At 54.1% G+C, this 57,671-nt stretch carries 51 protein-coding genes, 1 tRNA gene and 2 pseudogenes (2 of these 54 only partly in view); 31 read left to right on the top strand and 23 right to left on the bottom strand.

Going from position 1 to position 57,671, the window contains the following annotated elements:
• A protein-coding gene (ung, locus tag ACWKWX_RS02385) for a uracil-DNA glycosylase (RefSeq protein WP_416426640.1) crosses the window boundary here: on the bottom strand, positions 1-56 show its 5' end (the start). The gene continues 637 nt to the left of window position 1, outside the view; only the first 56 of its 693 coding nucleotides appear in the window; it begins with the start codon at positions 54-56; its stop codon lies off the left edge, out of view.
• A gap of 146 nt (positions 57-202) precedes the next feature.
• On the opposite strand from ung, the gene ACWKWX_RS02380 reads away from it, so the two are divergent.
• On the top strand, positions 203-1,315 hold the full coding sequence (locus tag ACWKWX_RS02380; RefSeq protein WP_483826938.1) for an enoyl-CoA hydratase/isomerase family protein: 1,113 nt from the start codon (positions 203-205) through the stop codon (positions 1,313-1,315).
• Between the two features lie 143 nt (positions 1,316-1,458).
• Here the strand turns inward: ACWKWX_RS02380 and ACWKWX_RS02375 are convergent, their stop codons facing one another.
• The gene (locus tag ACWKWX_RS02375) at positions 1,459-1,818 is read right to left on the bottom strand and encodes a hypothetical protein (protein WP_483826937.1); all 360 of its coding nucleotides are present in this window, start codon (positions 1,816-1,818) and stop codon (positions 1,459-1,461) included.
• Between the two features lie 235 nt (positions 1,819-2,053).
• On the opposite strand from ACWKWX_RS02375, the gene ACWKWX_RS02370 reads away from it, so the two are divergent.
• The 14 genes from ACWKWX_RS02370 (at position 2,054) to ACWKWX_RS02305 (ending at position 18,387) form a co-directional block, all read left to right on the top strand.
• The gene (locus ACWKWX_RS02370; protein WP_483826936.1) at positions 2,054-3,541 is read left to right on the top strand and encodes a sensor domain-containing diguanylate cyclase; all 1,488 of its coding nucleotides are present in this window, start codon (positions 2,054-2,056) and stop codon (positions 3,539-3,541) included.
• Positions 3,534-3,764: a cysteine-rich CWC family protein gene (locus ACWKWX_RS02365; RefSeq protein ID WP_483826935.1), complete on the top strand. Its 231-nt coding sequence runs from the start codon at positions 3,534-3,536 to the stop codon at positions 3,762-3,764. Before ACWKWX_RS02370 ends, ACWKWX_RS02365 begins: the two co-directional genes overlap by 8 nt.
• Complete coding sequence (locus ACWKWX_RS02360; protein ID WP_416426650.1) at positions 3,743-4,435, top strand: pseudouridine synthase; 693 nt, start codon at positions 3,743-3,745, stop codon at positions 4,433-4,435. Before ACWKWX_RS02365 ends, ACWKWX_RS02360 begins: the two co-directional genes overlap by 22 nt.
• A gap of 333 nt (positions 4,436-4,768) precedes the next feature.
• A complete protein-coding gene (locus ACWKWX_RS02355) occupies positions 4,769-5,653 on the top strand; it encodes an alpha/beta fold hydrolase (RefSeq protein ID WP_416426652.1) in 885 nt (294 codons plus the stop codon).
• Between the two features lie 249 nt (positions 5,654-5,902).
• Positions 5,903-5,976 (top strand) — tRNA-Gly (locus ACWKWX_RS02350).
• Positions 5,977-6,505: 529 nt separating this feature from the next.
• Positions 6,506-8,023: a tyrosine-type recombinase/integrase gene (locus tag ACWKWX_RS02345; protein WP_483826934.1), complete on the top strand. Its 1,518-nt coding sequence runs from the start codon at positions 6,506-6,508 to the stop codon at positions 8,021-8,023.
• Positions 8,020-11,430: a site-specific integrase gene (locus ACWKWX_RS02340; protein ID WP_483826933.1), complete on the top strand. Its 3,411-nt coding sequence runs from the start codon at positions 8,020-8,022 to the stop codon at positions 11,428-11,430. Before ACWKWX_RS02345 ends, ACWKWX_RS02340 begins: the two co-directional genes overlap by 4 nt.
• Positions 11,427-12,092, top strand: coding sequence for a hypothetical protein (locus ACWKWX_RS02335; RefSeq protein ID WP_483826932.1), 666 nt, complete (start codon positions 11,427-11,429; stop codon positions 12,090-12,092). The genes ACWKWX_RS02340 and ACWKWX_RS02335 overlap by 4 nt, the downstream gene beginning before the upstream one ends.
• Complete coding sequence (locus ACWKWX_RS02330; protein WP_483826931.1) at positions 12,085-12,417, top strand: hypothetical protein; 333 nt, start codon at positions 12,085-12,087, stop codon at positions 12,415-12,417. Before ACWKWX_RS02335 ends, ACWKWX_RS02330 begins: the two co-directional genes overlap by 8 nt.
• 11 nt (positions 12,418-12,428) lie before the next feature.
• Entirely contained in the window at positions 12,429-14,318 is a 1,890-nt protein-coding gene (locus ACWKWX_RS02325; RefSeq protein WP_483826930.1) for a hypothetical protein, read from the top strand.
• A 169-nt stretch (positions 14,319-14,487) separates the two neighbouring features.
• A complete protein-coding gene (locus ACWKWX_RS02320; RefSeq protein WP_483826929.1) occupies positions 14,488-16,218 on the top strand; it encodes an ATP-dependent nuclease in 1,731 nt (576 codons plus the stop codon).
• Positions 16,208-17,626: a UvrD-helicase domain-containing protein gene (locus ACWKWX_RS02315; protein ID WP_483826928.1), complete on the top strand. Its 1,419-nt coding sequence runs from the start codon at positions 16,208-16,210 to the stop codon at positions 17,624-17,626. The genes ACWKWX_RS02320 and ACWKWX_RS02315 overlap by 11 nt, the downstream gene beginning before the upstream one ends.
• A gap of 186 nt (positions 17,627-17,812) precedes the next feature.
• Entirely contained in the window at positions 17,813-17,980 is a 168-nt protein-coding gene (locus tag ACWKWX_RS02310; RefSeq protein WP_483826927.1) for a hypothetical protein, read from the top strand.
• A 233-nt stretch (positions 17,981-18,213) separates the two neighbouring features.
• On the top strand, positions 18,214-18,387 hold the full coding sequence (locus tag ACWKWX_RS02305; RefSeq protein ID WP_483826926.1) for an antitoxin Xre/MbcA/ParS toxin-binding domain-containing protein: 174 nt from the start codon (positions 18,214-18,216) through the stop codon (positions 18,385-18,387).
• 475 nt (positions 18,388-18,862) lie between these two features.
• On the opposite strand, the gene ACWKWX_RS02300 is transcribed toward ACWKWX_RS02305, so the two are convergent.
• Complete coding sequence (locus tag ACWKWX_RS02300; RefSeq protein WP_483826925.1) at positions 18,863-19,735, bottom strand: hypothetical protein; 873 nt, start codon at positions 19,733-19,735, stop codon at positions 18,863-18,865.
• Positions 19,736-20,197: 462 nt separating this feature from the next.
• On the opposite strand from ACWKWX_RS02300, the gene ACWKWX_RS02295 reads away from it, so the two are divergent.
• Positions 20,198-21,190 carry an SIR2 family protein gene (locus tag ACWKWX_RS02295; RefSeq protein ID WP_483826959.1) on the top strand — a complete coding sequence of 331 codons (993 nt, stop codon included), beginning with the start codon at positions 20,198-20,200 and terminating at the stop codon, positions 21,188-21,190.
• A gap of 198 nt (positions 21,191-21,388) precedes the next feature.
• Here ACWKWX_RS02295 and ACWKWX_RS02290 read toward each other — a convergent pair whose 3' ends face one another.
• Positions 21,389-22,165 (bottom strand): hypothetical protein, encoded by a 777-nt coding sequence (locus ACWKWX_RS02290; protein ID WP_483826924.1) that lies wholly within the window; start codon positions 22,163-22,165, stop codon positions 21,389-21,391.
• 85 nt (positions 22,166-22,250) lie between these two features.
• Between ACWKWX_RS02290 and ACWKWX_RS02285 the strand changes: the two are divergent.
• A pseudogene (locus ACWKWX_RS02285) lies at positions 22,251-22,595 on the top strand (glycine betaine ABC transporter substrate-binding protein); the annotation flags it as partial.
• 103 nt (positions 22,596-22,698) lie between these two features.
• Here ACWKWX_RS02285 and ACWKWX_RS02280 read toward each other — a convergent pair.
• From ACWKWX_RS02280 to ACWKWX_RS02270, 3 genes and pseudogenes are all read right to left on the bottom strand, one after another.
• Positions 22,699-23,072 (bottom strand): annotated as a pseudogene (locus ACWKWX_RS02280) (transposase domain-containing protein); the annotation flags it as partial.
• A gap of 71 nt (positions 23,073-23,143) precedes the next feature.
• Complete coding sequence (locus ACWKWX_RS02275; protein WP_483826923.1) at positions 23,144-23,338, bottom strand: hypothetical protein; 195 nt, start codon at positions 23,336-23,338, stop codon at positions 23,144-23,146.
• Positions 23,335-24,057 (bottom strand): NmrA/HSCARG family protein, encoded by a 723-nt coding sequence (locus ACWKWX_RS02270; protein ID WP_483826922.1) that lies wholly within the window; start codon positions 24,055-24,057, stop codon positions 23,335-23,337. The genes ACWKWX_RS02275 and ACWKWX_RS02270 overlap by 4 nt, the downstream gene beginning before the upstream one ends.
• A 100-nt stretch (positions 24,058-24,157) precedes the next feature.
• Between ACWKWX_RS02270 and ACWKWX_RS02265 the strand changes: the two genes are divergently transcribed.
• Together ACWKWX_RS02265 and ACWKWX_RS02260 are read left to right on the top strand one after the other, a co-directional pair.
• The gene (locus ACWKWX_RS02265) at positions 24,158-24,586 is read left to right on the top strand and encodes a winged helix-turn-helix transcriptional regulator (protein WP_483826921.1); all 429 of its coding nucleotides are present in this window, start codon (positions 24,158-24,160) and stop codon (positions 24,584-24,586) included.
• Between the two features lie 154 nt (positions 24,587-24,740).
• Positions 24,741-24,938, top strand: coding sequence for a hypothetical protein (locus ACWKWX_RS02260; protein ID WP_483826920.1), 198 nt, complete (start codon positions 24,741-24,743; stop codon positions 24,936-24,938).
• A gap of 23 nt (positions 24,939-24,961) precedes the next feature.
• On the opposite strand, the gene ACWKWX_RS02255 is transcribed toward ACWKWX_RS02260, so the two are convergent.
• From ACWKWX_RS02255 to ACWKWX_RS02240, 4 genes are all read right to left on the bottom strand, one after another.
• The gene (locus ACWKWX_RS02255) at positions 24,962-25,135 is read right to left on the bottom strand and encodes a hypothetical protein (RefSeq protein ID WP_483826919.1); all 174 of its coding nucleotides are present in this window, start codon (positions 25,133-25,135) and stop codon (positions 24,962-24,964) included.
• 114 nt (positions 25,136-25,249) lie between these two features.
• Complete coding sequence (locus ACWKWX_RS02250) at positions 25,250-25,882, bottom strand: HAD family hydrolase (protein ID WP_483826918.1); 633 nt, start codon at positions 25,880-25,882, stop codon at positions 25,250-25,252.
• Between the two features lie 49 nt (positions 25,883-25,931).
• Positions 25,932-26,348 carry a DUF6957 family protein gene (locus ACWKWX_RS02245; protein WP_483826917.1) on the bottom strand — a complete coding sequence of 139 codons (417 nt, stop codon included), beginning with the start codon at positions 26,346-26,348 and terminating at the stop codon, positions 25,932-25,934.
• A gap of 588 nt (positions 26,349-26,936) precedes the next feature.
• On the bottom strand, positions 26,937-27,671 hold the full coding sequence (locus ACWKWX_RS02240) for a metallophosphoesterase (protein WP_483826916.1): 735 nt from the start codon (positions 27,669-27,671) through the stop codon (positions 26,937-26,939).
• 284 nt (positions 27,672-27,955) lie between these two features.
• On the opposite strand from ACWKWX_RS02240, the gene ACWKWX_RS02235 reads away from it, so the two are divergent.
• The 4 genes from ACWKWX_RS02235 to ACWKWX_RS02220 all read left to right on the top strand — a co-directional run bounded on the left by ACWKWX_RS02235 (position 27,956) and on the right by ACWKWX_RS02220 (position 31,983).
• Positions 27,956-28,432: a helix-turn-helix domain-containing protein gene (locus ACWKWX_RS02235; protein WP_483826915.1), complete on the top strand. Its 477-nt coding sequence runs from the start codon at positions 27,956-27,958 to the stop codon at positions 28,430-28,432.
• Positions 28,433-28,572: 140 nt separating this feature from the next.
• The gene (locus tag ACWKWX_RS02230; RefSeq protein WP_483826914.1) at positions 28,573-30,534 is read left to right on the top strand and encodes a DUF7380 domain-containing protein; all 1,962 of its coding nucleotides are present in this window, start codon (positions 28,573-28,575) and stop codon (positions 30,532-30,534) included.
• Positions 30,535-30,709: 175 nt separating this feature from the next.
• A complete protein-coding gene (locus tag ACWKWX_RS02225; protein WP_005755310.1) occupies positions 30,710-30,976 on the top strand; it encodes a hypothetical protein in 267 nt (88 codons plus the stop codon).
• A gap of 578 nt (positions 30,977-31,554) precedes the next feature.
• Positions 31,555-31,983, top strand: coding sequence for a hypothetical protein (locus ACWKWX_RS02220; RefSeq protein WP_483826913.1), 429 nt, complete (start codon positions 31,555-31,557; stop codon positions 31,981-31,983).
• Positions 31,984-32,570: 587 nt separating this feature from the next.
• Here ACWKWX_RS02220 and ACWKWX_RS02215 read toward each other — a convergent pair.
• Complete coding sequence (locus tag ACWKWX_RS02215; RefSeq protein WP_483826912.1) at positions 32,571-35,447, bottom strand: AAA family ATPase; 2,877 nt, start codon at positions 35,445-35,447, stop codon at positions 32,571-32,573.
• 275 nt (positions 35,448-35,722) lie between these two features.
• Between ACWKWX_RS02215 and ACWKWX_RS02210 the strand changes: the two genes are divergently transcribed.
• Positions 35,723-39,688: a DUF4365 domain-containing protein gene (locus ACWKWX_RS02210; protein WP_483826911.1), complete on the top strand. Its 3,966-nt coding sequence runs from the start codon at positions 35,723-35,725 to the stop codon at positions 39,686-39,688.
• 195 nt (positions 39,689-39,883) lie between these two features.
• Here the strand turns inward: ACWKWX_RS02210 and ACWKWX_RS02205 are convergent, their stop codons facing one another.
• From ACWKWX_RS02205 to ACWKWX_RS02185, 5 genes are all read right to left on the bottom strand, one after another.
• On the bottom strand, positions 39,884-42,019 hold the full coding sequence (locus tag ACWKWX_RS02205) for a KAP family P-loop NTPase fold protein (RefSeq protein ID WP_005755301.1): 2,136 nt from the start codon (positions 42,017-42,019) through the stop codon (positions 39,884-39,886).
• A 307-nt stretch (positions 42,020-42,326) separates the two neighbouring features.
• A complete protein-coding gene (locus ACWKWX_RS02200) occupies positions 42,327-42,746 on the bottom strand; it encodes a hypothetical protein (RefSeq protein ID WP_483826910.1) in 420 nt (139 codons plus the stop codon).
• An 805-nt stretch (positions 42,747-43,551) separates the two neighbouring features.
• Positions 43,552-43,863: a hypothetical protein gene (locus tag ACWKWX_RS02195; RefSeq protein ID WP_483826909.1), complete on the bottom strand. Its 312-nt coding sequence runs from the start codon at positions 43,861-43,863 to the stop codon at positions 43,552-43,554.
• A 265-nt stretch (positions 43,864-44,128) separates the two neighbouring features.
• Positions 44,129-44,422 carry a hypothetical protein gene (locus ACWKWX_RS02190; RefSeq protein WP_110766560.1) on the bottom strand — a complete coding sequence of 98 codons (294 nt, stop codon included), beginning with the start codon at positions 44,420-44,422 and terminating at the stop codon, positions 44,129-44,131.
• A 324-nt stretch (positions 44,423-44,746) separates the two neighbouring features.
• Entirely contained in the window at positions 44,747-45,817 is a 1,071-nt protein-coding gene (locus tag ACWKWX_RS02185; RefSeq protein WP_483826958.1) for a hypothetical protein, read from the bottom strand.
• Positions 45,818-45,952: 135 nt separating this feature from the next.
• On the opposite strand from ACWKWX_RS02185, the gene ACWKWX_RS02180 reads away from it, so the two are divergent.
• Positions 45,953-46,633 carry a hypothetical protein gene (locus ACWKWX_RS02180; protein WP_483826908.1) on the top strand — a complete coding sequence of 227 codons (681 nt, stop codon included), beginning with the start codon at positions 45,953-45,955 and terminating at the stop codon, positions 46,631-46,633.
• A 15-nt stretch (positions 46,634-46,648) separates the two neighbouring features.
• Positions 46,649-46,783 (top strand): DUF7740 domain-containing protein, encoded by a 135-nt coding sequence (locus ACWKWX_RS02175; protein ID WP_439941740.1) that lies wholly within the window; start codon positions 46,649-46,651, stop codon positions 46,781-46,783.
• Positions 46,784-46,875: 92 nt separating this feature from the next.
• On the opposite strand, the gene ACWKWX_RS02170 is transcribed toward ACWKWX_RS02175, so the two are convergent.
• Positions 46,876-49,653, bottom strand: coding sequence for a UvrD-helicase domain-containing protein (locus ACWKWX_RS02170; protein ID WP_483826907.1), 2,778 nt, complete (start codon positions 49,651-49,653; stop codon positions 46,876-46,878).
• A 469-nt stretch (positions 49,654-50,122) separates the two neighbouring features.
• Between ACWKWX_RS02170 and ACWKWX_RS02165 the strand changes: the two genes are divergently transcribed.
• From ACWKWX_RS02165 to ACWKWX_RS02155, 3 genes are all read left to right on the top strand, one after another.
• Positions 50,123-50,878 (top strand): hypothetical protein, encoded by a 756-nt coding sequence (locus ACWKWX_RS02165; protein WP_110766557.1) that lies wholly within the window; start codon positions 50,123-50,125, stop codon positions 50,876-50,878.
• A 413-nt stretch (positions 50,879-51,291) separates the two neighbouring features.
• A complete protein-coding gene (locus ACWKWX_RS02160; protein WP_483826906.1) occupies positions 51,292-51,501 on the top strand; it encodes a hypothetical protein in 210 nt (69 codons plus the stop codon).
• Complete coding sequence (locus tag ACWKWX_RS02155) at positions 51,476-52,609, top strand: DUF6602 domain-containing protein (RefSeq protein ID WP_483826905.1); 1,134 nt, start codon at positions 51,476-51,478, stop codon at positions 52,607-52,609. Before ACWKWX_RS02160 ends, ACWKWX_RS02155 begins: the two co-directional genes overlap by 26 nt.
• Before the next feature lie 169 nt (positions 52,610-52,778).
• On the opposite strand, the gene ACWKWX_RS02150 is transcribed toward ACWKWX_RS02155, so the two are convergent.
• From ACWKWX_RS02150 to ACWKWX_RS02135, 4 genes are read right to left on the bottom strand one after another with little or no spacing between them, the layout of a single operon-like run.
• Positions 52,779-54,596, bottom strand: a complete 1,818-nt coding sequence (locus tag ACWKWX_RS02150; protein ID WP_483826904.1) for an ATP-binding protein — start codon at positions 54,594-54,596, stop codon at positions 52,779-52,781.
• Positions 54,596-55,027: an ABC-three component system middle component 2 gene (locus ACWKWX_RS02145; RefSeq protein WP_483826903.1), complete on the bottom strand. Its 432-nt coding sequence runs from the start codon at positions 55,025-55,027 to the stop codon at positions 54,596-54,598. The genes ACWKWX_RS02150 and ACWKWX_RS02145 overlap by 1 nt, the downstream gene beginning before the upstream one ends.
• 3 nt (positions 55,028-55,030) lie before the next feature.
• Positions 55,031-56,101, bottom strand: coding sequence for an ABC-three component system protein (locus ACWKWX_RS02140; protein ID WP_483826902.1), 1,071 nt, complete (start codon positions 56,099-56,101; stop codon positions 55,031-55,033).
• A gap of 54 nt (positions 56,102-56,155) precedes the next feature.
• Positions 56,156-56,437 (bottom strand): hypothetical protein, encoded by a 282-nt coding sequence (locus tag ACWKWX_RS02135; RefSeq protein WP_483826901.1) that lies wholly within the window; start codon positions 56,435-56,437, stop codon positions 56,156-56,158.
• A 451-nt stretch (positions 56,438-56,888) separates the two neighbouring features.
• On the opposite strand from ACWKWX_RS02135, the gene ACWKWX_RS02130 reads away from it, so the two are divergent.
• Both ACWKWX_RS02130 and ACWKWX_RS02125 read left to right on the top strand, forming a co-directional pair.
• Entirely contained in the window at positions 56,889-57,086 is a 198-nt protein-coding gene (locus ACWKWX_RS02130) for a hypothetical protein (protein WP_483826900.1), read from the top strand.
• 243 nt (positions 57,087-57,329) lie between these two features.
• A complete protein-coding gene (locus ACWKWX_RS02125) occupies positions 57,330-57,611 on the top strand; it encodes a type II toxin-antitoxin system prevent-host-death family antitoxin (RefSeq protein WP_483826899.1) in 282 nt (93 codons plus the stop codon).
• Between the two features lie 58 nt (positions 57,612-57,669).
• On the opposite strand, the gene ACWKWX_RS02120 is transcribed toward ACWKWX_RS02125, so the two are convergent.
• A protein-coding gene (locus ACWKWX_RS02120) for an MFS transporter (RefSeq protein WP_483826898.1) crosses the window boundary here: on the bottom strand, positions 57,670-57,671 show a 2-nt sliver of it. Its footprint extends 1,207 nt past the window's final position; just 2 of its 1,209 coding nucleotides fall inside the window; its start codon lies off the right edge, out of view — the gene reads right to left on this strand; the stop codon is cut by the window's right edge — 2 of its three bases fall inside, at positions 57,670-57,671.

Genomic DNA, 57,671 nt, shown 5'->3' with positions numbered 1-57,671 from the left:
TCACGCAGGGCGTGTTTCCAGCTGGGTTCGAGTTTGATGCGGTCGTCGGTGGTCATGGGCATAGCCTGGCAAACAATGGGGCGGACACTAGGAAAGCCGCCCCTGATTGTCAATCAATGTAACCGGAGACTGACGCCGTGCCGACGGCGGGCCATACTGCTGAATTGGACACTGCCCCATTCGCGTCACTCAAGAGGTCAGGATGAATCTGCAATTCGAAGAGCTTGTCGGCGTCGACGGCGCGCGCCTTGGCGTGGCCACCCTGGACGCCGAAAAATCCCTCAACGCGTTGTCGCTGCCCATGGTCGAGGCCCTCAACGACCAGCTGGAACGCTGGGAAAAGGACGATCAGATTGTCTGCGTGCTGCTGCGCGGCAACGGTGCCAAGGCCTTCTGCGCCGGCGGCGACGTGCGCAGCCTGGTGCAGGCGTGCCGCGCCCACCCCGGCGAGGTGCCGCCGCTGGCTGCGCACTTCTTCGCCGGCGAATACCGTCTGGACTACCGCCTGCACACCTTCCCCAAGCCGCTGATCTGCTGGGGCCATGGCTACGTGCTGGGCGGTGGCCTGGGCCTGCTGCAGGGCGCCAATATCCGCATCGTCACCCCCAGCAGCCGCCTGGCCATGCCGGAAATCAGCATCGGCCTGTACCCGGACGTGGGCGCCAGCTGGTTCCTGTCACGGCTGCCCGGCAAGCTGGGGCTGTTCCTGGGCCTGACCGGCTCGCACATCAACGGCCGCGACGCCCTCGACCTGGATTTGGCCGACCGCTTCCTGCGCGACGACCAGCAACCCGCTCTGATCGAGGGGCTGTTGCAGCTCAACTGGCAGGAACAGACCGCCGTGCAGCTCAACAGCCTGCTCAAGGCGCTGCAGCAGGAAGCGCTGGGCGAGTTGCCCGAAGCCCAGTGGCTGCCGCGGCGCACGCGCATCGACAGCCTGCTGGACACAAGCGACGTGGCCGGCGCCTGGCGCGCGCTGGTGCACCAGCGCCACAGCGACGACGTGCTGCTGGCGAAGGCTGCGCACACCCTTGAAGAAGGCTGCCCGTTGACCGCACACCTGGTGTGGGAGCAGATCCAGCGGGCGCGCTACCTGTCCCTGGCCCAGGTGTTCCAGATGGAGTACACCCTGAGCCTGAACTGCTGCCGCCACCCCGAGTTCAGCGAAGGCGTGCGTGCGCGGCTGATCGACAAGGACCAGAAGCCGCGTTGGCACTGGCCCGACGTCACCAGCATCCCGCAAGCGGTGGTGGACGCGCATTTCAGCAAGGCGTGGGAAGGCCGGCATCCGCTGGCAGATTTGTCTGATTACTGAACTTCAGCGGCAGCTACACCACACCGTAGCCGCTGCCGTAGGCTGCGCTGGCCATCAGGGCCGCTGAAGATCTCCAGCGGTTGTATGGGCCAGCGCAGCCTGGCGGCAGCGGCTACAGTGTTTCGCGCCCTTCCAGTGCGCCATTAGCGCCGCCCAGGCCCACCAAACCCGCCGTGGTTGCCATGGTCACCATGCCCTTGCCAGTTGCCCCGGCCAGGGCCGCGGCCTGGTGGTGGGCCAGGGGGCGGCCGGTGGCCGTTCCAGCCCGGCCCACCCCAGCCAGGGCCGGGCCCTGGGCGGTAGTAATGAGGCGGCGGCGCGTAATAACGCGGCGAACGCACGTAGTAACCGGAGTTGTAGTACGTCGACCCGTAGGGATAGTAGCCGTAGGGATAGGCACCACCGGCATACACGTCGGTGCGGTAATAGGCTGGCCCCTCGTAAGGTGCACAAGCAGTGGTCAACAGACCCAGCAACACTAGCAGCAGAAGTCTCGTTTTCATGGCGGCCTCCCGGACCGCTGGACAGCTCGAACCAGCGACGCTGGTCGGCGCCGAGCAAAATATAGCGATCGGCATAGATTAAGACAGGCGAAACCCGACTCAGTGCCATCACGGAAATAATTTGCTACAACATCGAAACACTCCCAATTGCCGTCTCGTACTTTAGGCCAGCATTTCCCGCACGGCCTCGCTTTCCCCTAGAATGCCGCACCGGTCTACAGCCAATGGATTTGCTATGCCGCCCCGCCTTGCCTCGCTGTCCCAGCGCTCGTTGATCCTGACCCTGGTGGTGCTGCTTGCCAGCGGCTTCGTGCTGACCTCGCTGTTGAGTTACTACGCCTCGCGCAGCTCGATCCGCGACAACATCGTCAACACCGAGCTGCCCCTGACCAGCGACACGGTGTACTCGGAAATCCAGAAAGACCTGGTGCGCCCGGTGCTGATCTCCTCGATGATGTCGCGCGACACCTTCATGCGCGACTGGGTCCTGGCCGGCGAGCGCGACCCGCAGCAGATGACCCGCTACCTGCAGGAGGTGATGACGCACTACGGCGCCTACACCGCCTTCTTCGTATCCAACGCCAGCCTCACCTACTACCAGGCCAAGGGCGTGCTGAAGAAGGTGCAGCCCCATGAGCCCCGCGACGCCTGGTACTTCCGCGTGCGCGACATGGCCACGCCCTACGAGATCAACGTCGACGTCGACATGGCCAACCACGACGCGCTGACCATCTTCATCAACTACAAGGTGTTCGACTACCAGGACCGCTTCATCGGGGCGGCCGGCGTGGGCCTGCAGGTGAACGCCGTGGTCAAGCTGATCGAGGATTACGAGCAGCGCTACCAGCGCCGTGTGTACTTCGTCGACCGCCAGGGCCAGGTGGTGCTCACCGGCACCCACGGCGGCCCCCAGGGCGCCCGCAGCGGCCAGGCCCTGGGCGCCGTGCCAGGGCTGGAGCAGCTGCTGGCGCAGATGCCCCTGCCCAGCAGCGGCAACCACGAATACCTGGCCGACGGCGCCCGGCATTTCCTCAACGTGCGCTTCATTCCCGAGCTGGACTGGTACCTGTTCGTCGACAAGCGCGAGGACAACGCCCTGGGCGACATCCGCCAGTCGCTGTACCTGAATCTGATGATCTGCCTGCTGGTGACCGCCCTGGTGCTGGCCCTGCTCAAGCGCGTGATCGGCCGTTACCAGCAGCGCCTGGAGCTGCTGGCCACCTGCGACACCCTGACCGGCCTGCCCAACCGCCGCGGCTTCGACCTGCTGGCCACCCAGGCCATCAGCGAGGCCATGCGCGACACCCAGCCACTGGCGGCGCTGCTGCTGGACCTGGACCACTTCAAGCAACTCAACGACAGCCACGGCCACCTGGCCGGCGACGAGGTGCTCAAGGGCTTCGCCCAGGTGCTGCGCGCCAGCCTGCGCCATTCCGACATCCTCTGCCGCTGGGGCGGCGAGGAGTTCATCGTGCTGCTGCGCGCCACCCCGGGCGCCGATGCCCTGCAGATCGCCGAGAAGATTCGTCGGCACACCGAGGAATACGCCTTCCCCTATGGCGACAAATCGCTGAAAATCACCACCAGCGTCGGCGTGACCGGGCTGCAGCTGGACGACACCCTGCACACCCTGCTCAACCGCGCCGACCATGCGCTCTATCGCGCCAAACAGAGCGGACGCAATTGCGTGCGCAGCGAGTTGCCCCAATCCTGTCATGAATGATGTCAGCCTGTGCCCGGCCTGTGGCGCCCCCAACGCCTGCAGCCTGGCCGACCCGCGCACCGCCACCCAGCCCTGCTGGTGCTACGGCGTAAGCATCGACCCCAGCGTACTCGCCGCCCTGCCCGCGGCATTGCGCGACAAGGCCTGCCTGTGCCCGCGTTGCGCCCAGGTGCTTGACCAACTGCCGCCCCAAGGGCCTGCATGCGCCTCGACCGCTTCCTGAGCAACCTGCCGCAGCTCAACCGCAAGCAGGTACGCCTGCTGCTGGTGGAACGGCGCGTGCGCGTCGATGGCGTGGCCACGGGCGACCCGCATCATGAGGTGCGCGAGTTCAGCCAGGTGACGCTCGACGACCAGGTGCTGCAAGCCGGGCGCCCGGCGCGTTACTTCATGCTGCACAAGCCCATGGGCTGCGTCAGCGCCACGGTCGACCCGCAGCACCCCACGGTGCTCGACCTGCTGCATGAGCCGGACAAGCACGACCTGCACCTGGCCGGCCGCCTCGACTACAACACCTCGGGGCTGATGCTGATCACCAACGACGGCCAGTGGTCCCGCCGCCTGACCCAGCCGCAGACGAAACTGGGCAAGGTGTACTACGTTGAAACCGAGCAACTCATCGACGCGCAGTACATCGAGACCTTCGCCCGCGGAATTTATTTTGCCTTCGAAGACCTGACCACCCAGCCGGCCAAATTGGAGCTGTTGGGGCCGCGCAGTGCCCGCCTGACCATCGTCGAGGGACGGTACCACCAGGTGAAGCGAATGTTCGGTCACTTTCAAAACAAGGTGTTACGGCTACATCGTGAGCAAATGGGTCCGCTAACCCTTGATCCAGAGCTGTCGCCGGGCCAGTACCGGGCGCTGCGCGCTGAAGAGATTCAGCAAATCTAGGCGTCTTACCGCCGGGCAGAAACCTCACTGACATTGTGCCAACGGTACTTGCGCAGACGTCATCGGCCTGCTTGAATCCAATCGTCGGTCCACATGTGACTCGGCAGTCACCACCATATTCTAAGAAACCTTTTTGCTGGCAACCGGCCGCTTCCATCGGGCCGCGAACTGGCAGATCGCCCGCTTATAACAATACCCGTCGACCAGATTGTACGGATCGACATGGGCAAAAAATTCCCAGGCAATTGCCTACCTGTCACAAATTGCGTGCAGAGTCTTGCGTGCAGAGTCGCTTGCGCGAGTACCCGTTTCTTTTGCCAGGAGTCTTACGACATGAGGCCAGAAATCGCTGTGCTGGATATACAGGGTCAGTATCGGGTTTACACGGAGTTCTATCGCGCGGATGCCGCTGAAAAGACCATCATCTTGGTCAATGGGTCACTGGCCACTACCGCGTCATTTGCCCAGACAGTGCGCAATCTGCATCCTCAGTTCAACGTAGTGCTGTACGACCAGCCCTACGCCGGTAAATCCAAGCCCCACAACGTGCACCACCGTGCACTGACAAAGGAAGAGGAAGGCCAGATCCTGGTGGAGCTGATCGACCACTTCAACGCTGAACACGTGATGTCCTTCTCCTGGGGCGGCGCCTGCGCGCTGCTGGCCTTGGCCCACCAGCCAAAGCGCATCGAGAAGGCCGTGATCAGCTCGTTCTCCCCGGTGCTCAATGCCTCGATGCGCGACTACCTGGAACGCGGCGTCCATTACCTGGGCCGTTGCGACCGCCACAAGGTCGGGCACCTGGTCAACGACACCATCGGCAAGCACCTGCCGTCGTTGTTCAAGCGCTTCAACTACCGGCACGTCAGCAGCCTGGACGACCATGAGTACGCGCAGATGCATTTCCACATCAGCGAAGTACTGCAACACGACCTGGGCAACGCCTTGCACGCCGCGGCGAAGATCAACGTGCCGGTGCTGTTCATGAACGGTGAATGGGACGAATACACCACTGCCCACGAGGCACGGCATTTCGCCCAGCACGTGGCGCGGACCGAGTTTGCCACCATCCAGAGCACCGGGCACTTCCTTGACATGGAACACAAGGCAGCCTGCCGCGACACCCGCCTGGCCCTGATGGACTTCCTCAAGCCCAACCCGCAGGAAAACCGTGTTCGCTACCGCCCGTTCGACGGTCACCATGCGCTGGCCATCTGAACGCCTGGCCAGCCGACCGCTGTGCTTGCTGCTCGACGCCCGATAACCTGGCAAAGAAGCGTGGCAACCACGGCGGCCGGCCGGCAAATTCCGCCTCGGGCGGATAAAAGGCTTCAATTGACCGGCGAGTTCTGGTAAAAAGTGAACCGCGTTCAGCGGGTGTCGTATAATGGCATTACTCCAGCTTCCCAAGCTGATAACGAGGGTTCTTATCGGACAACCGCTTTTGTGAGCGAGTTTTTATGCAATGCGGGTATAGTTTATTGGTAAAACTATAGCTTCCCAAGCTATCGAGGAGGGTTCGATTCCCTCTACCCGCTCCACCTCTATCCTCCTAAAACCCCATAAAAATCAACGTGTTACGCATAATCAGTTGTTGCCCCCCCACCTCCCCCGCGCCCTCCCCATAACACTTTCAATCAAATGCAACAGCATCCCTGCGCTCTATTTTTTGTGAGCGAGTCCGCCAAAACCCCGCACCTCCCGCCCCCTCATCATCCGATCCTTCATATACCCAGCACTTTCCCTTGCCTCCCACGCCATGAAAACCGCAGGAAGATTTCAGCGCACCCACAAGGATGACTGGCGGAAAGGATACGCGCGCGCCAACCTCGCGCGCTGCTGCAGACGTCGAATGCGTGCAAGGCAGCTTCATTAGGGCCAGGGCTCAGACCGGCGAACTCCCCAATGTAGGGAGGCGATCTATCGTGAGAAACCCAAACTCAGCACGGGAGTGCCAAAGGAAAAATTATTTAGATCAGAGAGTTAAAAATATGACGATACACATACATCAATCAATTATTAGAGATTGATACAATATTTGAATAGAAAAACTCAAGCAAACGCCTACACGTGAGTGTATATCTGTCTTATACCACGCAAAAAAACAGTTGTCAATATATGCCTAAAGCGCGATTAATCTCACATTTCTCCTTGGACACTGGCCCAGCAAGCAGCGAGGTCGCCACAGGTGGCGAAGCCGGTGACCAAGGCCAATCTGGATTGAAGAACGTGATCCTGGTGCGCTGCGACCCACCTCGCCTCTATGAAACGGCTACGGGCGAGCCGATCCCAGCATTCAACGCCTATGCACGCAGCATCCATAAGATGCGTGGCAAGAAGCGGACAGCCGCGACCAACCAGCAGTACACCGGTCGCAACGCGGGCCTGATGGATTACCTCTACGAATGTCGGGCAATGGGGACGGCCCAGATAGACCCGGACACCCTGAACGAAACGCTCGAATCCTATTACACGTTCTTAACCGAAGGGATCCACAGCGATGACTACATCATCAGGACAGTCGCCAAACGGTTAGGAAGAACCCCGATCACCGCCTCCTCCGCGCTCGCGTACAAAGCTGCTGCGAATGATTTCCTCCGGAAACACTCAGCTCTAATTAGGGATTCGCTAGCCAGAGTCAGGCTCCTCAATCCTGGCATCAAAATCGAGTCACCTACGGAGCTCGAATTGATGGCAGACAGGAAACGTTCGAAGTCCGAGATTGAGGAGTTGCGCTCCAAGATAATGGAGTTCAAGGACAAGCCAGACAACGTGTACCAAATTGCCCAAGGCGGGCTAGGAGGTGGACGCCCTCCCCCACCGAGGAAACGTAAAGATTTCCCTACACAGCACATCCTGGCACTAATCCAAAATTTGGATCCGTTGGAGAAGGTTGTGGCACTGCTTCAATGCGGCGGCAGTCTGCGTCAGTCAGAAACGTGGTCAATCAAAAAATCCGATATCAACCTAGCAGAACGGACTATTCGGGTGGAGGATCCCAACCACCTGCGTGACCCCTCCGCCAAAGAGCTCCCGTTCAAAGGGAGAACTACCGCAATAATATACATGTTCGAACCGTTCAAGCGTCTGTTCTTTGATGCTCTAGCTGATTACTTGTCGATTCGACCGACTACAGACAGTGACTTCCTATTCGTATCAGATAACTCAGATAGTTACGGAATGCCGCTGGCTGAAGTATTGAAGCCAAATTCTTTAAACCACAAACTAAACCGCGCGCTCGCGACCTCACAACAAAAAGGAAAAATCAGCGATCCATCAAACAACAGTCAGCCCTACACATCCCATAGCCTGCGTCACTTTTATGGGTATTGGGCGCGAAATTTTGTCTATATTCCGGGCCGACCAACTGTCGGCCTAACACTTGCTGAAATCCAAGTACTGATGGGGCATCGCAACATTTCATCGACGATGGTATATGCAAAAATTGATAATGAGGTGATGATGGCTGAAATACACGCTGCCGATCAAATGACGGCCATCTGGAATAAAACCAAGAGTATTGACAGCCTGCGCGCGGATTCATATGAGGCACTAGCGCAAGATCTGCGGAGGCGAATGGCAGCATGATTAATCTTTCTAACGAAATTCAAATTACTTCCCCTGAGAAAATCGACTCCGCCACGCGGGTGATTCTCAGCACCATGGCAGAAAGCATCAAGCGCAGAGAAACTAAAATCATCGAGACTACTCAAAATAAACAGTACCGCAAGCGGACTGCGATTCTTAAACTATGGAGACTAATATCCAAACAGAAGATAACACCCTTACACATTGATACGATATACAAAATAGCGTCGCTAAGTGAGGCGGAGGCTCTTAATGCAGATACGCTTTATTATGACCTGTCTGGGCATTATCCAGACATGCTGGAAGATCTAACCGGATTGATAGTCGGCTTCAAAGAGCTACTGTGTTTATTATGGTCGGAAAAAGTATTAACACTTCCTTACACGTTTGACATGAAGCATCTATGGAAGAAGAATCCTGACCTCCAGAAGCATACCTACGGGTTCATTTCACAAATCGCACAAGGCAGTAACAACCTTGAAGTAGCAGCAAGGGGATGGCAATACCGTACGAACTGGCATGCACCCGGCGATGTTTATTTTAGCGAGATTTGGGCTGCCATCCCCGGCATGGTAAATATCCAAATTGGTAACAGTCACAAGCTTTCTTTATTAGCATGGGTTAAAAAATTTTCGGCTACCTACCCAGGCATTGTGTCGCCTGATCAAGCATTCTACGCTGAACGCTACCAATTACATCTAGCTACTAAACGTTATCATTTTGGGAATGCGTCCGATCATGCGATGAGCTACGAACAATACCTAAAACACTTCGCACTTACGCCCGAGGAATCCAAGAGCATTTCATCGACAGATCCAAACATTCGTCGCCACGAAATCCGGAAGATCAATAAGCGCTATGGCTATAAGCAAAGTAAAGTTACGCAAAAACAAAAAACCATACGATCGAGATTAAATGCAACACCGATTTTCGCAAAAGATGGCGTGCAAGCCAGTGACGATTTGTTTAATGAGCTATCAAAGTCCGTCTCCGCAGAAGACTACATCCTTTTTATTGAGATACCTAAACGCGAGCGTAATTTCGACTGGATCTCTAACGACTTCTATCCAGGCAGGGGCCATATCGATATAGAGTCGAACTACAACCAATGGAAAACTATTGGGAACGCCTTCATCAAGAAAGTTAACAAACCAAAAAACAGCGATAGCTACAAAAACACCCAGATCGAACACATTCGCTATTTTTTCGACTATATATTTTGCTATCTTCCTTTCTGGAAAGAACTACATCCTGAGTCTAATATTAAGTTACCGGAAACCTTGGCAGATTTCGAACGGACGTCATTCTGGTGCGATGACCTGATCGATGAGGAAACCGTGTGTTCGATCCAGGGCATTAACCATCTTCATACCGAGATGGAGATGCCATTGACAGCGATTAAGCTGAGAGAACTCACTCATACCAAAAAAACCTCTAGTCAGTTTATTAATTCTGTGCATTTGTTCTTTGAAGTGGTGCGAACTTATGGGCCAGCATATGGATACGTAGACGGCACCTATGCAAACCCCGTGAACATAAAGATGGACAGCATTGGCAGCGGTGGTCGTTCAAAATCTGATAAAATCCCATTTCCTCGTGATGCATCTATAGTTGCAAAATCCTACATGCACGCCCTGGACACTATCGGCATCAAGCTGAGAGCTGATATTCTCAACAGCAGGATAGACCGGGACACCGTTGCACGCATCAAGAGCAATGATTGGTTAGACTTAATCGAACTGAATCTTGAGACCACCGCTACAGTTCGCAGCTCTAAGAATCCACAGGAAACCTATACATTTGAAATAAAAACCGTACCAAACATTTACAATTGGTGGCTTGAAGGATACTTCATTCCTGGTACAAATCGTCAAGAAACGATAACTATTCATGTACCATGGCTATCAACGTTACGAATGCTCGCAGTAGGTCTTTTCGCAGGGCAGCGAATCCAAAACGGCCAGTGGCTCGACTTACGAACATTTGATCGAGAGTTCAACCAAGGCTCAGTGGATGGCTTCAACTTGTGCATGCTGCATGTCAACACCGATAAGTCTGGCAAGTCTAGAGATGCAGTCATCGACGGGCATGTCATGGCTAGCCTGTTCGACGAGCGGCTTTTCCAAACCGAAGTTTGCCCGCACGCCCCCGGCCTTGTGTATTACGAGAACGATCCATCTGATCCTAACGAATACGGGGAGATCTGTCCTTTATTCCGAAGCCCCTGGGGCAACAACGACCTGCCATTTACAGACACTACCTATTCGAAAGAATGGATACATTTTTGCAGAGGGCTTGACCAAGTATACAACTTGATAGTAGATGATAATTCTCAGCACTCCTTCATTGCTATCACCGAAACTGGGAAAGAAGTCGCTGTTCACGTACCACACTCTCTAAGAGCGATGTGGATCACCCATATGCGTTTGTATGGGCATTTGGAGGTGACTTACGCGGCCCAGCAGGCTGGACATAAGGTAATAGAGTCTTTCTCAGTTTCATCTGACTACTATACCGTGCCTACGCCTCAGGATATGCTGGAGAACATAAATCTAGCTAATATACAGCTTGCTGATTCTGCATATAAAGCGTTAATGGGAAACATCCCTTCACCCAGCTCACCGGCCAGTGCAATCGTCAGGGGTTGGAGTGAGAATAGAGATCAACTCATCATTGATCAAAAATTCCGTAGCTATCAGTTCTTTCTCCTAGACAGCCAAGAAACTGGCATGGATATCATCGCCACAACTAACACGACGCCTGGATTCCAAAGCAACTGCATCTGCATGCTTGGAGGTGCCTGCCACGACAGGCTATTACGATTTACAGGCCGCTCAAGAGTATGCAGCTTATGCGATGCATCAGTCTACGGAGTCGACCATCTGCCCGGCATAAACGTTTGCATGCGCCAAGCTCATAGTAAAAGCTTAGCGCTAATCCAAAAAATCAGTGATCTGAACGCAGCTGACGTGCCCCCTTCGGACATTGAGCCGTATCACCATGAGCTATCGATTGCTCGTTATGAACTAGCCTCGTACAAGGAAATAGCATCACAACTCAACAAAGTTTTAGACGATGATAACGCTAACGGCCTGATCACTCCGTTTCGGGATCTGGGCGGTGCAAAACGTCATGCCATCGACATGGACAATCCTCGTCATCGCGTCATCGCGAACATTTTAGATTCTGCGGCGTATCCACATCTGGTTTCTCCAAACTATCCATATATGATTGAACGGGCGGCCAAAAGTCCAGATTTGCTGTCGGCTGTACCTGACTTGCCGTCAGCCAAGCATGTACTAGCGTGCCAGATCAGCAGCATCCTTAGAAGCACAAATTTCTCCGCAGACGAAATTTTTGAAATTGTCGCAACTTCCAGCAGTGTCTTGAAGGGCTTATCTAAGTGAAGAAGGATAAATATAACTCGAAAATTAGCTCCGACTGCGATCGCTTGGATCAATTACGATTAACGCTTGCTAGGACAAAAGCGGCCCTCGATTCTCTTGTAAAGGGAGGAGAATCCTTCAACAATGCTCACCACCTTGCACAACATGTCGCGCAGATTGTCCGCGTTGACCCTTCTCTTTACAGGAAGCCCTCTACACCACAGAAAGAACTTTTCGATTCCTATGCTGTTAAGCTCTGCAAGAAACTTCCTAAGTCTATGCGCTCGGCTCAGCTACTACCGGTAGAGGTCTTAACCATAAAACTAAGCGAGGCCACGCATAGAATTTCTGTGCTAGAAAAGATCTTGAATGATGTCCCACATCGCTCGGCCCCGGTAGCAGTAGTTACGAAAACAAATTCATTTCTGCACGAATTCGAAACAACCTGCAAACTTGTGGAAACAATTCTAACTGAAGACCAATACCTTTATTTTGAAAAAGGAAAATTGATGACTCGGGCAAGTATGACTGGGATACCTGCCGAACTGTCAGATTCGAAGACCTGCAAACCCTTCTTGGATTGGCGCCATGCAAGAAACACTCATACTGGATCGCTTAGCACAGCTGAGCTTGAAGAATCGCTTCGCGCTTCAACTCAGACAGGAGTTGGTGAAGATGATTGAACAGCGTGCCCCTATTCCACTAAGGAAGGGGGCGATCGATCTAACTTGGCTGGCAGGTCGAATCGGAGCCACCCGACAAATTTTCTATCCGGGCCGAGGCAGTCCCGAAGTCCTGCAGCTCTTGGCGCTGCTGAACCAGTACCTGGAAGGCACGAGCGGCGCAGCAACCAACGCGCCGAACTCAGATGTCCAACAATCCAGACTGCAAGTCGAGCTTATCTTGGCCAAGGAAGAGAACTTAAAGCTGAAGCAGCAGCTCCGAAAGGCTCGCCATGACCTAGACATGATGCATTCGGGGGGAATCATCCTGGGTGAATCCAAGTGAAGAAGTATCTGGTGAAACGCGTGATCCATCGCTTGGATGGCGTCAGTCTGGCGACCTGCGTTGACCCAGGTAGTGGAAGAGTCTCCTCATTACGATATCGTACCGATGGATTTGACCTTCCGCTGATCGCCGGGCGTATGTACTTGCTCCGAACAGCAGCACGCAGTCGAGGCGTAAACCTGGTGGCCGCCGTGGAATGCGGCATTGACCTCTCCGCCTGGAAAGATCTGGTCGAGAGTCATTTCTTTGTCGATGATTTGCAGCTAAAGATGAGCGCCAAGCGAAAGCTCCAGTCGCTGAATCTCGCACAGCGTGGACAACTTCTGAACGCTCTCACTCAGAACGACATGAGGCCTTGGCGCAGTGTTCTTCACGAACCCCAAAGCACCTTACTCGGGTGTGCCTTTCAAGAGGGACAGCAACGATACCAGTCCATCAAACGGTTGATGTCCTGGGGGCTCTCACAAAAGCAAGCAGAGCACTTCTACGAGACCCACGGTGCGGATGCCTGCATGGAGCCTCATGGTCGTCTGAAAGCATTGCTGACCGAAAGCTCGTCACACCAGATTCGATTAGCGGCCCCATTAACCGACGCCACACTGCCCTGCGACCACCGAGCACTCCTCGATTTGATTTGTTGGCTCAGGGAGCAGGGTCAACGCGGGCGCACCCTTGTCCAGATACTTGAGCTTCCCAAGGGCTCAGGTAAGGCACTCAACCTGAGCGCTGAATGGGGTTGGGTGCTGGTCGATGGAGAGCATTGCCAACTCGCGTCGCACGCCATGCTCCAGGTTGCAATTCGCAGGCAGCTTGAACGGCTCGCCAGCCCATTCTTCCCCACTTACACTCCTCAGGAGATTCAGTTCAGCTACTCCCGATACACCCAAGTCATCGCCTCACATGACCATCCCGAACTTCAGGAAGAAGTCACCGCAGTCATCAACTCCAGGTTTTCTGTGGTGGCCGCTCAGGACATACCCAGCATTTGCGAATTTGCCAACCAGCTGTCTGGCACTCTCCAGATTTTGTACGCGCCTGCACCTGTGGTCGCTGTCTACTCATCAGCCATGCTCACTGTCTACGCACACTGCACTGAATGCGAGGCTGTCCCGTTTTTCCAGCTACCGGCGGATCTTGGCGATTACACCACCATCATCATGACCGACTCTCACTATCTGTCCTTAAGCGACTTCCTTGTGGCGCTCAAGGCAATCCCAGCGACCTCACGCGTGATACTGATCGATCAGCGACCGATGTTGCCGGAGCAGCCTACCCATTTCCTGGACGATCTAACAAACTACTACCAGGCCATCCCAATCCAATCCCAGCACACGAGCAAATCGCAGCATTGGCTATTGCATCAGGCACTGGATCATAGGGATCTGCGATTCGACGTCTATCAGGCCGAACGGTGGTGCCTGATGTCCGCCAGCGAAATCTTCATCAGCGACTGCCCTTCCGTGGTCGCAGCAATCAACCAACACCTACGCCGTGTTCGATCACCTGTGATTCTTGAAACCAAAGAAGCGAACTTCAGGAAGCACGACCGAATCTGGCTGCAGCCTGCGTACGGCATCAAATGGGATCCGTTCATCTGCACCATACACTCAGTCAGTGTGAAGGGTCTGTTTGTTTCGATGGGAGATCACTACCGCATCCTGACAGCTGAATTCATTGAGGCCGCTACTGTGTCGTTGGCCTTTGCCACGTCACCAGAAGTGGCTGTGAAGGCAGGAGCCAGATCCGCCGTGCTGGTCGTCAAACCTTCAGTGAAACAGGCCTGGATGGACTACCTGACGGGTTACAAGATCGAGGTCAAGCAGGTGTATGTGCACGATCAACCGCAGGCGATCAAGGCAACGAAGATGACCTATCAGCGGCTCGCACCGCTGGTCGAATGAGTGTTTAAGAATGCCAATCGACAGACCCTATGCTTAGTCTCGCGAGGGAGCAATTAGTCGTCTTCACAGAACTTCACCGAGACCTCGCCATTACCATGCTCATACGCAAATTCTGTCTATGATCAGAGCGGTGCAACATCGGGCTGATCAGTACGCAGGGACTCAATCTATGGCAAGGATACGTCGACTTCAGATCCAAAACTTCCGCTCAATCCAAAATCTGGATTGGACTCCTGCGTCAGGATTCAATTGCTTGATCGGGCCGGGTGACAGCGGTAAATCGAGCATCCTCGATGCCATCGACCTGTGTTTGGGCGCTCGTCGCAACGCGCCTTTTGGCGACACCGATTTCCATCGGTTGGATGTCGCTCAGTCCATCCTGATTTCAATGACCCTCGGGGATCTACCTGATGACCTAATCAATCTCGACAGTTATGGAGATTTCCTTCGCGGTTTTGATCCGACCACTAAAACAGTGGAAGACGAGCCGCGTTTTGGCATTGAAACTGTTCTAACGCTGCAACTGAAGGTTGAGAGCGACCTTGAGCCATCTTGGAGACTCTACTCAGACCGGACGAACAATCAGGGCATCGAGCGTAATCTGGCGTGGAAAGATCGAGCACGTATCTCGCCGGCTCGCATCGGGAGTTATGCCAATACCAATCTGTCGTGGAGCCGCAACTCCGTCCTCAATCGACTGACCGAGGAGCGTCCTGCACTCGGCGGCGCCTTGGCCGGAGCAGCCCGCGACGCCCGTAACAACTTCGGCGTTCAGGCCGGCGTGCAGTTGCAGCAGCCGCTTGAAATCGTGAACAGTACGGCAAGGTCTTTGGGTGTCCCTGTAGGTGCTTCTGCTCAGGCCCTCCTCGACGCTCACGCGGTATCGATCGGCGATGGGGCTATCGCCCTGCACAACGACCAAGGTATTCCCCTCAGGTCGTTGGGCACGGGATCATCTCGCCTACTGGTAGCGGGTCTACAGCGCCAAGCGTCACAGGCGGCTTCCATCGCTCTGGTTGATGAGGTGGAGTTTGGCTTGGAGCCTCATCGACTGACGCGGTTCATGGATTCGCTGGGTGCCAAGACCATCCCTGAACCCCTTCAGGTGTTCCTGACCACCCACTCTCCGGTTGCTCTACGTGAGCTCTCTGGCCATCAACTGTTCATCGTTCGTTTGCTCGCGGGCCAGCATGAGGTTCGCCAAGCAGGAATCGCCGACGACGTCCAGAGTACGCTGCGAGCAGACCCAGAGGCCTTCCTAGCCAAACGCATCGTGGTGTGCGAAGGAGCGAGCGAGGTCGGCCTCATGCGGGGCCTGGATCAGTATTGGGTTATGCAGGGCAGTCAATCCTATCTGGCTTTGGGAGGCGCCTATGTCAACGTCAATGGCGGAAGTCCTGACAACTGCTATGCGCGTGGCTCCGCGCTGCTGGGCCTCGGATATGAGGTGCTCGTTATCGTAGACGCGGACAAACCTGTCACCGCTGCCGTTCAAACGGCTTTTCACTTTGCCGGAGGACAGTCCGCGACATGGGGCGAAGGTAGAGCTCTTGAAGATGAGTTGTTCGCCAGTTTGCCCGATGCCGCTATTGATAGGCTGCTCGCCAAGGCCATTGAGCTGCGGGGCCGGGAATTGGTGGCTGCCCACATCCGCGATCGTTCAATCAATGAACTGACGCTAGAACAGATTGAGGCGTATCGCGCAGGCAACATGCCTTACTCACCGGTCATCCGAGGTATTCTCGGGGTTGCTTCTCGTATTCGGAGAAGCGGCTGGTTCAAGTCGGTAACTGCCTACGAGTTCATCGCCAAGCACATCATTGGCCCTGAGCTTTTGGCCTCTCAGCCTACCCTCCAAACTACCATCAACCGGATCAGGGGCTGGACACATGCCGCCTGAAATTGCGCTGTTCAATTTTCCACGGGGGTCGATAACGGCACCTGCCGGTTGCGGTAAAACACAGCTCATCGCGGACACATTGTCTCAGCACACCGGGGCCAGGCCTATTCTGATCCTGACCCACACCAATGCGGGAGTCGCAGCACTGCGCGCCCGGATGTTGCGCGCACGAGTACCCTCGGCCTCATTCCAGATCGCTACCCTCGATGGCTTTGCCATGAAATTGATTGGCAAATTTCCAGCAAGAAGCGGGCACAACCCAGCGATTATGGAGTTGGCCAATCGCGCATCGGACTATCCGGCAATACGCACTGCAGCGGCAAGGTTGCTGGCAGGGCGACATCTGGAACAAGTGCTGAGATCAAGCTATTCCCATTTACTGGTCGACGAGTACCAGGATTGCAATCAGTCACAACACACCATCGTCACCTCTCTCGCCAACACGCTACCGACCTATGTATTGGGCGATCCAATGCAGGCTATCTTCGACTTTGGACAGGACAGATTGGTCGACTGGAACGTGGATGTAATTCAGCATTTCCCAGCCATAGGAGCATTGACTACGCCATGGCGATGGAGACTTGCTGGGGCGGAAAACCTAGGACGATGGCTCCTTCAAATGCGGGAGTCACTTCAGGCTGGGCGGCCTGTTGATCTCGCAACTGCTCCGGCTGAAGTGCAATGGGTACAGATCCATCCGGCGACCGCTGATGCCCAGCGGCGTGCTGCAGCATTGGTGCAGCTGCGCAATGCTGAGACAGCGCTCATCATTGGCGACTCAAGAAACACTACAGGCCGGCAATTACTCACTAGCCAGACGCCAGGTGCTACAACCGTGGAAACTGTTGATCTGCCCGATCTCATTTCCTTCGCTCAACGCTTTGAGCCTATGGCAGCAGACGCGCTGCTCCAAATAGTGCATTTCGCAGGCAGCGTGATGACGGCGGTTGGCCCAGCTGCGTATCTGGCTCGGGTTACGACGATTCAAAATGGACGAAACCGCACCCCACCCACCGTGGCTGAGAATCAGGCAGTCAACTACCTGCGAGCTCCCGGTTATGCAGGTGCCATTGAACTTTTACAGTGCCTGTCTCAGCAGCACGATTGCCGCATATACCGGCCTGAAATCCTTCGATGCTGTATCGCTGCCCTACGGATGTCGGCATCTAGAACTCATACCTTCCATGAAGCAGCCATTCAGATTAGAGAGCGCAATCGCCTGCAGGGACGGCCTTTGTCGCGCAGATCAGTCGGGAGCACGTTGCTGTTGAAGGGGTTGGAGGCTGACGTTGCGGTGATTTTGGAGCCAGAGCGGATGAACGCGAGAAACCTATACGTTGCTATGTCGCGCGGGGCGAAAAAGCTCGTGGTTTGCAGTCAAAACCAAGTCCTCACACCCCAACGTTAGACACAGCTGCAACATCTGCGCGAAGCGTTGCTATCACTGCGTGGGAGGCGACGGCAGTCTAAAGGCTGGCAGGCTACCGCCAGGGTCTAGACTCAGGACACCATAGACTATCGGCACCATACCCAGCAGGAGACATAGAACGTGAGAATCTAGGCAAGTCAGTTTGTAAAGGTCACCAATGACCGCGTGTTGACCGATGACGGGAATCAGGGAATGCGCGGCACGCCGGGGATTGGCTCGTCCACGGAGCGACAACAGGGACTTGTCGCTGCGGCGATCTACGATAACTGTGCCGAGCTGGATAACCGCCAGCTTGATGAAATAATCGAGTGGATTCGCCTCTATAAACAGTAAACTTGGGCCAAGGATGAACGAGGCTCAAAATGCTTATCGAACTCGACCTCAACATAAACGACTCAGAGTCACTGCTGCGTCACTGCTGCGTCACTGCACTGACTTTCAGCCAGCTTCTGGGGACTGCAGAGAGGACGCAAGGTTGGCAGACGCCTTGGAAGCGCTAGCTTTTGCGATTAAAGATTCAATGAGGCATTCCACCCACCCACCCACCCACCCACCCACCAGTGGAGATGATTGCTCCCCAGTTGCTTGAAGCCGCGACCGGCTTGTTTGGCGACAGGGCAATAGCGCTCAACTGGCTGTCTCACCCTGTTCGGGCACTGGGCGGTAAGGCTCCGCGTGATGTTGAGATTGAGAAAGCAATCGAGCTGATCACGCGGCTGGAGTACGGATTTAGCGCTTAGACGACCTGACAGCTTCACGGTTGGCATAAAAGCTGTGCGCCCGTCCTTGCTTAAAGCCCCGTCGCCATCGATCCAAACATGGATGCGCGCGTGAACGTAGCCAGCGCTTCAAAAGAGCTTTTCCCTTCGCCTGGTTTAAACGCCTTCCAGATACACACCAATCCGATCAAGCTGAATGGCCAACACCAGGTACTGTGATTGATTGGATCAAATAGCCCATCGAGTTCACGCATCAGCAGGCAAGCGAAGAACCCGTCGGCCAAGATCCTGAAGCCGCGCTGCGCCGGCAGAACGCCTTGCGCGGGCCAGCCAAAAGCGTCCGGTCTACCCCGACTGGCATCAGCAAAGCGTGTCGGTTGAGCAGAACCCCACACCGGTTGAGATCGATCCCACCTAATCCACCCCATGCCAAATGCCCGGTTCCAAAATAGGGTACTCGGCAGATTGCTTCCCGGCGTTGGTCAATTCAGGGCGCTCATTGGTCTATGCCAGAGCCCATTGCGTGACACGCGCCACAGCGATTATCCGCCACAATGAACGTAGGTCTGTAGCATTCGCTACAGCCCTCAAGTGGAGTATCTCCACCTCGGGTAAGTGCCTCATACTGTTCACTGAAAAAGACCTTACCCAAGACCTCTTCAACCACCAAATCGTATGTCATGCGCGTCGAACAACGCGTGCAGATGAAGTCTGTTTCAAAAACAGTTGCACCTACCACTCCGGGACGAATCAACTTAGATTGGCAGTCAGTGCAGGCCATTTGTGGAATCGCAGCGACCAGCGTCGGCGACTTCCAGTCCACTTTGTGGAGATCCTCTTGGCAGCTGGCAAACTCTCTGTCGTAGAACGCCTTTTGATCAGTCAAAAAGCCCCAGACCTCCTGGCCCAGTAACTGGATCGGAAAGATCTCAAGGTGTTTGATCGAAAACTGCTGGATCAGGTGGAAAGAGTCGGACATGACCTTCAACAGGGCTGACGTTGGGCTTGAGCTGAAATAGTGCTCAACGTCGTTTCTGACCTTGATCAGATCGAGCAGCCGCTGCCAGTCAACGTCGGTGACGCCAAAGTCTTTGAGACGCTGGATGAGCGTGTGGGTGTCAACGGTCTTGGAGCTCTTAGCTTTCCAAATCATCAAGCCATCAGGGCCGGGGACAGGCTTCAGATCAGCTTTGATGAGTATCCCGTCAGAATCAGGGCTCAAGAGTACTAACTTGAATTTGAAGAGCAGCAAAATGCCCGCCGTCATGTTTCTGATAGCGGACAGCGCTCTGGCCTCATCCGTCTGCGCCAGGCGAAAGTCCTCCATACCCAGCTTGATGGAAGTGGCAGCGTTTTTGAGTAAAGACACATCGAGCTCCCTGAGTAGTGCTTAGTGCGAAACCTTTGCACAGCCGCCTGCTATTCGCCAAGCCAATCCGGCGGGGAATCGCTCAGGCTGGAGGATCCTTCGCACAACACATCCTCGATCGCAATCATCGCCGGCTGTAAGGTTGGGGCGAGCTCATGAGCTCATGAGCTTTGGGCGTAGGAATCACCCCGCGGGTCGTCGCATCTACGCGCGACATGCTGAGCATAGGCACCAGAGGCCAAATCTGGGACAGATTAAGCTGATGATATTCAACTACTCTTCGAGCTGAGTAGGACATTTCCCCCTGCTTGTCCACTTTACTTATGACCAGCCGATTGCGGCTACGAGTCGCCAGGGCCGTGGTGACCGAAGCGCTAGCTCACTGACCGACGATAAACAGTTGTGAAGCGAGTACGCTATTCCAGTCAACGATTGAAAATTCAGCCCCCCAAGGAATTGATGATGCCAAGGAAGACGTTGATATTTGGAAACGGCCTAGGGATGGCGCTCGATCCCCAACATTTCTCGCTTACCAACGCTATGGCTGATGTATGGAATGACCCGTTTGCCATCAGCGATGTGCACAAAGAGTTGATCAGTCAGTGCCTTGGTGGAAATGGCGTCATCCCCGCGCGGGAAGATCAGCTCGACCCATTGCACCTCGTGATCTCGGCTTGCAGGACGCTCAGTAGCATCAACATGTCCCAGCGGATGAACGTTCACTGGTTATCGCAAGAAGGTCTGCAATTTCCGGTCGCAGTGGGAAACTACCTTCACAAGGTAGCCACAAGGCTGCACCTTTACGCCCATGGCCTCCCGCAGGCCTTTCTGGAACCACTAATCGCCTTCGTTCGCCAGACAAAGTCACACGTCGCCACTCTCAACTACGACAAGCTTCTCTATGGAGCATTTCTAGATGCTGGCCTAATGGCGGGCTATTTCCACACCACGCTTGTGGACGGCATGGTTGCCAATGGCTTCAGCTCAGATGCTCTGGCGCGCTTATACAACAATGACTTTGGATACTACCTCCACCTACATGGCTCCCCTCTATTCTTTGACCACCATGGACTGGCCAGGAAACGTGATCGACATCAGCTCAACCCTTTTTCCCCGGAAGGGTCTGATCACATCGTACTGACCCACGTTCGCCACAAGCGATCGGTGATTGGCGCCTCGACGGTGCTTTCCACGTACTGGAACTACCTAGGGCTCAGTCTGAACGAATCTCAAGAGATCATCGTGTTCGGGTACTCGGGGGATGATGACCATCTCAATGATGTGATCGCCGCCTATGCCCAGTCCAGACACATCGTGATAGTCGAGTGGAGCGGCGTTAATCAAACTGAAGCACAGAGACTTGCATTTTGGTCTCAAAAATTCAAAACCGGTAATTTCCACTTATGGCGCCTACCGAACGTTCTGACCTTCACGCAGTGGGATCACATCTATTGAGTTCGAGCGTCGGTGAAGGTCTGATCATTCCCTCGGCGCAGGGCCCCATGATCAGGGTTGTAGCGGTGGTGGCTGACCGGTTTGAGTTCGATGAACGATCGAGAAAATCATACTTTCCGTAAATAGCACAGGCCAAAATTTGAACCAGCTGTGGATCTGTGAAAGTCGACTTTCCCCGACCCAGCGTCGATCAGGGCTTCAGTTGCCCGCAGCGGCATCATTCAGTTTCGCCTGCGCACTCAGCCACTCCGCATACCCCATCACAAGCTCCCAAGCGATGGATCTGGCCAACTCGTACTCAGCCGGGCTCGGCTGTCTCAAGGCGCCGTCAGCTGTTCCTCGATGCCGACTGGCGGAGGTAGGTCTGTTACACACGGCTTGGAACTGGCCAAACTTGGAAAATTCTATCTTCAGGGCGTCCGCGACCTGATGGCGCTTCAGAAACTTTGATTCCAACGCATCCCAGATTTCGTACAGGTGCACAAACTCGTTATCTGGATCACGGAGAGAGTTCCGATGACTGGCCAGTATCCGAGCGAGAATCAGATCATCCGAGTGACTCTCCAGTAACAAAGCTTGCCGAGACTCTCGCTCAATGCGCTCCTGCTCCGAGTCCTCGATCACGACCCCATTCCTGATGATCTGAATTTCAAAATGATCGCTTATCGAGACAGAGGCATAGCATTCAAGGAAAATCTCTCGTTTGCCATCCGAATGCGCCACAGTCAGGGTTGGAGGGTGTGAAAACTCTACTGCTTGTTGGAGCCTGCGCTGGGCAGGTGCCAGCCTAGCCTGGATCGCGACCAATAATTTATCAGCAAGCGTTGCATCCGCCCGATAGACCTGCTCATCAAAATCTGCTGTGACCCTGCCACCCGCAGCGACAACGCTACCACCAAACTTTTCAAACTCCAGCAAGCCGTCAATCAGGCCTGCGGGGTTATAGCTCCACTCCAAGGTCGCCTTGCTGCTCATGCGTCACACTCATCGTCTGCCAAAGGCAGTTTCTAACGCTTCGACAGTACAATGACAATAGCTGTCTCGCCCGGAAGCCATCTCGGCGCACAAACGGCGAATGCGCAGTGGGTTCCTGGCCTGGGCACCTCATCCGATGAACGTGAATCTGGACATTGTTTACCTCACGGGCGGTGATGATTCCTTCGGCCCCGACTTCGGTGCTGCGACCGTGAAAACTATCACTTCGAAGGGCTATGCCGAGCGCTGCGGTAACATTGGCAAGCTCTACAACAATCTGAGGTTCACAGTCGACATGGAGAGCAGCATCATGAACTCTCTCGACAAAAAAGAACCGGCTTTGAGTGCGGCGAAGAAATGGCTAGCTGATCATCCCGAGACGCTGGATAGCTGGCTGGACGGTGTGACAACGATTGATGGCAAAGACGGTAAGTCGATTACTTTTTCAAACTTCTGCGGAGGAAAATTTCCGATATGTATAATATCTTTAGGTAAACCGTCATCTACACCTGCTGGCTACTATCTATCGACAGCTAAAAAATGCCAAGCCGCTTCGCGGAATATTGCCAGTGGGTTGTGAGCGAACACGCATTACAGTTTGCGCAACGGTACCAGTTATGCGGCAACAACTCGGCGATCTCACTCGCTCGTTGAGTCGGTAGCCGGGATAGCACGTATTTCAGATAAGCCTACGGATCATGCCCATTGAGCTTGGCCGGTTGGATCAGGCTCATCGGTGCAGCCGCGAGTTGACCGCTGCGTAAGGGCCCTGCAAAGGCCATTTCTTGCGTCCGAGAGCCCAAAGTCGGATCTGCTGCTCTTTATGATTGTTATCGATAGGCACAGCGCCGTCATCCAAATAACGTGACAACGCCGTCCAGCGTTTCAGGTTGTAATACAGGCTTTGGCAATGGCCACGCCATCGTAAGCGTCCGTCTGAGTAACCTTGCACGACTCAGGCGGCCATTGGTCAGCAAATCAAGTGTTATAGGCCCAAGTGCCAGATGTCCCGAGTGCTGCCTGGAGGGCATGGCGACCCGTTTTGGCCAGCCAGTGGTCAAAGCATTGCAGGTCGGGAACGATCATCCGGCAACTCTCCAGATCAGCCTTGCCTTCAAGGGTTCCATCGTCCACCAGCTCGGAGAGTTTTCTCAGAAAGGGGTTTTGCTTCAAGACCTCCTCGGAAAAACGTGCATACCTGATCGGAATGCCCGCCATTTGCGTAAACGTCGCCTCCAGGTCTTTACCCGTGACCGTATCGCTCGCGATGTCGAGCGTCTTGCCATTGAATTGCAGCTTGTCCGCGAAGATAGCGGCCACAACTTGCCGATATCTTCCACTGCAACGAGTTGCATTGGCTGATCAGGCTTCATGAAGAAGTTGAAGCGACCCTCGTCCAGCCCGAAGCCAGGCATTACTAACATTTCCATGAAGCACGCCGGGCGAATAATGGTCGCGGTGATCGGCAGTGTGCGGATATGTGCCTCGATATCAGCCTTACTGTCGAAATGGCCCATGCCGGTTGGCTTTTCGCTTACGGCTCCCCCGGAGCTATAAACGAAATGATCGATGCCGTATTCAACGGCGAGGTCAGCTACAACACAGCCAAAACGGATCTCGTCCTCGTCGCTCACAGTCCCACCAGGTGAACTGGGCTGAACGCTGAAGACACCGTACATCCCCTGCATGGCCATTCGGATCGACTCATTATCATTGAAGTCGCCTTGAATCAGCTCAACGCCGGATGCTTGAAGCGACTTGGCCTTAGCGGAACCAGGATCGCGGACAAGTGCGCGAACCTGCCAGCCTTCCTTGAGAAGTGCTGATGCGACTGCTCCACCTTGCTGACCCGTTGCTCCGAATACCAAGATCGAACGTTTAATACCTGACATGAAATCACCCTCGTGAACTTACAAGGGTTACCAATATATACTGATGAAAATGCACAACAAGACGGCACATTTTTCACCCTCAAGCACACGAATGATACTCATGGAAAAGCTAATAAATGGCCGTCCCTATCAGGAAACTGAACAAGGCCCACGTTTCAAGCCGTGCGCTCCAAACGGTGTACTGGCAAGGCTTGGTGACAAGTGGACAATCCTTGTCTTGTCACATTTGGCGGTCGCGCCTGGTTACCGGCTACGTTTCTCAGCCCTCAAGAGCGGGATTGAGGGAATAACACAGCGCATGCTGACGCTGACGGTTCGTAACCTGGAGCGTGACGGGCTTTTGGTGCGGCATTACTTTCCAGAAGTGCCTCCACGCGTGGAGTATGAGTTGACGGAAATGGGGGCGAGCATGCTCCCTGCTCTGGAGGGTTTTACCTCATGGATTAGGGATAATTGGCCTACCATAGAGGACTGCCGCCAGGCTTATGATGCGAAGCATATGCTCGATAAATCCATTCCACGTGACTAGCCCGATTATCCTGTGCATCGCTAAAAAATATCTGGGCACAATCATAAAACCCTGAAGGCGTGGAAGGCTGCTTGAGCTCTGCGCTGGATACATGGCATATGGAGGTTGGGGAGAACGTATGGGCCTCTGCCCCCCCACAGATCTTGGAAGTCCAATGGAGCACAAAATCAGCCCAGACCATCTCACTCCAGATGAATTCGCGTCGATGATGGAAGAGTTCGATAATGCTGGTGCGTGGATGCAGGAACAGCTTAAGCGCAACGCTCAGGCTCAGGCTCAAGCTGACCTGCGCCCGAACCTCGGTCGTGAAAACAGTCAAACACTCCTGCCCGAACCAAACCCAGACGAGTAGACGTAAGACCCCAAAGCAGTCTGCTAATGTTTGGGCTTGGATTTTAGCAATCCAATTCTGTCTGAAGCTGCGTAGCTAATGGAGTCGCTGAGCTGGGTCTGCATCTCGTGAAATTTGTCTTCAAGCGCCGGATAGCGGCCAGCCGCGCGTAAGGCTTCGAGGACTTCGAGCATCTCGACAGCTTCTTCGATAGTCATCTGAATATCGCAGTACACGCTTTCACTAGTCACGGTCTCTGACCTCTTCAGTGGCGGCATTCCGGATAAGTCAGAGCGCCAAGTGTCCCCTAAACCTAAATGTGTCCAACGCCGCTACGATTCGCAAAGCACATGCCTGGCGAAAACCATCAAATCATTGATGCCGTCACACTTCGATCTGTCGAGGTGTATTCCGGTGATACCTACTTCGCGCGGGCCGTGACAATCGCAGCGTAGCGAATCACCCACCATGATGACTCTGTTCTCACCAAATCCATTGTCGGATTCGACGCCGATCATTTCGCAGGTTGCCTGATACATCTGTGGGTCTGGTTTAACCAGGCCAATTTCATAGCTAAATCCGAATGCATCCATGGTCGGAAATAACGTTTTGACAGCGCGACCGTATGGATACGCAAGGTTGCTGCAGACTGCAACCTTGCGACTGCGCTCCTGCAGCAATGCGACGGCCTCTAGGGCATCAGGGAATGCCTCAATGGAGCTGACTTCATCCTCAAGAATTTCCTCGATTTCAGCCAGCCGAGAAGGATGAACGCTGATGCCCAAGTGATCAGCCGCTTCGGACAAACCACCGTTAAACCTCATCAAGTTTTTTGCGTCATCGGGGCTCGGACGACGTCCGTTCTTAAGCCCCTCTTTCAAAAGCTGTCGGTACGGATGTTTGCCAGGATTGATTTGCAAAATCGTCCCGAAAGCATCCAGAAGCACGGCCTTGTATCTCATCATCCGTCACCTTGTTTCGAGGCAGGAAATCGGGCCACTCAGCAACCAGACCTCACGAAGTTTGCGTGAGACTACCCAAGCGCAACTGGGCGGCCCTCACCACGGTAGCGTCTGCCACCTTCCTGAAACCTCGGCCCATGAGTATGTAAATGGTGCCGGCGGTTTCGAATACTCCATCCTGGTTGTAGGACACTGCGAACCCAGACATGACGCTGTCCCCAACGCGAAGCCGATGGCTGCTATCTATCTTGACGTGGTGGGCATACATGATCATTGGAAGCATCGGCTTCGGAAGCGGCACAGCCCCATCTGCGCTGACTACATCAAACAGTATCCAGCCTGAAACCGCGCACCAAGGCTTACCTGAAACCTGGAGCTTTTTCTCGATCGCCGAGGCGGCTAACGAAGAAGCCCCTGCCATGGAGTGACCTTCTAGAGAGATCATTTCAAAGAACGGTATTAGCTCCATGGTCATGCTCCGGGCAGCGTCAGCAGGTTGCATGCCGGCGCAATCAGTACGTACGCACTGCCTGTGAGAGTTATTGCCACAAGGTGATCGGCTATCTCGACAAACTCCAAGACATCGGACGTTCGTATCAAGCGACCATTTCGAAACCTATCCTTATGGTCAAAATAAACTCTGCCGACCAGGCTAAATCCATCAATTTCAGGCTGGTGCAGAAAAGCCGTAATCGCACGGCCAAAATTGATCAAGGAGGCGTCTGATACCTCAATCGGCACACGCTCATTTGATGCCATTGAATCAGCCTCTAGGAATGCTCTGTGACTATCACGTAGTGATCCTTGAGGCATTGACTGCGCACCAGCATGAATCCGTTCTTATGCATCAAAACGGTAACAGGCGGAGTGGCAACCGTCATGCCATCGCTGATGACGCCTGAGCGGTCTAGGAACGCCTCAGCAGCGTACCGATCGCCTATTCGCGCTGCGCTACAGAGGTATGCGTCTACGCTGACACCCCAGTCAATGTTACTGGCCACTAACACCAGCGGAGGAACCGCCGGCGGCTGAGCCAAGCGCATAATCTGCCTATTGGTCATGAAGTGATCTCCACAATCTTGTGCGGGTCGAAACCAGTTTCTTCGCCGGGATACCCCCGCTGATTTGAAATCACCCGACATTCGCCAAACATGGCATCGATGGATCGATGCGTATGGCCGAAAATCCACACGTTGGCTTTTTCCACCAAGGAATGCCAGCGATTGAAATAGGCTGCGCTGACATGACCATCATGCTCATCGCCGGCAGCTTCTTGTATCGGGCAGTGATGGCTCACTACGATCGTTGTCCCCTCGAAAGGTGTGCTGAGCTCACGGTCAAAAAACTCACGAGTCGCCCGATTTTTTGCAATGAGGTCAGCAGGGCGAAGGCGGCGATAATTGCTATCTGCCCGGATCATTTTGAAGTCATTCATCACACTCGCGCAGATCATCGATGCTGCGACCACATCGCCCGTGGACGTGAAATCCGTCCACGCCGTTCCGACCAAAAACCTGACATTGTCATGAGTCCATGATTCGTTCTCCAACACATGGACATGAGGCGCTGCTGCAGCCTTCATCTTGCTCAAGGTGCGATCAAGGTGGCCTCGGTAAAGCTCGTGGTTACCGCAGCAATAGATGACCGGGCAAGTGAACATCTGATTCGCCCAAAGCACACCCCGAGCCTGCAGATCGATGTCTCCAGCGAGCACAACCAGGTCGACCACGTCGTCGGGTTTCGGAAACGGTGCGAATTCATTGTGCAAATCAGATAAAACCAAAATTTTCATGACAACTCACGGGTGTGCTGCACAGCTTGTTGTGCCGCTGAGGAACGCTTGGTGATCAGAGCAGGGAAAGCCACCAATGATCGGTTTATCGGTATATTGAACTGACCGCAAAGACGCTCCGCACACTACCCACACAAGGTTTTCGCGTTTGCTCCACCTATTGGAAAGGAACGCGCGCCTGCGCCATGCCAGGCAAATACACAATGCCAGTCCCCTTGAAGCAACTATATACAGTGGAAGGGGACTAGGCAACATGGCTTTATCGTTGGCTTTGGGGAAGCTCCATGAACCTTAGGCTCGCGATCGGCGCAGTGCTTCGCACGCTTCGCAGTAAAGAAAAGCGAACCAGGGAGAGCCTCGCCGAGGCCAGCAGCCACACCTACCTTGCAAGACTGGAACACGGAAAATCAGGTATTACCGTCGAGAAGCTTGAGCTCATAAGCGAGAACTTCGGGATCAGTCCCCTCACATTTTTGACTCTCGCCTTGGCGACGAGTAAGGGGGAAACGACCGACAGCCTTCTGCGCCAAGCGCGCACCGAACTGGAAAAATTCGAGGCCGACGGCGGACTGGACGAGATCGCCAATCAGGTCAAAGACGGTGAGCTGGTCGCACGGCTACCCGGTAGGCAGATGGACTCGCAAAGGCTGGAGGACGTCCTCAGGTGCAAAGTCCAAGGGATGTCTCAGAAAATGACCGCTGAAACTTTGGGGATCAGCAAGCAGACCGTCAATAAGCTCTGGACGCGCGTCAATGAATGATCCGCTGTATCGTGTCTCACCTGTCCCCACCTAGGCAATCCGTATACTACGAATCCTCAGTTCGCTCAGGGAATGCTCAAACCTGCCCCACCTTTCGTCATAGCAGAGTCATGTATCTGAGGCACAGAAGGTAGGAGTAAATGAGAGTGAAGGCCACAGACCAACCAGATACGGCTCAACAGGCTGACATCGGAATCGACGACCCACAATTGCAAGAGACAGATGCAGAGCCTGACGTAGCCGCCGATGACGAGCCCAACCGTTTTGAGTTGGAACTGGCGTCGATCGAGGACTTTCAGGAAACGAAAATCGCCCGTTTGTTGGAAACCATCGATACGCTCGAATTTTACTCTCTCGACACCCAGTTCAGTGCTCTATCCAGGCAGGCTCTTGCCGAAGGTCAGCGTGGAGCGTATCGGGCATATCGAGTGCTGATGGTGGTGTGCTCCTACCATTTTTCCGTTGATCGCCAGGATGCCTTCGGGCCAAGATTGACGAGGGACGGAATGCGCACACCTATTCCCGCAGACATCGCCGGTGAGCAAAGCCACGTACTCGCCGCTGTTGCGGAGACGATTGATCATCCACTCTTACGTGCGCGGGTTGCGGATGTATCGTGGTACAACCACAAAAGCCTCCACATATGCGCCGGCTTATCCATCGAGGCGTATTGCCAGGCGATCGAGTTTTATCTCGACGATAAGCTCTCCTTCAGCTACGAGCCACCCTCTGGCCTGTCTTCCAAAATCGTAGATCTGCTCCACCGGGTTTTTCATATTATCTCCAGCACCGGAAAGCGGAAAACTCCACCAGAGATTGCTGTGGCCTTATGGAAGCGCTTGTACGCCCAAGCGGATGAGCTGCAATGCTACTCGTCGTTCGATCGACTTGCTCGCCTAGGGCAGGCTTTCAGCCTTATTGAATGGACGCTGGTGGCGCAGGACGCAGAGAGGTTGGCAAACAACTCAGAAGCAAATGACTATGCGATGGCGGTCAAAGTGCTATGGGATCTTGCCGCTCAGGCTCACCAGCTGTCCAAAGATCACGAGGGCTTCAAACGCTGCAAGCTCAGGTCGATAGGACAGACCCTCAAAATGGGAGAAGGAGTGAACAGTTTCCTGGCCAAAGCGAGCTGGACGCGGGATGCCATCCGCGAGCTTCGGTCAATCCCAGGAATGCAAAGAGAGCTGGAAACCCTGAAGGCCGATCTGCTGGAGCAGCAAGCACAGGCCGCTCATGAGTTTTCAGCATTTTTAACCCCCATGGATCTGAGCGAAGAGCGCCAGGGAACCATTGATATTTTCCGAAACCTGACACTTCCAGACTTCTTTTACAGGCTTGCCCATGTTTGCAGTGTGCCGCAGAAAATGGCGTTGCATACAGACATCATCAAAGATCGCAGCGATTCGTTCCTGTCCGACCTGTTCAGTGGACGTATATACACAGATGTCTTAGGTCGCGTGGTCAACCAAGCGCCTGCCGTTAACCTAAACGAGACGCCACCCCCCGAGTGGTATGCGCATGAAAGCCTGATTCCTCTGGATATCCATTACCAAATGGCAGTCGAAAGCCGAATCAAACCTGCTGCTCAGACGTTGCTGACAAAATTCGCTGTCGACGATCGCCATCTGATGGCGATCACTTCGGCCAGCCATTTCGTTTGCCCAGGGTTCGAACACATTTATGCCTTGGGCCTCGCGCGCTTTCTCCAAGGCGACATGATGTCTGCGTGTCACCTGCTATTCCCTCAGCTAGAAAACTCTCTGCGCCACGTGCTTAGCGACTCAGGTTTCGATACGTCGAAACTCGATGAAGAGATGCTGCAAGAAGACAGGTCAATCAGTGGGCTATTGAAAAATCGACGCGATGAGCTGGAGTCGGTTTTTGGTGTGGATCTGATCTACACCATTGATCTTCTCTTCAATTTCAAGGGAGGGCCATGCCTGCGCCACGAACTGGCGCATGGAAAGTTGGCCTCTGGCAACTGCTACCTTCATTCAAGTGTCTACGCATGCTGGTTGATGTACTACCTAGCTTGCCTGCCACTTCTCGCACACTGGAAAACCCATGTCGCACCACAGCTGGAGGAGATAGCGCTTTGAACCTCTCTGCAAAAGCAGTGCAGCGTGTGCCTGGAATTCACAAGCGATGCCAAGCTCCGTCAGATAGCTACTCTACATCTGGAGGAATCGACCTCCATCGGCAGCCTCTGATATGCCTAGCCGCTGGAGGACTTTAGCTACTAGAGTTGTGCAGCCAAAGCCAGCAACGGAGAAAATGCAGCTTATGAATCCATCGTTTGAGGTGCTACTTACGATCGCTACCCAATGGAAAGAGCGTCACAGAGAATGCCTTGGCGGCGTTGTACTGTTTTGGGAGGGCGAGGCGTACGCCTGGAAGGATTCCCTGCGGGACGCTGGACATGAGCGACCAGGTGTGCACGCGATTGACGAAGCGGGTAACGTATTTATCGCAGAAGGCGGCGATGACTATAACGGTGCTAAATGTTGGGTTGTCGTTGACAAGGCTATGCATCAGCGTTGAAGAGCTTCGAGTGCGTCTGGCACATCCAAGGGAGATTGCCTTGGCGGGTTTGATCCGTCCACTAAGACAGTGGAAGACGAGCCGCGCTTCGCCACTGAGGCAGTTTTTACACTGCAACTGAGGGTTGAGAGCGATCTTGGGCCCTCTTGGAGACGCTACTCTGCTGGCTCGGACAAACAGGGCATCGAGCGCAATCTGGCGTGGAGGGATCGAGCACCTATCTCTCCGACTTGCATCCGAAGCGATGCCAATACCAATCTGATGTGAAGCCGCGATTCCGTCCTCAATCGGTTGGCCGAGGATCGTGCTGATCTCGGCGGTGCCTTCGCCGGGGCGGCCCGCGATACCCGTAACAACTTTGGCGTCCAAGCCGGCGCGCAGTTGCAGCAGCCGCTGAAAATAGTGAACCGTACGGCAAGGTATTTGGCTGCTCGGTAGGAGCGTCCGCCTAGGCCCTGCTCGATGCGACACGTCAAAATGCCGCTCGATGCTACTACGTCACCGCGTAAATCGCTTGTTGATGCGTTTGGCCAGCGGCTAGCTAGACTGAGGTCTTTGACTTCAAAAAGGACGCTAGGATGATCGAGTCACCCTATGTTACGCACCGTGAAATCTTACTGAACGGTAAATATGGCACTGCCTACCGCCTTCAAGAGTTCATCCTTTACCAGTACGATCCTGAACGGTACTCATTTGAAATCGATCACCATCGCGGGGGATTCGACAGCAGACACCTTCAGATCTACCAAGACATGAAGCAATGGTTCGGGGACAACGGCCTTTCATCGACAGGCTTCAAGGAGCTCGCTGAGACCATCCAGGCGCGTTGGGTCGGACAGGCCGAAGCCAACCGTGCTGACCTTCTTCGCTTACGTGAAATGCGTCCAGAAGATTATCCGAGTGAGCCGGGGGCAGATCAGCTGGATTCCTACCGAACGGAGCTAGCGAACCTTGAGATGTTTCATCAACGTTATGTAGACAAGGGCTACCTGGACGCCGATGGCTAGAGCTCAGTCAGGCGAAGGGGTCGATGAAAAATTTCTGGCGTAGTAGTCGATCAATACCGAAGCCTGCGTCCCCTTCCTGAAATTCAACTGCTCGCTCATGTCGAGAGATGGAAGCAGGTGGATCAACTGGTCTTCAGCAAAGAGCTCAACAACGCGCTCCGAATCCAGCCCATCCACGAGCCTGCCAGTCATCCTCTGAGCCGCTTCAATCGTGGCGCCGATCAAAACGTCTGCAAGCTGAACAGCTGGACTCTGTTTGGAATCAACCTGTGTAACAGCGGTTAACTTGAGTGGAAATCGGATGCTCGCAATTGCAGACTGCCGAAATTCAACCTCGTCGGTGTGATCGATTTGGCGCTGTATGAGATCGTGGTAGATGAGCAGATTTTTCGACTAATCATGCTCGACCCGATACCCCTCCCTCCAGCCCCTTCACTGCCTGCGAAACAGTAAAGCAGCCGTAACGCACACCGTCCTTAGCACGCGCTGCGACGTTCAAAAAAACGACAGTATTACGCTTATTCCTGATAAATCTGAAAAGGTCGATCAGGTGGGCTCATCCAAACGGTGGCCTGCAACATACCGCACTAGGCAGGCGGCAACTCAGCGGGTAGCTCCCCGGCTCGCGCGCGGTCAGCCATGCTCACTACGCAGCGCTCGATGAACTGAAGCTCCTGCGTGAGCTCAATGGCGCGCTTTTCGAGCGCCTTCAACCCTTCCCGATGCTCCTTTTGTACCTCTTCAGGTGCTCTGGCGAGTCCTGCCAATTTCCTGCGGCCCTTCTCGATTTTTTCATTCACCTCTGCAAGGTACCTTTCTCCGAAGTCCTTTTTTTTGCCCATGAAAAGCTGGCATTCCAGGAAACGGATCGCGTCATAGATTTTCAAGACCTCACCACTGGTCTTGGAGTGCACAAAGTTCAGGCTTCCTTCATCAAAGGCGTGATGCTCCTGGTTTTGGCCGCCCCAGTTCACCAGATCATTCTTGATGAAATTGAAGTGCGATAGGTCGTAGTCAATGAAGGGTTCCACAAGCTTGAAGGTGTGCTCAAGACTCACCTGCAGGTACGTACTCTTCTTGAGCTGCGATTTGTTGAAGTTCGCGGTGACCTGGACGCCGTTCTCTATACAGAACTCCAGTACCATGGACTCGAACCAGATCCGGCAATACAGCAATGCTTGCCGAACGTCGAAGACCGACATCGCCACGTGCACCTTTTTCTGAAAACCACCTGCGTGATCAATGACCACGATGCCTTTATTCGTATAGCTGAGCACATGGTTGGCGTGCTGGTCGCATTGAGGATGACGGTCAGCGATGATGCAGAAGCGCTCCCAGAAGAGGCGATCATGGGTGGTCACCACCATCTGGATCCGGCGCAGGTAAGTGTCATTGAAAAACAGATCAATGATGTTGGATCGGTGATCTGTGTCGATCGCATTGACGACGTCATCAAAGACGATGAGCGGAAAATTGTTTTTCTCAGCCATCGCTAGAAGAATCGATAAGCCCAATGCCCTCAGATGCCCCTCGCTGAGCACGGCAAACGCATCCAGCAGAGATCCGTCCACGTTGGTAATCTTGATGCGGTAGCTCTCCGTGAGCCTTTCAAAGGTCAGTGTCTCTATCTGCTCATGGTCATCGTCATGATTATTGATCGCGCGGTAGTACTCGGCAGCCTTGGCTTCGATCCCTGTGATGCGCGCTTTTTCGAGCTCTAGCTTGTAACCTAGCAGGTCGCCATACAGCGTTCGGTATTCAGCCTCAAGATCCTTGAGCAATTGGTTGAAGTGGCTGTTATCCACCGAGTCATTGAGCAAAGCCGTTCTCTGCCCTATCAGCGCAAGCATCCTGTCATTGGCGTCTGTGAACCCGGTTAGCGCCTGGGTTTTGAGGTCAAACTGTCGTTTCAGCGACTCATCGACCTGCTTGAGGTGTTCGATGAGCGCATCCAGACGAGCCGCTTGAACCTCCGCCTGATCAACCTCCCGTTGCTTGCGCTCGCAGGCACGCAGATAGGCCTCGATCTGGACTGTACTGTCAGCGCAGAGCGCGATGAAAGCATTGAGGACAGACGCCGCCACTGTCGAGCGGTCAGTGGCCGTATGGAACTCTGTGAGCACCGCTTCCAATGCGTCCATCGCCAGTGGGCAGGGTACATCGGCATAGGCATTGGACTTCACGGAACTAATCCCGGTAGCGATCCTTGAAGCCCAGAGGACAACTTGAGCATCATTTTTCTGTTTGGATTGCTTCAGGGCCTCCAGAGCCCCGAGCGCCTTGATCTGGTCACGAGCCCTTTCAAACGGGTTCACTGTGACTTGGTCAAGGGGCGTCAAACAGGCGGGACAGGTCTGCTCAGACGGCTGTTCGGTGGCTTCCAAGGCTTCCAAGGCTTCAAAAACAGCGCGATAGTTAACGTCACTGGCCCTTTGCAGAAACAGTGTTTCGATCCGCGTTTTGCGGTTGAGCAACCGCTTGGCGATGGCAGACGTACGTGCAACATGTTTGATGGGAATGACCACCGGTGCTTTGGCCGCTCGCAGTCGCTCGGCTCCACGGATGTGCATGTCTATCGTCTTGCGCAGCCGCTGTACCTTTGGACGAATGTCGAAATCCTGATCAGCCCGCAGCCCCAAGAGCTGACAGGTTTGCGAAATCGCAGCGTACAGATCTGCCCTGTGCTTGCTCCGCAGTACGCCTAGCTCTGTTCGAGCGCGTTCAAGGTTCGTCAGGGCCTCGGCCTGGTCGGCACGCATGAATGCCTTGAGCGTAAAGCTGTCAGGGCGCACGAATCGGGAAATGACTTCCTGAAGCTCTTCCAGGCCGAACAAGGTCGCCAAGACATCACTTTCGGCACTGCCAGTGTCCTTGGAACCCAGGAGCGAAAACTCCTGAAGGCGGTTGCGATCAATGAAGCAGCTCGACCAACTGATACTGGGCGCAATTTTGAGTTTATTCGTTCCCAGGAGAGCGAGCTGGGGCTTGGTTTCTCCTCGCGCAATGTACGGCTTGACCTTGGTCTTGCGCCTGGCGGCTTCCTTGATGTCCCCAGTGGTGCAAATTTCGATGGCTTCACAGAGCGATGATTTGCCGCCGCCATTGGGCGCGTAGAAAATGTTTTTCAGCTTACTGAATCGAATGAACGTGCCTTTGTCGTCGGCACCAAACTCGCCAAAGCCCCGGAAATTCCTGACGCGTAGGTAATCCAATGCCCCCAAGCCAGAGGGGGGTATCCGATCCAGTTCAGGCCTTTTATCGAGCACTTTCTTGAAGCGAGCAGCGACACGCTGGTAGTTGCGACCCAGCAATTGATCCGAGGCCGTGGTGATATGCGACTTGATGTGGTCGGAGTAGCGGCCCTTGCTTTGGTTGGCCTGGTACATACACCAAAGAAGCACCAGGTACGCATCAGTACGCCCCTCAAGGTTCTGCCTGGCAAAACTTAAAAGGTATTGACTCATTGCGCCTCCTCCCTGATACGCATCAGCGTAACCGGACTGGCATCAGGAAGCCATTACCGGGCGTTCTGGATGGGCCGCAGTTCGGAAAAACTTGGGCAGTCTCGTACAACATGGGGGATGCACCCAACCTGACTCGCAGCCCCAGATACAGAGATATTGATCTCATAGTCTGCTCCCAAGTACGGTTTGGCGGCCTGTATACTCAGGACAAATAGTGCTGCATCAACGCCGTTCAGGCCTAAAGCATCCATTTTTGATAATACCGAGGAGGTACCATGCCAGTTGACGGGCCTCTACCTGGGACGGGTGATCAGCACGACATCAATGCCGATGCATCAGCTTGTCTGATGGCTCGTCGTCCAAGGGATTGGCGACTCCAAAGCTTGGAAGGGACTGACGATTATGGTTATGACTTCCAAGTGCAGACCACGCCAAATCAGCAAGTGACGGATATTTTCCGCATTCAATTAAAAGGCACCCGCTCACCGAGCCTGACTACAGATGGCGAATACATATCGGTCGTTCTGAAAGCCACCACCGTCCGGTACTACGCCCGAGCTGTCGAGCCCGTGCTTCTGGTGATCTGCGACCTTTCGGTAAACGAGGATCCTGTTGATTGTCCTCTTTACTATGTCTGGCTCAGGGATGAGCTGATTCGGCTCAAGATCGATGATCTGCCTGCCGACCAGAAAAACGTGACCTTTCGCGCCCCAACAAAAAACCGTTTGAGGAGAGACACTGATCTCTCCGACGGCATTCTGTACCAGAACGAGCTGTCTCGGATGGGGCACATGCTCAGTCAGCGCGCAGAGCAAACACACCCAGGGATGCAAGCAGATGACCGCTTAACGCTGGTTCAGGGCGTGGTAAAAGGCGTGGCTGCACGAGGCTCCGCACTGATGAACGCCTTGGCAGGCCCAACGGAAGACTACTGGGTCAACCCAGCTCGCGGCACGCTTGCCTGGAACCTGACCCAGGCCAAGGCAGATCTACGGGTCACCGCGCTGGATCGAGCAAAGACTCAGCTCGATGAGGCAGAGCCAAAACTCGACGGCTCGGCCACCCTTGAGCGCGCAGAATATTGGCGCCTACGTGGCAACTGGCAGGTTCAAACAGGAGATAACCAAGCGGCGGTCTCTTCCTACCAGAACGCGTATGAGGTAACGCCGCTACCCAAGTTTCGAGCAGCCCAGGTGGAAGCAGAGATCCGCATCCGATTCGAGAACGATAGCGACTCACTTGCAGAGCTTCATGATCTACTGGAGGGTGAAGACCCAGCCATCATTGCCATTCGCTCCCGGCTGCATGCCGTGCAAGGGCATTTCGAGTTGGCCGTTGAGCAGGCGAATCTGCTTGTGGAACCTCAACGGTCTTTCGCCAGAGCGTTTGCACATTGGCTGTCTGAAGAACCGGAAAATGCCCTGACGGACTGCGAGGCGGGCCTTGCAGCCTGTGACGCGTCCGATGACCTTCGTGAGCTGTTGCTGTTGCTTAGGGCCCGAGCCAAATTTTCCCTCGCGGTGGCCACCGCCACCACGCCGCGACGTGAATCTATCCCACCCTCAGGTCTTCCGGGTGTAGACCTTCAAAAGCTTGAGGAAGCCTGGGCTGCGATTAACGATGCTGTCCTGTCCATAAAGGCATCTGGCTGGGGTTCCAATATAGAGCAGCTTGTCGACATCTGGGGGGCGACAGCGTCCGCCCTTGGCAAGGCAGAGTCGATACTTGCAGACCTGAAGGATGCTGCGCAGAAGCGTCCGGACTTGCCCCACATCCATGAGGTCTTACGGGGCATTGCGGGTCAATTGGCGGACTTCACCCTCGCGTTGTCGGCAAATGATCAGTTGCCCGACTCACCTGACAAGCAGCTCTGGAGCACGCTTCTGCTCTATGAAACCGGTAGATTTCGGGCATGCTATCAAGGCTTTGGCGCATATGTCGGTGACGTGGATCGCAGCCACCCCCTGTTTGGGTCGGCTGTCACCGCCGCGTCTATTTCGGCGCACAAATCAGTTCAGACCAGCCTCGTGAACCAGTGGATGGGGCTGCTCGAAGCTGATTCTGCTCTGGCCCCCGAAGCCGCCCTCGCACAGTTTTATCTCCAGTTGGAAATCAGCAGGTTGGCCAAGGATGAGGCGTTGAGGACGCTGCAGGCCAGATATGAAGAACTGGATCGGCCCGTCAGTATTGCACTCACCCTCATCCACGAGCTTGACCCTACCGATCCGCAGAGCGCGCAGGCGTGTGTTCGACTCTCCGAAAGGATCACTGAGCACTATGTCCTCTCGCCTGCGGTGGCTGCGAGGCTTGGGTTGGCCCTGGTGACCTTGAAAGATTGGCAGGGCCTCGTAGAGCTGTGTCAAAGCAATCGAGTCCGGGTTGAGCCTGGTGATCGAATGGGGGCCTTCGAGGCGTTGGCACTTGATCACCTGGGCGAAACGGAAAAGGCCCGCGATCGGTTGTTGAGAATTGTCGCCACAGGATCTGACGATCCACTGGCACTGAACACCTATGCGACGATTGCCACACGTTGCGGCTACGTCGATGACGCCATGGAGGCAGCGGAAAGAGCGCTCGAAACTGCGAAATCCAAAGGGGAACAATTGGAGTTCGTGAAGTTACTGTTCTTTCTCATTCAGTTTTCCGACCCAACGAGCGACCGGCTACTGGAATTGGCCCTGCGAGCGGGCGAACTGGTGGATCAGAGTGTAGAGAGCCAGGAAGGCACCTATTTGATGATGCACCTGACCGGCACTCTGGGTGGACGCAGTGACATCGACCTTGCCAGGGATAGAGAGCAGTTCCGAACACGCGCTGATGCATTCTTCAGGAATTTCCCGAATTCCCGGATGCTCTGGAGAGGCGAAATTCGAGAGGGCGCCTCTGGCACGGAGTTGCTGGAAAGCCTGAAAGCACTGACTGGAATGACGCCCGACAGAGAAGCGTTCCAGAAACGGATGGAACGCTCCTTACAGCAGGGATTGAATACCGTCCCTTTCTCGTGGCGCCCGCGACTGGTGCTGTCTTACGTTTGCGATATCGTGCATCTGTGGGAAATTGCCAAGGTGTCCAGCCGGGATGATTGCCAGTATCACCTGACAATGGTCAACGATACAGGTTGGCAGCCGACCGGTGCCGATGATCTGCGCAAGCGAGTGCCTTTGCTGGATTGGACAGCACTGTTAGTCCTTAACGACTTGGGGCTGATCGACGCCGTCATCACTTTCTTCGGTCAAATTGCGGTGGCCAGGGCCACGATGGAGGAGCTTGCCGAGTTCACGAACCCCGTATTTGGAAGCCCAAAGCGAAGCAAATGCTTGGAGCTACAGAACGCCTTGAAACCCCATCTCGCTTCGATCCTCCAGCCCTCCCCTCCAGAGGAAGAAAGCGAAGCATCGCCCGCCAGGGTCATTGGGCGTAGCAACAGTGAAATCGTGGAAATACTCGGCAAAGAGCCGGAACGGTACCGGCTCTATTCTGATGACGAAGCGCTGCGGATATTTTGTGCCGCTGGCGCCGAGGCCGATGGTTTCTGCACGCTTGATGTTCTCGCCGCACTGACGGAGGTCGGGCAGATCTCCCCCATTGAAAAAGCCGGCAAAATTGCGCAGCTGTGCGAATGGAGGGTCGGGGTAATCGTGCATCTGTCCGAGATTGTACGGCTGCTTCCCCCGGCTGTCTTTGCTGCACGAACCGTACGTCAATCCGTAGAAATCCTTGACGCAGAACCCAGGTTCATTTCAGTAATCTCGGCGCTCTGGGATTACCGCGCGCCCTTTGAGAAAGCGTTGGGGCATGCAGCATCGGTGCTACGTATCCTGGTGGATCAGGCTTTGCTTCCTGAGATTGGGCTAGCCGCGCTGATGCGACACTGGCATGTCAAAGCAGCCATGAAAAGTGACGCCCCTAGTCAGGCCGTTGAGACCATCGTCATTTTGATCATCGCCGCCGCACTCAGGGGGCATTTGCCAAAGGCCAGCGCTAAAGGACTCTGGGCGGTTTACAGGCTGTTGGTGGAGTCTCACCATGGCGATCAAATGGATGAAGGTCTTGAGAAAGTGGCTATCCGGTTGCTAGGTACGAGATGTGCTCAGTTGGAATCCGTAGAGGCCGGAGAAGGACTACGAATCTTTACCGCGCTCAATGAGAGCCTAACGAGGGATACGATTGACCAGTCCGAGTTCGCCAACGCTTACACCACAGCACGAATAGCGGCACAACGTCCCCAATTCAGACGATAACTGCGGGGCCGCAAGGGCTAGAGGCATGCCCCGATGCGGCTTCGCTGTGGTCAAGGCTAGCGGCGCCATATCTCGTCGGCGGGCCTGCGACACGATCACAAGAAAGTATTGCGGACTGTGGCCCTCAATTGCGCCGCCTCCATCTGTCATTCAGCCATTCAAGTAGCTCAAGACATTCGGTGAGTCGGCCCCTATTCACTCGTCATCAGAATCACTGCTGTGCCAGTCGTCCTCTTGGAAATAGGCATCAATGATGCCTACCTGCTCACGGGAAATATCCGGCAGCTGCCGCAAAGCGTCAACTAAGACAGTTGCCCGCTCACGCTCGACGATGGGGTCTAACACCCGTGAGGAAACATTGATCGTACTGCTCGACACCCTGTCGCTGTCGGCGTGCGCCATTCCACGAGACGCTGAAGCCTCCAGGTACCTGAGCAGCATGGCGGGGTCACTCAAAATGGGTTGATACAGCTCACGCACACGCTGCTCGCCCACGATGTCGATGAGGGGACGGATCAATAACTGCTGCTCGTCAAAGTCGAGCAGGTCAGACAAGCTCATCAGCATTGCCTGCTCAGCGACATCGCTCTGCAGCTCCGCTATCACGGAAGGCTCAAGCCCCTCCATATGCGTTCCGTGAGGCAGGTCACCCCGAATCCAGCGCAGCAGATGCAGCGCAGTAGGAACACCCCGCGCCTCCATGACGGCTGATCTCAACGCCACCTCTCTATCAGGCGGTGCAATCGTCTCAAGGAGCCGCTGCAGCGTCGATGAAACCCGCCAGTGGTTCGGCATTGACAGGAAGCCGGCCTCGTCTGCCACCACAAGCAGGGTCTCCGATACGCTCAAGATGGCGATCAGTAGCTGGGCTGCCCGGTCGCCGCCAAGGTCACGTGCCATGCGGGAGATGAAATCCAGCAGCTCACGGGCCTTGGAATGACCATCCTGCCGGCGGGTGCTTTTGAGACCAGCCCATGCGTCCGAGAACTGCTCCGGATCAGCCGAAAGCTCAATCAGCTGATCAGCCTCCGCTCTGCTGAGTATCGACTCCGGCACCCCGAAGCCAAAGTACACGGGATGAAAATCATCGCAGCTCAGGTTCATGCGGCGATACCCGTCATACCCGCCATAGTACTGCCGGTTCAGCGCAGCATCGATCTTAGGAAACATGCGGCACATCAGCGCACGCACCGCTGCCCTTCTGTTCTCGGGAACCTGCTCAAGCCATGCATTATGAAAAGCCACTACGCTCTGCAGATCGTCTCCGATCTGGGGTGAGCCGGTAAACATCTGGCGGTGTTGCCGGATTCGCTGGTAGGCGATGGGCTCGAAGGTTCGCAAAAATTCCAAGGCCACAAAATCCACCCAGTTGACCTCCCCGACAACGGCTGGAAAGGTCACGCGCAGAACGTTCATGATGCGTACGATGTCACGAGGCTTCTGCAGGTATTGCTCCAGGCCATCGAAGAAGATGTTCTGGAAGTACCTGGGTGCAGCATCGGGCGCACGTACGGCTGAAAGCAGGTTGTTCAACTCTTGGGAGAAGTGAGTATTGAGCTGAGCCTGCGAAATGATCGGGAGCTCAAACGCTGCCTGCACGATTTTCTCCAGATAGGCCACCCCGCTCGCATTGACCGCATTACCTATCGCCTCGGCCACTACCTCTCGGTCAAAGGACAGCAGGTACAAGACATTCGGGAAGTCGCCCAAGGCTTTGACGACCTTGAAAACCTCCAGCATCTCTGGTGGCGTCAACCGGTCGATGTCGTCGATGACGATCAGAACACGCCGGTCAGCCTTCGCCAGGACTTTGCTGATCTTCGCCTTGGCCTTCGGCACATCCATGGGCTTGCGACCCAGCATCTTTAGGAAGGGGGTGAGCACCTTATCCAGCCAGGAAATACCGGTTGAGTAGGTAACCGCCTTGGAGATTGCGCCCGCGTACTTAGCGAGCATGTCGCCGGCATCGCGCAACACACCGGATTCACCGATCAGTGTCTTGTGAAACTGAGTAAGCAACTGCCCAGCCAGCTGATCTCTGCCATTGAACCACCACGGGTTGAACTCAACGATGAGAGGCGGTGCACCCGAACTTTGCGTCAGCTCATACCGGATCAAATTGAGCAGGCTCGACTTCCCGCTACCCCATGGGCCATTCAACGCCATCACGACACCGGTTGGGCTAGGTGTCTTGCGAATCGCCTTGGCAAGTGATCGTGCAAATGGGTAATACCCAAAGGCATCATCGTCAGGCGCCAGGACGGCCCGATCTGCGTCGAGGTCGCTCTGGGCAAGTTCACCTGGGCGATTCGGTGGGTCGCCATCTTGCATGGACTGCTCCTACTTCGTGTGGGTGGAATGAGGAAAGTCAGAGATGAAAACGCTGCCCGATTTCAGACGATCCCGATGCGTCTCATACTAATAAAAACACTAACCCATCGCATGAGCTGGATTTAGAACACGAGGCTTGCCGGAAAAAGTACGCCTATCCCATAGCAGCTAGCTGCAAAGCCAACACCTGACGCAAGCGCAGTGCCCGGATGCGGTGACGGGCGGGCCGTATCGAGATAAGTAGGCAAATGATTGCGAATGACGCTGATTCCGTTCCAGATGGCGTAAGCTGCGCTCAATCCGTCATCTACCGGGACGCTCGGGTGTGCAGAATCACGGCCTGAGCCTGACGATGAGCCAGCACCATAATGATCTCCTGTCTCCACAGGGTGTTGAATTTTATCCAGTCACGCTCGTAGCTACCTTCGGGTAGGCGCGTCGACCCGAGCGAAGCAATACTGAAGCGCGTTCGCCAAGGTTCGGGGATGCTTTCATCCGTGATGATTCGATGACCACGGACAATGACTGCCGATACACTGATGAGATCAATACTGCTCAAGCACATCTGCTCGGTCTGTTGCTCCAGGTCGGAAAGTGTTTTGAGGGGTTGAATGGCGTCAGCATCCCCCAAACTAATCCCCTTCAATTTGTCGATCGCTGCTCGCCTCGCGCGCTCGCAGATTAACATTGCCCGATTGTCCATCCCGGTATCCTCATCAAGCTTCATTCAGCGTCTAAGTGAGCATGAGCTTGCTCCGCCAGAAGAGTCGCTCATCGGACAGTTAAAGGCCTTAGGGCTTTCCAGTACTGCGAACATGAGCATGCTCGAACGGATCGTTAACGGGAACCCTTGAAGACAAGCATAACTCTCTCACAGCAGCCAGCGTTTCTGCCTAGGAAACCGCGCCAGCTTTACGGACAACGAACTCAACTTCTGCAAGTTAAAACTCCACCATCGGGGCGGCGCCATCCGCAACAGCTGGGGCAATGCAGCGCCACGCGTCAGTGAAGGCGACGTGCAAAAAACGCGCACCGACATTGGTGCTGAGCGCTGGATCAAGCACTAATACCTCGCTCAAGGGCCGGCAGGTCTAACCTGCTCGGCCTACTACCTTAACCCCCCATACCTGCGATCAGAATCCATCACCCGCGTTGCCTGATCCTCCTGAATCCCGGCAAAATCGACGTCACCGCACGGGCCGAGGACACGCGCATGCTTATTCAATTTGACTTGAATCAAAACGATCGTGATGCATTACTTCGGCATTGCCAGTCATTTCGCCCAAGCTCGGGAGACCCTTGGGAGGATCGCAGGGTATCTGATGCACTGGAGGCTCTCGCTGAGGCGCTAGAGGCTGCGAGCCAGACGCCTGAGCCGTAACGTACTTGCTCACGTGCAAGTGAATCATTAAGGGGATCAGTCTGACGACGGTAAGAACCTTCGCAGATCCCTAAGCCTCAATGCTGCTACGCAGGAAGCACTTAGCGAATTTGCGCTTGCAGTCATCGCTTGTTCTGCGATGCTTCCAACATCAAACAGTCACAACTGAAACGAGCTCAAAATATTTGAACCGTTTCTTCTTCGCGGCACTTCTGGCTTCTTGCTCGGCAACTAAACTACTCAACGTATTAGCATCATAAGTAAACAACTCTTCATCCCCATCGTAAACCTTTGCCACCTTTAAAGTAACTCGCAATCTTGGAGCAGAGTACTTACGCTGCACTGGCTTCGGAGAAGCGGGAGATAATGGCTTGGGTGAAGACTTCGGTTGTTCACTGATGGTCGGCGCTGACAAGCCAAAAAGTGCTTGCCTCATTTCTTCCTCAGTTAGATTTTCGGTCATTTTCTAAAATCTTATCAGACATTAACGACGGCTCTCACGGCGAATGAAGGTGGCCACTTGATGCGCCGGGGAATGATTACATCATCGTTTCCTCCTACCAAAGTGGGGTGTCGGCATTTTACGCGGGCATAGGGCTCTAGATAAAGCATGGATCGTAGCAAGCGGCTAGTGGCTGAATGAGACCAGACTCGGGTCAGAATGCTGATGGTTATTCTTCAAACCACTCTGCGCATCGAGCGTTATTCGACACGCAAAGTCACCCACATTACCTGAAGGTTGCATCAATCTTGGTATTAAACTGCTTTACTTCAAGAACATCTATCTCACACCCGCCTTTAGTATCACTTCCCCAGCCATTTTCAGACGCTTGCTGAAGCAATAGTTTCTTAATTGCGGCATTGACCGCAACCTGAATCTCTTCCTGAGACGGATCAGCATTGAGCGTTGCGGTCGACGAAGCGCTATATGAGATAGGCTTTTCACCATCAACGCCTTCAAACTTGAATTTAAACTTTACCAGCGTGCCCAGTGGAATATCGAACTCTATGGATTTATTCATACTAACTCCCTGGTTTCAGTTTGAGATTTAAATAGCGGTTTACCCGCAGGTGTCCGATTATCTATACCACGAGATCGCTATTTTTTCTACTCGACCCGCCGCGACGCCAGGCTCCATCAGCTAGCCGCGCCTTCTCACATGCCCCCAAAGCAGTCACCTGCTGCCATCCAGGGCTCATCCATCGGGCTTAATCGGCGCAGGGCCACCATTGCAAGCCACTGTGCCTGTGCAGTCTTCAAGGCAGAGAGGTCAGACGGGAACACGGCATGGAAAAGCGCTTAGGAGCAGTACCCCCACAGGCGCTCGCCAATCGACCCCGCCTCACTACTCTCGCATGACCTTCGCCACATAATTCGCGTGGTATGAACACAGCCCACCATTACCCGCATCCTGCTGGCCAAGTCCCTCGCCACACATCGCACAGGCGGTGTAGGTCAGGCTCGCCCCACACCACAGGCAGGCCTGCTCACCCACCAGAAACGTTGCATGATCACATTGGTCGCAGGTTTCTACATCAGGCTCCTCACCGCTGTAATAGTCCCCAGAATAAGCCTCGTTTAGCGCCTCTATGAGCAGTGGGACAATCAGGCCCCCTTCGCCACAGGCATGACACTGGTACTCGAAACGCTCCTCGTCCCGGTCAACCTTCAAATGAGCGGAAACGGACGCTGCTGCTGGGGCCAACAGAGTAGAGCCACACGCCTCACAACGGCACTCGTCCAGCCAAGGCACCATACCCTCCGGTACCCTGGCATGTTGCCAGGCAGCTTCGCACTCTGCCTTGACCCCCGTGACGAAGGCGTGGTGAGCCAGCATGATCTGCCAAGCCTCCCCCAGCAATTCGGCAGGAGACTGAGCCATGTTCGCGTTGATGAAATCTCTTAGCACCGGGAACAGGCCAGCAACCAGCTCCGCCACTTCCCCAAGGGTGTTGGCCGGGTGCAGATGCTCTAGGTCATTTCGGCAGACCTTGAGCTTATCGAACCGATCCCAGTCCACCGTGATACCGAACGCATCAAAGCGCTTTTTGATCAGTTCTACATCAATGGTATTACTTCTGAACCGTCCAACCGGTACCCAAGTAAGACCGCCGTCACCATCACTGTGAGGGAGTACCTCTGGCGGGATGAACAGCAGCTTGGCAGCATCGGCAGGGTCGTTGACGCAGTTCGCCAAGCGGTACTTGAACAGCAGGAGCACGCCGGCAACCAGATTTCGTGCAGCAGACAACGCTCGCGCGGGATCTCCCCCCTTATTGGCAGGCTGCTGACTGCGTTGGAAATCTTCGACCCCCAGGCGGATGGAGGTCACGGCGTTTTCCCGCAGCTTTTCTGCATCCAGCAAAGGGACTGGCTTATGCCTACCGGACTTATGGCTTTTCTGATTCTGCGGCACTGTCTTCAAGGGAGCTCCGCGTACATGGTGACGAACCCGAAGATTCGTATAGCGATATCTTGAGGATACGGTCAACGCCGCTGCTCGGCCATGAGCCAATGCCGGTATCATTGCCTGCTGACATGGGGAGGCAGAATGAAGGCTTTCAAGAAGTACGCCGAACGGCTGAGCAAGGATGACCAAGCAGCCCTCGAACGCCGGGCACTATGGCCCGCTATGGTTGAGCGAATAGAAAAAGTTTTTTCCCCTATCAAGACGTCCCCGCTGGCAGAGCATTTTGGGTCACTGCACTTACATGCTGTTGTGCCTGAAGCACTGAAAAAATTACCCAACGAGGGGATTCTCAATCAGCTACAGCTGAGTTGCTGCTCCAGGCATCTCGGGCTCACAGGCATTGAACGGAAAGTCGAAGAGCGCAAGGGAAAGGCCAAGCCATTATTTGAGGACGGGGCAGCTCTATGGGTCAACCAGGCGCCGTCAGGGGCGGTGACAGTGTTTATTGCCCCGTACACGTCAGATGTCCTGGCGATGAATGAAGAGAACATCATTCTGGGGATGTACCGCACGCCAGAGAAGCTGACTGAACGCAGGATCAAGAGGATTTTCTCGACGTTTTTCAGGTACCTGTCCATCACCAGCGCGCATCACCAGCAGTCCATCACGGACTATGCATGGCGATTAATGCTGATCTACAAGGATGTGCGTACCCGCAAATACCAAGGCAACCTAAAGGTGCTGGAGAGAGTCGTCATTGCAGCCGGCGCGATCGCCTGCATTTGGGTGCTTTTCATACCGGCAGGCGGCGCAGGCTCTTGATAGGAAGACACTACCATGACCTTATCTGATGCAGTCTTGGTGCTGCTTTTGACTGAACGGATTCACGGCAATGATGATGCCATAAGGCGTGCGGCCAAGAATGTGATAAAAAACTCCCCCGCAGCAAGCGGCCCCTTATTTTTCAGATAATCGATGCGAAGAGCCCACGTCACCTGATTCAGCACATCGCGGCAAATCTGGATGATGAGTGAGCTCGAATGCTGCCTTGCCCGGTTCGGCATCTACACGCGATATCTTCGTTTGGCGTATCGATTACCGGGTACGTAGGCCTTTTTGATCGGCTTCTTGGCTGCCTTCGGTGGCTTGAAATCGCACTCGGGAAAATTGTTGCATCTCAAAAATTTCCCATGCTTTCCATCCTGCACGACCAGGTCACCCACGGCACATTTGGGGCAAGGGTTCAATTTAACCGGCGCGCCGTGTAGATCCTCGACTTGCAGGGCCCCGTCCTGGACGATCTCCTTCAGAAAAATCGATACCTGCTTTTGCACTGTGTACATCATCACAGTACGTCGCGCCCGGGTGAGCGCGACGTAGAAGAGACGACGCTCCTCTGCAAACAGGTATGAATCGCCCTCAGGCATTACCAGGCGCAGCACAGGGTCGTCTGTCATGGTGCTGGGAAAACTTCGCCCGCGCTTCACACTCACCATGGCTGGCAGAATCACGTAATCGGCCTCGGTGCCCTTGGATCGATGAACGCTCAGAAACGAGACCTCGATGATCCCCTGACACTTCGCCTGCCAGTTACCAGGAACGTAGCTCTCTTCCTTGTTGTAGCGTCCCAGAACACAGACCTTGATCAAGCGGTCTTTTTCTCTCGGTATCGATCCATCCTTCAACCCCGCCACCAAGCTCTCAAGAAATGAGACGATAGCCGGCGTGACCTCTTTCTTGTCCTGTACCATCACGGCCCGAAGTGTCGGCCCCACCGCTGGTGTTTTCGAATAGACCCTCTTGGTGAGCTGAACAGGATTCTTGCTGACAAATCGGCTGGACACGTCACACAACGCCTGAGGGCATCGGAAGGTCTGCTCCAGCTTCAACAGCTGACCCGATCCGTAGAACCGTTTGAAGTCGGTCATCACTGAGACGTCGGCGCCGGCGAACCGGTTGATAGACTGCCAATCATCGCCCACGGCGAAAAAGTGCCGTCCAGGAACGCTGACCAGAGCTCGACACAGCCGCGCCCTTGCCCTGGAAGCGTCCTGAAATTCATCAGCCATCACCAGCTTGAACTTCGGCATGCAACGCCCTTGTTCCACATGCTCTGCGGCTTTGATGAGCATGTCTTCAAAATCCAGCCCTTTCACCCGCTCCAGCTCTTCGTTCCAGGCGTCCATCACCGGCCAGAGGATGTCCAGGAACATGCTGTAACGGTGCGTGAACAGTCCAGATGGCAGGTCATCGATCCGGCGCAGCAAATCTTCCTTGGTAAGGCAGTTGCTCTTGACGTGCGCAATGTAGGTGCGAACCAGACCAATCAATTTCATTTCTGAAAGCGGTGGCTGGCGATCGGGCGGTATCGGGCGATCCGGGTTTGGATCGAGTTCGATCCCTCGACTCGTCAATTCACGCGTCAGGTGCTCAACCCAAATGTTCTGACGAATCTGGTGCGAGGTCGTCTCAATCAGTTGGGTGCCTTGCTTACGATGCAGGTCGCGTTTCCACATCGCATCTTCGAGGTAGCCTTCGAAATGCGCTGGCGGCTGACCCTGCGCATCAAGCGCAAAATGCTCGTGATACAAGCCGATGGCCGGGTAGTAGAAATCGGGGTGATACTGGCTGTGGGTCTCAGTGGCGGTCTCGTGCTCATAGCGCCGCTCGTACACGTACTCGACGCCGTTGTAATGCAGCCAGTTGGCGATCATGCACTCTTCGATGCTTTTGACCGGATCGCCCTGCATTGGGACGAGACGCCCAGCCTTGGTACCGGTTTTGGGCGGCGTTTTCATCGCGTTGAATGATGGAAGATCCCGGCCAAACACGAGCCTGAACAGATCCCACTGGCTACGAAATTCGACCGACCTGTCCTTTAACCGATCGACCAGTTCCTCAAGCTTCTTGCAAGCCAGGTTGTCCTTGACCACCCAGTCTGGAACTCGCGGTTTTTTCTTCGTCGCATAACCTATGATCGCAAGACCGAGTCTATGGAAGGTCTTTGCACGAACCTTGACGCCCTCCATACCGAGGCGCTTGAACGATTGCTCGGCTCGCTCGCCCAGTTCTTTCGCCGCGTCCTTATTGAACGCCAACATCACCATTTCTTTGGGGTCAAAAAAGCCGCGATCAATGGCATACGCCGCTTTGGCGACCATGGTGGACGTCTTGCCCGAACCTGCGGATGCGGCCACCTGAACGCGGTTATCAAAGCAGATGACGGCTTCAGCCTGCTCATCGTTCAGAGGACGCTTCTCCACCGTGGACAGCAGCCAGTCGCAGGCAACTCGCTCTCGCTCCGTGTGATTTTTGTTGGCCCGTTTCCACAGGGCTTCCCAATCTCCACGAAAACAGGCCATCGAGCGCTGAACTTCTTCAAGCTTCAGGCCCAGCGAATTCCTGAGATCCTGGTCGTGAAGCAGGGCGTCCAGCTCTTGATCAGACATCGCAAGCGTGGGTCGACTGGCCTCCAGTGCCATCTGCTGCTCATGGGTCACCCACCGTCTCTCGGCTCTTGAATCCTTCAGAAGTCGGTTGGCCTGCATCAGCCACCCGCGAAGCTGCTCATAGGTTGACCTGAAACGCTCAATTCGAGCCCTCTTGCGCTGCTCGGCTTCCGCCAGACTCTGCGCCACTTGACGTTCATGGGCGCTGACAACATCAAGAATTTCATGTGCAAGACCTGCAACATGTCCCCTCGATAGGCCTCCTAGCGTGCCGCCAGGGTAGGTCAGGCGACCCCAGTAGAAACCCTGGCGAGCGCCAATGAGGTCGCCCTTCCCCATATCGATCGCAAAACTTTCGCAGTTGATCTGCAGCTCAAAACGACCATTGCTCAAACTCAACGACCACGGCGGTGACCCAGTGAGTAGCCGGCCAATAACCGATGGCCGCCACACGTATTCCCTAGCCAAAAACGACCTCCTCCACGATGACAGGCCGTGGACAGAACTCAGCCCACCGCCATGCGAGGTGGGTATTCATACCCTAAATGGGGAACAATCCCAACGGCCAATAAAGGCCTGCCGATTTAAAAGAGCCAGGTATGACTGAGAAAACATGCAATCATCGAGCGCCCAGCGAAATCGACGGGGCGAGCAGATGCTCTGCAGCTAGACTGGATTGCTGAACTCAAGGCAGTGCTGATGATGACGAAGCCCATACTCCCGACCTGAAACACGTGCTGGTTACCGGTAGTGGCATCGCCACCCCAGGCGCGGCGAGCAACTCAGCGCGGTACAGGCTTGATAGTTGCTGCAACGCCCCCCATAGAAAGCTCCCGCCTTTAGCAACAAGGAATGAAGCGTCATGAGCGTACCAGTAGTCTTTGACTCTAATGTTTGGGAATACATTGCAGACGAAGCGAAGCGGGCGAGCGCGCCCCCTGCCGTCCAGGCTCTCCATGCCCGGATCACCACACAGGCAATCACACCTTTTTTCTTCGAAGGGATAGTGAACCTGGAGGCAATTCCCAAGACCGCGCGGAAGGCTTACCTCCAGAGTTACCGGCCTGCAATTACGATAACCGTCGACAACAAGGTAGAAAGCCAATCTCGGGGCACCCCTCCCTCGGATCTCCCAGAGTACCTTGAAGCAACAGTCGAGAAGGCAGCCGCGCTAGGCTTTCGCTTCGTCCATCTTCCTCGCATTGGAGCCCCAAGGGATCCCCTGGCGGACAAATACAAGGCTTCAGAAACCTTGGCCCTCCAAGACCGCATTAACAGGAGCTTCGAGTGCCTGAGGTACATCGAATCACTTGGTTGCGGCAAAGGAGCACTGATGGCAATGCTCAACGATCCGCAGAAAGGCTTGGTACCTGCGATTCAAGATGATCCGATCACTGAGAAAAAGCTCGCAAAAGGGGTAGCTGAATGGATGGACGGTGATGCACTAGCTGCGACCTATGGCTACGGTTTTGAGTATTTCTGCACCAACGATAAAGGCGCGGGAGCAGGCACCAGCTCAATCCTGCACCCCTCAAATCGCACGCTATATGCGCAGAAATACAACGTGAAGATCGTTACGCCGGAGGAGCTTATTGCAATCCTGACTGCTGCTACCTGATTAAAGCTACCTGACTGCTGCTACCCGGTTGTGGCTAGACACATGGGTAATCCGCGCTAAGGTATGCATCTGGTAGCTACCTTGTGTGCTTGGTTTGGAGATACCCGGAAGCTTCACTGCCGTTATGATTTCAAGCTCTGGGAGGTCGAACCTTCGTTGGAGGGCATCGAGTGGGCTGATCCTGAACACACGATGTTCATCTAAACCGCAGTCCTGGTAATCGAACAGCCTCCCCCATCCTTAGCAGGCTTGATCCAAGTATCCTGTCTGACCTCGGGGGTATCAGAGGCCCCGCTGTGATCAAAACGATCAGATGCTCGTCAGATCCATCGTCTTCGACGCGCTCGGCAATCACTGCATTGCACCTCCTCATCGGTTTAGGATGATAATCAACCTGAAAAAGGAAATTTCTGATGCTCTTGAAATCTTCTGAGCTGCTTGAAAAATTCATCGAAAGCGAAGTCAAAAAAATAGCCGACGTGCATATGCCGCACATGCCAACGCTTGGTAGTGCCTACGAGGAGATTACCAAGCAAGGGATTTTTCAAGATTTCTATCCCCAAGCAACTCGATTTACGAGTTGTATCAGGTTTCGTCGTGGTCGGTGGCGAAACTCTCCCTGAGCAAATCGATTGCATGCTAGTTCATGGCAAGGGTACAAGATACGGCCTAGGTGACCAGTATTTCTATAACATCGAGCAGATCCTTTGCATTTTCGAAGTCAAAAAAAACTTGGTTAAACGCGACTATGCTGACGCCATCACCCACTTGGCAAAAATCAGGAATAAATTCACAGATCATTTTGAGAGACGCCTGGAGGAAGGATATGAACCAGATATTCATCTGGCAAGAAGATGGTTTGCTCAAATAACTGGCAAATCAGCACCAGAGCATTACCGCCAGATACACAGCCTTTCTAAAGCCGATGGGATACTATTCTACTGCTTAGTTCAAGAGTCCTTAGCTCCGATATCTGTGATACATGGCTACGAGGGATACACAACTGAAGAGGGCATGAGGGCAGCGTTCGTTAAAATTTTGGAAGCTTCTACGAAGCTGGGTGAGCGCGTTGGTATTCCAGGAATACCAAGTCTGGTAACGTCAAATAATTACTGCCTAATCAAAGGAAACGGCACTCCATTCATCGGAGTACGTGATGTCGGAGAATGGGTAGCGGTAGTTTCAACAAGATATAATTCCGCAAAGCTTATCTTGGAAATGGTTTGGACTAAAATCTCCCACTACTTCAAGATCGGTATGCCATGGGGAGATGGCCTGCACATGGACAGCGTGCAGCCCCTCTTGATTGCTAAGGGAATCGAAACACCTCAGGCGGCTGGCTGGCATTGCAATTGGCTTGAGTTTAAGGAAAAAAATCTTATTCGAGAAGATGATGCATCGTGGCAGCCATCAGCAATTAGTCCTGCTGCAATTACTCTCACGGATATAATGGCGATACATGGGGGTTACTTGCCGCTCGATGACGGCCTGCAGAATTACATTTCGCAAAAACATGAAAAAGATTTGCAAGTGATTATCGACGAATTGATAAGCACGAGGGAGTTCATGATTGAAAGAAATCATCTGCGGCCTATTCATGCTAAAACGCACATTCTGACCAATGATGATTACAGTGGATTTGTCGCACACGAGTCTGAAAGATTCGACCTATGGTGCGATTCAAAAGATATTAAGCCACACTACATGACGATTTTTTTCATTGAAGAGTAATCACGAAACCAACGGGCGACAGATCGTCAATAACTGTCGCCCAGAGCTCTTGGAGTATTTGAGCTTCGCGCTGCCGCAGTAATAATTGATCAAGAACCCGCTTCAACCTGCGATCGTATCGATCACCACGCTCCAGAGCGGGCGATCGATCACGGGGCACACAGGAAAGCTAGTCTCTCAAGGGGAAGAAGCCATATCGGCCATGGCCCCGGTTTTTCGTGAAGTGCTGATAATTCAGCGCGGGGATTACGGACATACTAGGCTCTTGGTTCTCGAAAATTATTATTTGAGAGTCTTTGAAGCTGTCCGCAATATCTCGATAAAAGGCGTAGATGAGGTCACTGGAGACTTCGTCGCGCTCTTCATCTGGCAATTCGTCCCCCTCTTTGTAGGTCGTCAGTGGCGAGTCCAGTACAACGAAGCCAGGATGTCGACCAGAGAGCTTTAACAGGTTCATCAATCCTAGGACAAAGGCGGAGAACGCAACAGCACGATACCCCTTACCAAAATGGCCTCTCGCGCTGCCGCCGATGGTGATATCCCTCGTTTTGAAATCGAAATCCACTGGCAGATGATTTGGGAATCCCCAGCGGCCAAGGATCGACTGAATCTCAGAAACCAGCGGTTTCACGGCGTCCTCGAAGCTATCAGCGGTATACCCGTCTTGTTCCTCAAGCAGGAGAAGGCCCAGCCGTTTCAACTCTTCGGTTAATTTAGCCTTTGCGGCCACTCGTTCATCCAGAGCAGCCAAATCATGCCTGATGCATGAGGAAAGCTCTTTGAGGTCACTCACGGCCTGCACTGATTCCTGGAGCTCTGAGGCTAGCTGCTTCTCCAACGCAGCAATAGCGGCTTTCGAGGACTGCGCGCAGGAGGTGTTTCGTTCAATCGCCGCAGAAAGAGAGCCTTGGGCCTCCGAAAGTTCAAGGATATTCTTGGAGATGCGATCAAGTTCGAAGAAAACACCCATCCGGATATCATCTACATCGGATATACAGGTGTCAGAGCCGAAATTGTTCCCACAGGTGGGGCAATGCACCGTATCGGCAGCATCAAGCAGAGTTGCCGCTTGCTCAATTCCAACAAGGCGCTGACGGTCTGACTCATATTTTTGGCCAAGCATGGTAAATCGGCTTAAGAGCGCCCTATCCTCAGATACTTTGACCTCGGCCACCTCTAGCTCGGAGATATGGCGTGCTTTCTGTTCAAAAAGACCATCACTGGATTCGAAAGCACTTTTCAATTCCGCTTCAGCCAAGCCCAGTCGAGCCGTCACCTGGGTCTTGAACGAGTTTAGCCTTTGAAGCTCGTGAAGCTGAGCTCCATCATCATCCGGATAGAATTTAGTTACAACTTCTTCAACGGCATCTACCTTGTGTTTTAACAAAGCTTTTGACGCCAAATCTTTTTTCGCGCCTTTGACCGCAGAATCGTCCTGCCCTGTGAGCAGAAGTTTCAATATAGACTTCTCTTTGGTTTTCTCCGAATTCTGGCCAGTACCCACGGGTGAATACTCGGCAACGATCCTCGATTCATCAATCAGCAGGGTCTTTTCAAAGTCCCGAAATGAAAAAGAGCTACTATTCAGTGATTCCGCGCCTGAGAGCAGTAACTTCCCATCGAGTTCCATCTTCTGCAAAAAATGGCTGGATATGGTATCTGTTCTTTTCGCACTATGTTTTGCGCCAAGGGTCGAAACCACCCCTTTCTCATCGATTAGAGTTGCTTTCGCGTTTAATACGAATGGCCGCTCTAAGGTGAAGAAGCTTCCATCGTCGTTTTCAAACTTGATCCTAACGGAGGTGTAGCCCCTTGAAAGAGAAATTGGCTTGGGAGGTTCCGTCGCACCCAAGGCAAACTTGATGCAGGAAACAATATAGGATTTGCCCGTATCGGATCCACCCTGAACGACGTTAGCGCCCTTCGTAAAATACACAGAGGCATCCGGGAGATCAGGGCCACTGACAACAACACTTTCAATAAACATCAGACCACCCTGTCAATTTTATAAATAGTGCTGCGCTGAGCCGTAAGGTGGTCGAAGTTCGCCTCGACCCACGAAACCCGACGCCAAAAGTCGGCGTGATAATCAGAAGAGAGTTTCCCAGCAAACTCAACGCCTTCCCTAGTTGCATAATATCGAACACCAAGCTCATCAACTTGAGAGCTAACAAGTCCTTTTGATATAAAGAGTTTTATGGCAGCAGGGAAGATTTCACGCCTCCGAACAAGCTCAGCAAGACGGTTCAGCAATACTGGATGCAGGCTTGGCTCTCCCTGAAAATCGCCGCTATAAGTCGATGCATAGTCAAAAAATACAAGCTCATCTAAATCAAGTTTCCGACCAAGTCCAGCGAGCAAAATAACGATCCTTGCTCCAACCTCTACAGAGCTATTAAACACATCCTTGGAACTCATAACCTATCTCCTTACCCACTTAATTTTTTTATCATTCACCAATTGATGACACAGCCCTTTTCGATCGGAAGGCCGGATATAGTGAACAAGTGGATGGGAGTCATATGGAACATTAACTGCCTGGGTGCTTACTTTCAGAAATCGCTCGTATCCATTTCTGTGCTCCTGGCGCACTACACTGTGCAAGCCTTCATAGCAGTCCTCTTTAAGCTCCCGATAACAACCTTCGGGAAATGCGTCCCGCGAAAACACCTCTAAAGATTCGGCACTGAAAAAGTTGATCCTGGCCCGCTCAAGATCCTCTGCATAGTCACTAGTCAAAGCATCTGCATGTGAATACTCTTTTCCATCAACATCGGAAAATGCATGCAAAAGAGCCTCAATATAAATTCTCTCATTGTCCCCGACAGACACAGGAACATCTTTCTTCAACTGCGGACGTTTTAGGTGATAACTACCAAAACGCGATGAGTGGTACGGGGTCTGCTGATGTTTGTCTACAAGTTCCAGAGACGACATTTCGTCAACGAATGAAAAATCAATAGAATTCAAGTAATCCAGAAAATCACCTTCCAGCAGGATTGACTCTGTCTTCGTGATTTTGTCACGGCACTCGACATCCCATCGAGCTATGATCTCGGTCTTGATGCGTGATTTATTGACCAGCATGTCAATGCAATCAGAGCTGCAACCTTTCGGCGTAACGAAACGATAAACTTGCGGAAGGGTATAGTCTCCTCTCCACGTGTAGAAAACCAGTTTACCGAGCTCAGCCACAACATCTGCAACATTTAATTTCCTACCATAGTGCTTGCACTGGTAGTTATCCCATCCCGATGAGAACCGAGCGATGACATCCCGCCCTTTGTCCCCAGCACCCGCACAACGTGTGACCTGCTCGTAGTGCTTATCAAAGTAAAAAACCAGTTCTAGGGTAAATATCTCCCACTCATCAGCCGACATTATCATCAGACGATCCAAGGGGTGAACCGGCTCTCCTTTTTGCACGTCAAGTGCAGTCAGCATAAGCTCCGGGGCCGGAGGGACTTTTATGGCATTCTCACCGATAGACATTGGCCACCCTGCTCCACGTAGATGCCTTATGCGTAAAAAACAGATCAAAATTAATCATAGTCCGATATCGCGCTCAAACTGGAGGCCCTTGATGCGGTTTGGCATACCGCCAAGCACCTTACTAGGATTTTTCCGCAATGCGCCAGAAAGCTCTTTTAGAAAACCTTGATTCAACTCCATGTTTTCTGAAAGCTCTTCGATAACGATATCAACATGAACATCAGCCTTTTCCAAGGCCACCGTCAATGCTGCCCGTGCAGCGCCAATCGGCTTATCCATCGCATATTCGACGAGATCTGCAGGATTGAATATATAGCCTTGGTCAGGTTCATTCATTTATATGCCTCCCTGGATACAATTAGAGTGTTATTTATTAATTTTCAAGCACGACAAAAAAGCCCGATTCGAAAACCTCGGGATATGTTCGATGTTTGTATTAACAATTGCGAGTTGGTGCAGCCGATCCATGCTGAGCTCCAGCGAGAGCCCTTCTCCCTGTCGGGATGTTGACTGGGCACCCGAGCGACTTGAGTGATGGCACGATAATATCTCTTTGCGCAGAGGTGTGATACTGGGGAGGCGTAATGTGCTCTGACGTCCTACGCCAGCGGATTTTTTTTGCCCCGCTGTTTGCCGCTATGACCCGCGTCCCGATGAGGCTGGCGAAGGGGTAAGCGATGACTGATATCGCGGGGATCAGGGACGCCGGGGCTGGGGAGTTGGGTAGAAAACAGAGGTATCCGGATTACATACACTCGTTCACATGTGAGTGAGTTAGGAATTAGTGGTGCATCTCCAAACCGTGGAGATGAGCCCCAGCAAAATCAGCCACCTCAGGATACACACCTACACGCTTTCACAGTATCTGCCTCGGGTGCGCGCCTACACACATACACAGTTCCGAGATTTCCTGTCCTATAATGGTTCGATTCCCTTCACCCGCTCCAGCATTCCCCTCGGCTCGCTGCTCGTCCTGAGCCAGTGAAACCGTTCAAGGCAAGCGTCAGCCCTGCTGCTGATGCAGCCTGATATTTCCCCCCAGAATATTCAAACACCCGTAGCCGCTGCCGTCAGGCTGCGCTGGCGTTCGTGCGCGCTGAAGATTTACAGTCGACCTTCAACGCCCGAGGGCGTTACGCATTGTATCGGGCATGATGACCCGCAATATTTAGCCTACACCTGACCACCTCAATCCAATCTCCTGCATGACAAGCCCGAGGATCAATCCATGAGCGCACTTCTCGACCGAGCCGATCAAGCAGTCTCCGCCACCACCATGGCCCGCACCTTCGGCGCACGGTTAAAAGAAGTTACCAATGGAGACGTACCCCACGTGGTGGTCGTCAAGGACAATGAGCCGGCGGCAGTGCTGATCGGCGTGAACGCCTACCAGGCCATGCAGGACGAAATCGACGACCTGCGCGCTGAGCTGCTGGCCATCGAGCGGCTGCACAGCCTTGAGGAAAACGAAACCGTGAGCCTCGAAGACATGGCTGCTCTGTTTAACTAAGCGGGTACCAGCGAATTGAAGTGTCCGGTTGCATCGCAGAGTGCAGGATGACGTCAAATC

The sequence above is a fragment of the Pseudomonas imperatae genome (assembly GCF_057128625.1).
The sequence above is the reverse complement of the archived record's forward strand: the minus strand, read 5'-3'. Positions and strand labels throughout refer to the sequence as shown.

Coding starts and splice junctions, on each gene's coding strand:
- ACWKWX_RS02380 (WP_483826938.1), top strand. CDS start 203: ATGAATCTGCAATTCGAAGAGCTTGTCGGCGTCGACGGCGCGCGCCTT.
- ACWKWX_RS02375 (WP_483826937.1), bottom strand. CDS start 1,818: ATGAAAACGAGACTTCTGCTGCTAGTGTTGCTGGGTCTGTTGACCACT.
- ACWKWX_RS02370 (WP_483826936.1), top strand. CDS start 2,054: ATGCCGCCCCGCCTTGCCTCGCTGTCCCAGCGCTCGTTGATCCTGACC.
- ACWKWX_RS02365 (WP_483826935.1), top strand. CDS start 3,534: ATGAATGATGTCAGCCTGTGCCCGGCCTGTGGCGCCCCCAACGCCTGC.
- ACWKWX_RS02360 (WP_416426650.1), top strand. CDS start 3,743: ATGCGCCTCGACCGCTTCCTGAGCAACCTGCCGCAGCTCAACCGCAAG.
- ACWKWX_RS02355 (WP_416426652.1), top strand. CDS start 4,769: ATGAGGCCAGAAATCGCTGTGCTGGATATACAGGGTCAGTATCGGGTT.
- ACWKWX_RS02340 (WP_483826933.1), top strand. CDS start 8,020: ATGATTAATCTTTCTAACGAAATTCAAATTACTTCCCCTGAGAAAATC.
- ACWKWX_RS02330 (WP_483826931.1), top strand. CDS start 12,085: ATGATTGAACAGCGTGCCCCTATTCCACTAAGGAAGGGGGCGATCGAT.
- ACWKWX_RS02320 (WP_483826929.1), top strand. CDS start 14,488: ATGGCAAGGATACGTCGACTTCAGATCCAAAACTTCCGCTCAATCCAA.
- ACWKWX_RS02315 (WP_483826928.1), top strand. CDS start 16,208: ATGCCGCCTGAAATTGCGCTGTTCAATTTTCCACGGGGGTCGATAACG.
- ACWKWX_RS02305 (WP_483826926.1), top strand. CDS start 18,214: ATGATTGCTCCCCAGTTGCTTGAAGCCGCGACCGGCTTGTTTGGCGAC.
- ACWKWX_RS02295 (WP_483826959.1), top strand. CDS start 20,198: ATGCCAAGGAAGACGTTGATATTTGGAAACGGCCTAGGGATGGCGCTC.
- ACWKWX_RS02290 (WP_483826924.1), bottom strand. CDS start 22,165: ATGAGCAGCAAGGCGACCTTGGAGTGGAGCTATAACCCCGCAGGCCTG.
- ACWKWX_RS02270 (WP_483826922.1), bottom strand. CDS start 24,057: ATGTCAGGTATTAAACGTTCGATCTTGGTATTCGGAGCAACGGGTCAG.
- ACWKWX_RS02265 (WP_483826921.1), top strand. CDS start 24,158: ATGGAAAAGCTAATAAATGGCCGTCCCTATCAGGAAACTGAACAAGGC.
- ACWKWX_RS02260 (WP_483826920.1), top strand. CDS start 24,741: ATGGAGCACAAAATCAGCCCAGACCATCTCACTCCAGATGAATTCGCG.
- ACWKWX_RS02255 (WP_483826919.1), bottom strand. CDS start 25,135: ATGACTATCGAAGAAGCTGTCGAGATGCTCGAAGTCCTCGAAGCCTTA.
- ACWKWX_RS02250 (WP_483826918.1), bottom strand. CDS start 25,882: ATGATGAGATACAAGGCCGTGCTTCTGGATGCTTTCGGGACGATTTTG.
- ACWKWX_RS02245 (WP_483826917.1), bottom strand. CDS start 26,348: ATGGAGCTAATACCGTTCTTTGAAATGATCTCTCTAGAAGGTCACTCC.
- ACWKWX_RS02240 (WP_483826916.1), bottom strand. CDS start 27,671: ATGAAAATTTTGGTTTTATCTGATTTGCACAATGAATTCGCACCGTTT.
- ACWKWX_RS02235 (WP_483826915.1), top strand. CDS start 27,956: ATGAACCTTAGGCTCGCGATCGGCGCAGTGCTTCGCACGCTTCGCAGT.
- ACWKWX_RS02230 (WP_483826914.1), top strand. CDS start 28,573: ATGAGAGTGAAGGCCACAGACCAACCAGATACGGCTCAACAGGCTGAC.
- ACWKWX_RS02225 (WP_005755310.1), top strand. CDS start 30,710: ATGCAGCTTATGAATCCATCGTTTGAGGTGCTACTTACGATCGCTACC.
- ACWKWX_RS02220 (WP_483826913.1), top strand. CDS start 31,555: ATGATCGAGTCACCCTATGTTACGCACCGTGAAATCTTACTGAACGGT.
- ACWKWX_RS02215 (WP_483826912.1), bottom strand. CDS start 35,447: ATGAGTCAATACCTTTTAAGTTTTGCCAGGCAGAACCTTGAGGGGCGT.
- ACWKWX_RS02210 (WP_483826911.1), top strand. CDS start 35,723: ATGCCAGTTGACGGGCCTCTACCTGGGACGGGTGATCAGCACGACATC.
- ACWKWX_RS02205 (WP_005755301.1), bottom strand. CDS start 42,019: ATGCAAGATGGCGACCCACCGAATCGCCCAGGTGAACTTGCCCAGAGC.
- ACWKWX_RS02200 (WP_483826910.1), bottom strand. CDS start 42,746: ATGAAGCTTGATGAGGATACCGGGATGGACAATCGGGCAATGTTAATC.
- ACWKWX_RS02195 (WP_483826909.1), bottom strand. CDS start 43,863: ATGACCGAAAATCTAACTGAGGAAGAAATGAGGCAAGCACTTTTTGGC.
- ACWKWX_RS02190 (WP_110766560.1), bottom strand. CDS start 44,422: ATGAATAAATCCATAGAGTTCGATATTCCACTGGGCACGCTGGTAAAG.
- ACWKWX_RS02180 (WP_483826908.1), top strand. CDS start 45,953: ATGAAGGCTTTCAAGAAGTACGCCGAACGGCTGAGCAAGGATGACCAA.
- ACWKWX_RS02175 (WP_439941740.1), top strand. CDS start 46,649: ATGACCTTATCTGATGCAGTCTTGGTGCTGCTTTTGACTGAACGGATT.
- ACWKWX_RS02165 (WP_110766557.1), top strand. CDS start 50,123: ATGAGCGTACCAGTAGTCTTTGACTCTAATGTTTGGGAATACATTGCA.
- ACWKWX_RS02160 (WP_483826906.1), top strand. CDS start 51,292: ATGCTCTTGAAATCTTCTGAGCTGCTTGAAAAATTCATCGAAAGCGAA.
- ACWKWX_RS02150 (WP_483826904.1), bottom strand. CDS start 54,596: ATGTTTATTGAAAGTGTTGTTGTCAGTGGCCCTGATCTCCCGGATGCC.
- ACWKWX_RS02145 (WP_483826903.1), bottom strand. CDS start 55,027: ATGAGTTCCAAGGATGTGTTTAATAGCTCTGTAGAGGTTGGAGCAAGG.
- ACWKWX_RS02140 (WP_483826902.1), bottom strand. CDS start 56,101: ATGTCTATCGGTGAGAATGCCATAAAAGTCCCTCCGGCCCCGGAGCTT.
- ACWKWX_RS02135 (WP_483826901.1), bottom strand. CDS start 56,437: ATGAATGAACCTGACCAAGGCTATATATTCAATCCTGCAGATCTCGTC.
- ACWKWX_RS02125 (WP_483826899.1), top strand. CDS start 57,330: ATGAGCGCACTTCTCGACCGAGCCGATCAAGCAGTCTCCGCCACCACC.